The following is a 57,671-nucleotide window of genomic DNA, read 5'->3' on the forward strand; positions in this document are numbered from 1 at the left end:
CGGGACGAACTCGCCGCGCTTCGCCAGCAAGGTTCCACCGACAGCGAAACCGTCGGCGACGCGGTGCGCAACCTGTTCGGGGTTGCGCTGAACCTCGTCCGTGCCGCCGCCCCGGCAATGCGCGAAGGCGGATCGATCATCAACGTCTCCACGATCTTCTCGCGGACGGCCTATTACGCCCGTGCCGCCTATGTGGTGCCGAAGGCGGCCATGAACGCCTGGTCGCGTGAGCTTTCGCTGGCGCTTGGCCCGCAGGGCATCCGCGTCAACCTAGTCTTTCCCGGACCAATCGAGAGCGAGCGGATCCGCACCGTCTTTGCCACGATGGACAAGGCACGCGGCGACGAGCCAGGTACCACCGCCGGCCAGTTCTTCGATATCATGTCGCTGGAACGCGGCGCCGACGGCAAACCGAAGGCCAAGAGTTTTCCCACGCCCGACGACGTGGCGAAAACCTGCGTCTTCCTCGGCAGTGACGAATCCGCCGCCTATAACGGCCATGATTTCGAGATCACGCACGGGATGAGCGTACGCAAGGAGGCGCGCTCCATCTATCTCTCCCGCCCGACCATGCGGTCGCTGGATGGCGCGGGGCTGGCAGTGCTGATCGCCGCCGGCAATGACTGGAGCGAAGCGCTGGACATCGCGAGGATCCAGATCGCTGCGGGCGCGCATGTGCTGCTCGGCCTTCCCCGTCAGGCCGATGTCGCGATCGCCCAGGCCCGCGCGAATGCCGAGAAGATCGGTGACCGGCTGACCATCGCGCGGTTCAACCGCACCGATCCGGCCGGCATGGAAGCGGCGCTGGCAGCGTATGGCGAGCATCATCCGCCGATCACCGGCGCGCTGTTCCTGCCGGTCCACGCGCCTGGCGAGTTGGTTGGCGAGCTCGTGGCGGCGAGCGACGAGGACATCTCCGCCTTCTTCGACGTCGAACTGGTCGGCGCGATTGCGCTGGCACGCACGCTGACCCGCTACTGGAAGCACCACGACACGCTGCTGCAGAGCCCACGCTTCGTGTTCCTATCCAATCCGACCGACGAGAAGGGCGACGTCTTTGCCAACGTGCTGCGCGCCGCGACCGAGCAGCTCGCGCGGATCTGGCGCGACGAATCCGCCGTCGATGTCGCGCATGGTCGCCGCCGCCAAGCCGAATGGGGCAACCAGATCGTCCGCTTCAACAACAACGAGCCGGAGAACCTGCGTTTCGCCGCGGGGCACGCCGCGCGCGTCCTGCTCAAGGAGAACAAGATCGCGGAAGTGACGCTGTATGTCCCGCGCAGCATCGGCGAGGCTACCGGCGCGCGCAAGGCGATGCCGGGGTTCAGCGAGAACATCACCGGGCTGCATCTGGGCAAGGTCGCGCTGATCACTGGTGGGTCGGCCGGGATCGGCGGCTCGATCGCACGGCTGCTGGCACTGGCCGGGGCCAAGGTGATGATGGTCGCGCGCCGCGAGAGCGAGCTTGCGGTTGCCCGCGCACGGATCGTCAACGAGCTCGAGGATATCGGCTTTGCCGGAGTCGAGCGCCGGGTGCAGACGATGGCAGGCCTCGACGTCAGCGATCTGGCCTCGCTGCGGACCGCGATCGACACGACGCTAAAGGCGTTCGGGCGGATCGATTATCTGATCAACAATGCCGGTGTTTCCGGCGCCGAGGACATGGTCGTCGACATGGGCCTCGACGCTTGGAACTACACGCTCGACGCAAATCTCATCTCCAATTTCGTGCTGATGCATCATGCCGTGCCGCTGATGAAGGCACAGGGTTCGGGCTATGTGCTGAACGTCTCATCCTATTTTGGCGGCGAGAAATATCTGGCTGTCGCTTATCCGAACCGTGCCGATTACGCGGTGTCCAAATCCGGCCAGCGCGCGATGGTCGAATCGATGGCGCGCTATCTGGGTCCGGAAGTGCAGTTCAATGCGATCGCCCCGGGCCCAGTGGCCGGTGATCGCCTGGCGGGCGTCGGCGGCCGACCCGGCCTGTTCGATCGGCGCGGCAAGCTAATCCTGGAAAACCGACGGCTGAACGCGATCCATGCCGCAGTGATCAAGGCGCTGCGACGCGGCACGCGGGTCGAGGCCGTGCTGAGCCGGCTCGCGCCCAACGATACGGTGCGGATGTCGCACGACACCCACACCCCGCGTGAGATCCGCGATCTGGCGCTGGCCTGCGCCAAGGAAGGCGATGGCATCTGCAGCTGGGATCGGTTCCTGATGACGCCCGAAATCGCGGAGCGGCTGGTGCAGCGGCTGCGCCGCGGCGGCTATTTCCTCGATGCGCCCGACTGGCGCGACCGGCCCGACACCGAAGCAGCCAATAGCGACTGGCTGTTGAAGACGCCGTCCGCCGACACCCCCTTCCTGCCGGCCGAACGCATCGCAGCCGAGGCCAAGAAGGTGGGCAGCGGCGTCCTGAAACAGCTGTTCCTGGGCAAGATGCCGACCGAAGCGGATGTCGCCCAGGCGACGGTCTTCTTCCTCGCTGATCGCGCGGTCAGCGGCGAGACTTTCATGCCGTCAGGCGGGCTGAGCGTCGAACGATCGACCACCGAGCGTGAACTGTTCGGAAGCCCAAAGCAGGAGCGGCTTGATCAGATGCGTGGCCGCACGGTTTGGCTGATCGGCGAGCATCTGACCGATCATTTGGCCGAGGCGGCCCGCCAATTCCTGGTCGATTGCCACGCCGCGCGCGTCGTCGTGATGACCCGGTCCGCCGAGGCGTTTGCCGCGCTCGAGCCGGCACTTGCCGGTTTGGAGCAGCCCGCGCTGGAATCGGTCCTGCTGGACGATGGCGTCGAAGCAGCGATGGATGCGGCGTTGCTGCGTTGGGGCCGGCCCACGACGATCGTATCGACCCCGCTGGAGGCGTTGCCGACCCGGCTGTTCGAAACCGATGCACTGCTGACTCCGGACGACTTCCGCGCGCTCGTCGCACATAATCTGACGGCGCACTTCCGTGTCGCGCGCAAGGCATCGCTCTACGACGGCTGCCAACTGGTCCTCGTCTCACCGGACGTGGCGATGGGCGACACCAGTGCCGCCTTTGCGCTCGCCAATTTCGTCAAGACGACGCTGCACGCCTTCACCGCGACGCTGGCGGTCGAGAATGAGCGGCTCGTGCACGATGTTCCGGTCAACCAGATCAACCTGACGCGTCGCGTGCGATCGGAGGAGCCGCGCGACCTGGAGGAGCATCTCGAAGAAGTGAAGCGCTTCGCGCGCGCGGTGCTGCTGCTCGGCGCACCGCTGCCCGACGCCGAGGATTCGCGCTATCGCGCCCGGATTTACCGCGGCATGTCGATGACGGTGTGACCAGCTATCTGCCCTTCGAGAAACCGGTCGAGGCGCTGATCGCGAGCGCGGCGGCGCTGCGAGAAGCCGGCGGGCACAAGGCTGGTCCGCCGATGTTGGAGGAGCGAGCCGCCCGCCAGCTTGCCGACATCTATGCGCGGCTGACTCCGTGGCAGCGCACCCAGGTGGCAAGGCACCCGCAACGACCTCATTTCCCACAGCTGGTCGCCGGGTTGTTCGAGGAGTTCGTTGCCCTTGCCGGCGACCGCGCATTCAGGGACGATCAGGCGATCCTCGGCGGCTTCGCGACCTTCCTCGGGCGGAAGATCATGGTCATCGGTCATGCCCGGGGAGAAACAACGGAGAGCCGGCTGCGGCACAATTTTGGAATGGCGCGGCCGGAGGGGTACCGCAAGGCCACCCGGCTGATGACGCTGGCGCACCGATTCGACCTGCCGGTCATTACACTGGTGGACACGCCGGGCGCGTTTCCAGGGGTCAGCGCCGAAGCGCGGGGGCAGGCCGAGGCAATCGCACAATGCACCGCGAAATCCCTGTCGCTGGGCGTGCCGACGATCGCGGTGATCGTCGGCGAAGGCGGATCGGGCGGCGCGGTTGCGCTGGCAGCGGCCAACCGCGTGCTGATGCTGGAACATGCGATCTATTCCGTGATCTCGCCCGAAGGCTGCGCATCGATCCTTTGGCGGGACCCGGCACGCGCGCCCGATGCGGCCGAGGCCATGCGGATCACCGCCGCCGATCTGCTGCGCCTCGGCGTCATCCATCGCATCGTCTACGAGCCCGCGGGCGGCGCGCATCGCCATCCTGTCGAGACGATCCGGCGCCTGTCACTGGCGATCGACACCGAACTGAAGGCACTGGCGGGCCTGACCCCGTCCCAGCTGCGCGAAGACCGCCGTAATTTCCTGATGAAGATCGGCGTTTAACGATGAGCCGATCGCACAGTCAGATTGCTCTGGCCGTAACGCCCTCGCCATAAAGCCAGCATCTTGAGTGTCGACCGGACGCAATAAGGACGCGTCTGCGGAGCGCCACCATGACTGCCTTGCCATCGCATGTTCCCGAGGATCGGGTCGTCGATTTCGACATCTATTTTCCGCCCGATGTCGAGGCCGACTATCATGCCGCGTGGCGCGCGCTGCAGTCGCCCGATCGCTCTTTGGTATGGACGACACGCAATGGCGGCCACTGGATCGTGACCCGCGGCGAACATATCCGCACGCTCTGGGCCGATGCCAAGCGGCTGTCGAGCGAGGTGCTGGCGGTGCCGCGCGGGCTGGGCGAAGTGATGCGCTTCATCCCGCTGCAGCAGGATCCGCCCGAACATACGCCGTTCCGAAATGCGGTGATGCGGGGGTTCGCGTCCAAGTTCATCGTCGCGATCGAGCCGCAGGTCATCGAGAATGCACGCGCGCTGATCGATGGGCTTGCCCCGCTCGGCGGCTGCGACTTCGTGGCTGATTTCGCCGAGGTGCTGCCGATCGACATCTTCCTGACCCTGATCGATGTGCCGCGTGAAGATCGCCCCATGCTCCGCAAGCTGGGCGCGCAGCTGACCCGCCCCGATGGCAGCATGACCGTGGAGCAGTTGCGGCAAAGCGCCGACGATTATCTGGCGCCCTATGTCGAGGCGCGACTGGCGGATCCCGGCGAGGATCTGCTGAGCCGGATCCTGTCGGTACCGATCGATGGCCGGCCTTGGACCATCGATGAAGCACGCCGGATGTGCCGCAACATCCTGTTCGGCGGGCTCGATACGGTCGCCGCGATGATGGGGTTCGTGATGCTGCATCTCGCCCGCCATCCGGCCGACCAGCAGGCACTGCGCGACGATCCGGCGGAGATTCCCGACGCGGTCGACGAACTGATGCGGCGCTGCGCCAGCGTATCGGTCAGCCGCAACTGCACGGAGGATATCGACCTCGACGGCGTGACGCTGAAGGAGGGCGACATCGTCTATTTGCCAAGCGTGCTACACAATCTGGATCCGTTGAGCTTCCCGGACGCCGACGCCGTACGGTTCGATCGAAAGCTGAACGCCACCAAGCACTCCACGATGGGCGGTGGGCCACATCGCTGCGTCGGTGCGGGCCTCGCGCGCATGGAAATCATCGCGATGCTGCGCGAATGGCTTGCCCATATTCCGAGTTTCGCGCTCGATCCGGCGCGCCCGGTGACGATGAAGGGCGGTAATGTCGGCGCCTGCGTATCCCTGCCGCTGACTTGGGCCGCATGAGGGCGACACCCGCCACGACGCTGTCCGACCTGATCGACCGGGCTGCGATCGGCGATCTGGTCGATCATTATGCCCATGGCGTCGATCGTCGCGACTGGGCGCTCTACCGCTCGGTCTTCGCGCAGGAAGTGATTGCGGACTTCGCCTGGTCAGGCGTGGTCGAGACCATGGCGGCAGACGATTGGGTTGCCCTCGTCGCGCGCACGCTGGCACCGTTCGATGCCACCCATCACCGCATTTCGAACTATCTCGTCGCGCTCGATGGCGATCGCGCACAGATCCGGGCGCAGATGATCGCACGCCACATGCTGGGCGAAGAGACCCACGCGATCGGCGGTTTCTATACCCATGATGTGATCCGCACGCCCGCCGGCTGGCGGATCGCGCGGCTTGCGCTGACGATCACCTGGGAACAGGGCGATCGTGCGCTGTTCGAACGCGCGGCTGCCCTGGGTGCGCGACCGCGGGGCGATGTCGGCGCGCAGGGCATGGCTTGACCGGCATGACGCTGGAGGAGCTGGCCGATCGCGTCGCGATCACCGATGTCATCAACCGCTATGCTCGTGCGATGGACCGGATGGATGCAGCGCTCGCGCTGTCCTGCTGGCACCCGGGCGGCACCGACGATCATGCGCCGCTGTTCGCGGGCACCGCGGAGGCGTTCATCGCCTGGCTGTGGCCGCTGCACGCCGCGATGGAGACGACCCGGCACGTCGTGACCAATATCCAGATCGTGCTGGATGGAGACCGCGCAGGCACCGAGAGCTATTGGACTGTCACGCTGCGCATGGCGGGTGCGGACGGCGCGCGGCACGACGTGATCGGTCAAGGTCGCTATGTCGACGAGTTCGAGCGTATCGACGGCGTATGGGCGATCCGCCACCGCCAGTCGCTGCACGACTGGGACCGGGTCGATCCCGTCGTCGCGACGATGGCGGATGCCCCAGCAACCGTGCCGCCCTCGGCCGCGCATGTCCCGCCCAAGACGGTCGCGCGCGACCGGACCGACCACTCCTATTCCGTGCTGGAGCGCCGATGACTGCCAACTTGTTCGAACCGCTCGATCTCGGCCGGGTCACCCTGCCCAACCGGATCGTGATGGCGCCGATGACACGGCAGCGATCCGGGCTGGATGGGGTGCCGACCGATCTCGTCGTCGAACATTATCGGCAGCGTGCCGGCGCGGGGCTGATCGTGACCGAAGGGGTTTTCCCGTCTGCGATGGGCTGCGGCTATCTGTTCTCCCCGGGCCTCCACACGCCGGAACAGACCGCCGGCTGGCGACGCGTGGCAGATGCGGTGCACGGCGCGGGGGGACGCATCTTCGCGCAGGTGATGCATGTCGGCCGCCTGTCCGATCCGTTGATGCTGGGCGGGCGCCAGCCGGTCGGCGCATCTGCCGTGCAACCCGATCCGACCGCGCGCCACTACACGGTGACCTGCCCGCGGCCCAAGCGCCCCTACCCCGAGCCACGCGCGTTGAGCCATGCCGAGGTTCTGGGCGTGATCGACGACTACAAGGCCTGTGCGCAGGCGGCGCTGGATGCGGGTCTCGACGGGGTCGAAGTTCACGCCGCATCCGGCTATCTGCCGATGCAGTTTCTCTCCACGAACAGCAATCTGCGCACCGACGAATGGGGCGGCAACGTCGAGAAGCGCGCGGCATTCCTGCTGGCCTGCGTCGATGCCATGGCGGAAGTGGCCGGGCCAAAATTTGTCGCGGTCAAGCTTTCGCCAGGCTGGACCTTCCACAATGTGTTCGATGACGATCCGATCGCGACCTACAGCCATGTCGTGTCTGCGCTATCGGCGCGTGACATCGCCTATCTGCAGCTAGGCGATTATGGCGTGGGCTGGGATGTGTATGGCACGCTCAGGCCGCTGTTCGACGGGCCGGCGATGTATGTTGCCGGCTTTACCCGGGCGAGCGGTGCCGAGGCGATTGCGTCGCGGGGCGCGGACATGATCGCCTTTGGTCAGGCCTATATCGCCAACCCCGATCTGGCGGAGCGCTATGCGGCCGGGCAGCCACTCAACCGCCCGCAGATCGCGACCTATTACACGCAAGGCGCCGAAGGCTATACCGACTATCCGGTCTTCGCCGATGTGACAGAAGGCGCCGCACTTCAGGATGTAGATGCGCCGCCAACGCCGATCGATCCGCTCGTCACCGGCTGAGGCCGGGCGCCAGCGATTCGATAAAACCGAAAGACGCCCACTCCCTCCATGACATTTTTATGTCTAGAGGGGCGCGATGGATCAGCATCTGAACGGGAGCGGCAGCGCGCGATGGACGGCGATCGTGCTGGCCGGCGAACGGCCGGGCGGCGATCCGTTCGCCGCGGCATCGGGCGCATCGCTGAAAGCCGCGATCCGCGTGCAGGGCGTAGCGCTGCTCGATCATGTCGTCGCGGCTCTGCGCTCCGTGCCGGCGATCGGCGACATCGTGATCCTGGCGCAGGATATCGACGCCCTTTCGGCATCGGACATGGAATGGACGCGCGATCCGCGCCGCGTCCGCCTGGTCCGCAGTGGCAGGGGCATCGCCGCCAGCGTGTCGGCAATCACGGGCACCGCCGAGGCGCCGTGGCCGATCCTGGTGACCACTGCCGACAATGCGCTGCTGACGCCCGATCGGATACGCGCCTTCCTGGATCAGGCAGGGGATACCGACATCACGGTGGGCGTCGGCGAGCGCGCGATCGTCGAGCAGGTCTTCCCGCAGACGTCGCGGACGTGGCTCAAATTCCGCGACGGCCATTATTCGGGGGCGAACCTGTTCGCGCTCCGCTCACCACGTGCGTCGGGCGTGCTCGCCAAATGGGCGAAGATCGAATCGGACCGCAAGAAGGGGCTGAAACTTGTAGCCAGCTTCGGCCCGTTGCTTCTGCTACGTGCGTTGACCCGGACGATCGACTTCGCCGATGCGATCGCGCGCGCCGCGAACCGGCTGGGATGCACGGCGAAGCCGGTGATCCTCGATGCCGAAGCGCCGATTGATGTCGACAAGCCCGCCGATCTCGCGCTTGTCGAGCAAATCATGGCGGCGCGCGCTGCGGCGGCGGGCGGCGGACGTGGCTGAGGAGCAGGATAGCGCGATCACCATCTTCGATGTCGATCGCACGCTGACCAGGCGACCGACCTATTCGGCCTTCCTGATCCATGCGGCGCTGCGCCATGCACCGTGGCGGCTGCTTTTGCTGCCGGCGCTACTGCCGACCGCGATCGGCTATGCGGCGGGTCGCACGCCGCGCAAGCGGATGAAGGAGGCGATGCACCGGATCGCGCTGGGCGCACGGCTCGATCGGAAGCACGCCGAACCGCTGGCGGAAGCATTCGCCAAGGCGGTCGTCGAACATGGCCTCTTCCGCGAGGCGGCCGCAGCGATCGCACGGCAGAAGGCCGAGGGCCGGTCCATCATGCTCGCGACCGCCGCGCCCGAACTCTATATCGCGCCGCTCGCCAGGCAGCTGGGAATCGACATGGTGCTTGCCAGCCGAAACAGCTGGGAAGGCGGCTGGCTGACACCCGCGATCGGCGGCGAGAATTGCTACGGCCCGGACAAGCTGGCGATGATCCGGGCATCGCTGGAAGCCCAGGGCATCGATCGCACGCGTGCGCACATCCGTTTCTTTTCCGATCACATCTCGGACGTACCGACCTTCGAGTGGGCGGACGAAGCCTATCTGGTCAATCCGTCGCCGAAGCTGCGCGCCATCGGGCGACAGCGGGGCTGGCAGGAACTCGACTGGCGATCCGCCTGAACCAGATGCGAGGCCGGGGCGATCAGGGCGCCAGCTTGGTATCGAGATGATCCGACAGCCGCATCGCCAGCGCGACGATGGTCAGCGTCGGATTGGCCCAGCCGCCGGTCGGGAAGACCGAGCTGCCCGCTACGAACAGGTTGTGATAGCCATGGACGCGGCAATCGGCATCGACCACGCCGGTCGCAGGCGTCTCACCCATGCGAGTGCCGCCGACCTGATGATAGTTTCCGATCGGGTGGTTGCCCACGGTGGGATCGACCGGCCACTGCACGCCCGGCTCCTCCAGCCACTGGCTCGGTACGACCGATCCAAGGCCCAGCCGGCGGAATTCGGAATCGAAGGTGCGGGCGATCACGCAGGCGGTGTGCTTATCGATCTCGCTCAATTGCCAATCCAGGTTCGCGCGACGGCTGCCCAGCGCGTCCCGCTCGGCCGATAGCAGCACGCGGCTGTCGGGGTTTGGCGCCTGTTCACCGCGCGTCATCAAGTAAAGGCCAGTCATCCCGGCTTTCGCACGCGCTTTCTCCACCTGGCTGCGCAAACCACGGTGAAACCACGACCGCACGGCGCGATAGGCATGATCAAGCGCGCGGCCGCGCTTGCTGGGCGCGATCGAGTGTTTCAGGTTGTGGTAGAGCTTGTTGCCGAGCGCCACCCCGTGGCGGGGATCGCGCTGCAGCTTGAAGGTCATGATGCTGTTGAGCGCATGTTCGCGGCGCTGGGTGGCATCGCCCAGCCGCAACGCAGGCGCCAGCGGCGGGCCGTCATGCATGAACCGCTTCTGGAACAGGGACCAGAGCTCATAGGGCTGCTTCGTCTCGATCCGGCCGATCCGGCCGGTCGGATGTTCCATGAAATAGCGGCCGACCAGATCGCGGCCATTGCCGATGCCGGCCGCCTCGATATCGTCGGATGCCAGCAGCAGCCGGCTATTCTCCATCGCGCCGCAGGCGACCACGAACTGTCGCGCGGTGATCCTGCGGGTATTTCCGCCGAGCGTACGCACTTCGACATGATCAACGCCGCGCGCGTCCGGCGTCGCCCGGATCGCGACCGCATTGGCATGGAGCAGAACGCGCACCTTGGCCGAATCTGTCAGGTCGCGGCTGCGGGCGGCAATGAAGCGGTCGGTCGTCTCGTCGAAGCGCCAGAGCACCGCATCGATCGCGCCGGGATCGAAGCCCGGCGCGGCCACCCCCAGCGCGTCCCACACCCGTGTCGAATAGTCATAATCGCCGAGCTCGAAGAAGTCGTGCGCGCGGCGGTAGAAGGGATCGAGATCGGCCAGCGTGATCGGCCAGCCGCTATGATCCACCCAGTCACGACGCTCGAAATCGATCGCGTCCAGCTTGGCGCAGCGCCCGCCCCAGATCGATACCGTGCCGCCAAAGAAACGCAGCCGCGCCTGATCGAGATCATAATAGGGCATGCCGACATTGGCGCCGCGGTACAGATCCTGAGTGGCCTGTTCGAAATCGAGCCCGCCGCTTTCCAGCAACAGCACATCATGCCCTCGCGCCGCCAGCCCGCGTGCCAGCGTGATGCCGGCCGCACCCGCGCCAATGATGCAGACATCGGCCGGAGCGATCTCGGCCTGGGGATGGGTTTCCAGATCGATCAGCATTCGATTCTCACTGTCAGGCGGCGCGCGCGGTCGATCCGCGGCCGACGGCGATGTTCTGATCCCACCAGCAGCTGAACATGGCGATCGCGTACAGCATCCGGCCGTGATTTGCGGTGCCGTCGCGATGTTCGGCGAACAGTGCCTCGACCGCGGACGGCCGCAGATAACCGGCCGCCGCCGCGCCGCTGTCGTTCCAGATCGTGCGCGCGAATTCGGCGAAATCGCCGCGAAACCATTCTGCGAACGGCAGCTGGAAGCCGCGCTTGCGCATGTCGAACGTGCCCGGCGGCAGCCAGTCCTTGGTCGCTTCGCGCAGCGCAAATTTGCCGACCTTGCCGCGCATCTTCATCGATCGCGGCATCGTCATCACCCAATCGACGAAGATATGCGACAGGAACGGCACGCGTGCCTCGATCGAATGGGCCATGCTCGGACGATCGAGGCGGGGCAACAGCGATCCCGGCATGTGGATCGTCAGATCGGCAAGCTGGAACTGCTCCAGCGGATCGAGCCCGCGGCCGATGCCACTGCCGAAATATTCCTGCTCCAGCCGGGCGAGATCGTCGTCATGCCGCTGTCGCGCAAGGAAATCGGGCTCGTAGAGCCGCGCGCGCGCCTGGGGCGACGACATCTGCGTGCCGGCGAAGAAGCGCTGGAAGCTGCTGTCCAGCCGTGCCGCTTCGATGAACTTCACCGCATTCTGGCGCTTGTAGCTCCAGCGCGGCGATGCGCCGCCCGGGATTGCCTCGACCAGTCCGGCGAGCGGGCCGAGCGCCTTGATCAGTGGGCTCCACCGTGCTGCTTCCAGCGCGGTTCGCTGCCGCTTGTAGCCGGCGAAGATCTCGTCCGATCCTTCGCCGCACAGCACGACCTTCACATGCTCGGCCGCCAGCTTCGACAGATGCCAGTGAGGGACTGCCGAGGTTGCTGCACAGGGCTCATCGAACGACGCCTGCACCGCGGGCAGGAGATCGGCGGTGCGTGCCGCTTCCAGCTGCAGCACGATGTGTTCAAGCCCCAGGTGGCGGGCGATCCGCGCGGCCTGCTCGGTCTCGTCGATCCGGGATCCCGGATAGCCGATCGTGAACGCCTTGAACGGTGTCGGATCGATCTTCGTCATCGCTGCCGACATCGCGCTGGAATCAACCCCGCCCGACAGGAACACACCGACCGGCACATCAGACAGCATGTGGCGGCGCGTGGTTTCCAGGAAGCGGCGCCGCGTCTCCTCGATCCATTCGCCTTCGCTCATCGCTGGGCCGTGGCGGAAGCTCGGCTGCCAGAACGGCCGAACGACTGCGTCCCCGGTGGCCTCGACCCGCAGCACATGGCCGGGATCGAGGCTGCGGACCTGGGCGAAGATCGAGCGCGGCGGCTGCACATGGCCGAACATGAAGAAGTCATGCACGCCGCGGTCGCTGACATCGAAGCTGTGCCCGGGCAGCGGCCGCAACGCCCGGATCTCGGACGCGAACGCGAGCCCGCCATTCTGTTCGGTCACATAGAGCGGCTTGACGCCCAGCGGGTCGCGCGCCAGCGTCAGACTGCGCGTCGCGCGATCCCAAATGGCGGTCGCGAACATGCCTTCCAGCCGTATCCAGGCATCGTCGCCCCAGTGCAGATAGGCGGCCAGCAGCGTTTCGGTATCGCTATGGGTCTCGAACCGATGGCCTGCCGCCTCGAGTGCGGGACGCAGTTCGAGATGGTTGTAGATCTCGCCGTTGGTGACGATCACGTAGCGGCCGTCAGGGCTGGTCATCGGCTGGTGGCCGCCGGCCAGATCGATGATGCTCAGCCGTCGCATCCCGAAGCCGAAATCGCCGTCGATGAACTGGCCCTGATCGTCCGGCCCGCGATGGATGATCGTGTCGCATTGCTGGCGGATCTGATCCGTGGAGACAGTGCGCGACGAGCGCGCATACCATCCGGCAATTCCGCACATCGACTGTCTGCGCTCCCAAGCGAGGAAGGATGGACACGCACTGCGCGGCCAAGGCCACCGGCGACGCCGGCAAGCGCTCGCGGATAGGCGATCGGACGCGCGCTAGGAAGCCCGATTTGCAACCTGGGCCAGCAGAGACGCGCCCCGGCGGCTTACATCAGCGCGGCGTCCTCCGCCGGGGGCGCGGCCTGCGGCCGCCCGATCGCGCGAAACGCCAGCAACGCAGTTGTCAGATAACCAGCCAGCGTGGCGATCGCGACGGCCCAGGCGATGCCCGTCGCTTCATGCCCGGTTAGCAGCATGATCGAGACGAGCAGTACGAGCAGCGTCACTGCGCGCGCCATCAACGCCTGCCCGGGCCGGCCCGACGCATGGAGCACCGGTTCGAACGCGACGGATGCGAGATCCAGGCTGGCTGCGATGGCCAGCGGTACCAGGATCACCGCTCCCACGCGATATTCCTCGCCGCCGACCAGCGCCAGCAATTCGCCACCCGCCGTCAATGCCAAAGAGATCACCACCACAGCGGCTGCTGCGGCCACCAGGCTGGTCTGCACCGCCAGCTTGCGGAATTCGGCCGCGCCGGCCGTTACTCGCGCATGTGAGACTTCGGCATAGACCACGCGCGTCAGCAGCAGCGACAGCTTGCCCAGCGCCTGGGTGATCTGGCTGGCCAGCCGGTAAAGGCCCGCCGACGCCGCGCCGACGAGCCCACCCACTGCCAGCAGCGGCCCGAACCGCACGATCGCATCAAGCGTGACGGTGACATGGCTCAGCAGGAAGAAGCGGATCAGACCCGGATTCTCGGCGAGCCCGCGCCGCCACTCGCGTACATATCGCAGCTTCACCGATTGCGGCACCAGCCGGCGGGCGGTGAGCCAGTACAGCGTGGCCTCGATCAGGTCGACGATCACCCACGCGATCAGGAAGCGACCCACCGACGGCCCGATCTGCCAGATCAGCAGCGCCGCGACCAGCCGACCGACAGGGACCACCGCCTCGACATAGACTGCCAGATCGAACCGATGCAGCGCGCGGACGATTCCGGTCGGCGCAGAAACCAGCGCCAGCGACATACCGCAGCAGAACCAGAAGGCCTGATCTGCATGGGCGGGATCGATATCCAGCAGCCGGCCGAAGCCATAGATCATCACTGCCGCGATTAGGCAGCCCACGGCCGCGCCCGCAATATCGAACAGGCCACCGATCATGCCCAGCCGGCCGAAGCGATCCCATGCCTCGGAATGGATATGATCGGCACCGTAGCGCACCACCGTCCGCCAGCTCTGGACGCCGGTGATGCCGCTAATCGCCAGCGCCGCACCGAAGATCAGCGAGAAGTGGCCGAAATCCTCAAGACCCAGAGATCGCGTGAGAATCGCGAGATAGGCAAGACCGCAGACAGCGCCGAAACCCTTTCCGCCCAGCAGCCAGGCAGTATTGGCGAGGATGCGGTACAGCGGTGATCGATCGGCGAGGGACGGACGGGCCGGCTTCATGCGGCCCCCTAGTCCGGCAGCAGGCAATGTTGCAACGGATTGCTGGGGTGAAGCCATGCCTGCAGCCGGCGCTTCCATCCGGCATCGAACCGATCTAGTGGGCGGCCATGATCGAGAATGCCATTCTGCTCAGCGCGGGCCAAGGCTCGCGCATGCTGCCCTTGACCACCGAAATGCCCAAATGCCTGATCGATTTTTCGGGGCGATCGCTGCTGGCCTGGCAGATCGAGATGCTGGCGCGCGGTGGCGTGAAGCGGATCGACGTCGTCACAGGCTTCATGACCGACAAGGTATCGGACGAGATCACCCGGCTCGGTGATGGCCGGGTCGAGATCCGCACCCGCTTCAATCCGTTCTACAAGGTCGCGGACAATCTCGGATCCTGCTGGATCGCGCGCGAGGCGATGGAGGACGACTTCCTGATCCTGAACGGCGACACGCTGGTGTCCGAGGAGATCGTGCGCCGAGTTCAGGAAGGTGGTGACTGGCCGATCGCGGTGACGGTCGATGTGAAGGCCGACTATGACAGCGACGACATGAAGGTCACGCGCGATGGCGACGGCCGGCTGCAGCGGATCGGCAAGACGCTGTCGGCGGACGAGACCAATGCGGAATCGATCGGCTTCCTGGCGTTCCGCGGCGACGGCCCGGCGATCTTCCTAAATGCCGTGGCTGCGGCGATGCGCACGCCCGAAGGTGTGCAGCACTGGTATCTGAAGGTGATCGACAGCCTGGCCGCGACCGGCAAGGTCGGCACCGTCTCGATCGAGGGGCTGGGCTGGGCCGAGGTCGACTTCCTGAACGACATCGAGATCGCGACCCAGCTGACGAACCGCTGGGCCTGACCGGTCCGCGCTCTCAGGCGAACGCATCCTTCAGCCAGCGCACCATCGTGGCGATCTGGCCGGCACCCAACGTAATCACGCGGCCCAGTTCGGGCAGCTTCGGCCAGCCCGCATCCTCGAACCGTTCGCCGCCCCATTCCCGATCGCCCTCGTACCGGGGGATCACGTGGAAATGGACGTGCGGATCGACCATCATCAGCATCAGATAATTGATACGCTGATAGCCAACTACCTTGGCAAGCGCCGTCTCGATCGCGGTGCTGACCAGCTTCAGCTCTGCATGGGCGGCAGCCGGCAGCTCTGCGAACGCGGTGGCATCGGATCGCGCGGCCAGCACCAGGCTGCCCAGCGTCGGCTGGGCCGGGCGCAGCAGCACCAGCCAGTGATCAAATTCGGCGACCAGCGTACCCGGATAGCCGAACTTCTCGATCGTCGCGTTCATCGTGCGGGCTCCGCCAACCAGGATGTGATTGCCATGCCGCGCCGGCGCGCCGCCATCGCCTGCACCAGCCGCACGGCATGAACCGCGCAGGAAATGCCCGTCCACCAAGCAACCGCGATCAGGCCGAGATCCGGCCGCCCGACGATCAGCGATGCGAACAGGATCACCATGTTGGGGTTGCGCCGTGCGGTCACCAGCCGGAACCGGCTGTCGAAGCGCTGCCAGACATGGATGTGCATCATGCCGTTGCGGCGCATGAACACGCCTTCGATCAGCCGCTGGACCAGATAGCCCCCCTGGATCACGCCCTGCACCCACCAGAATGTCGTGCTGTCATAGGCCAGTCCCCAGCTGGCAAGGCCGGTCGCCCAGAACCACCACCAGAAGGGCGGATGCACGAGATCGATCCCGTGATCGAAGATATTGCCCCATTTCGACGAGGTGATCGTGCAGCGGGCAAGCTTGCCGTCGACCGTGTCGAGCACCATGAAAACCAGCCCCACCGCCATGCCGAGCCAGTACTGGCCGATCGCGAAGCAATAGGTGGCTGCCACGCAACAGATCGCACCTACTGCCGTCACCATGTTGGGTGTGATCCCCAGCCGCGCGGCGATGCGGGTCAGCACCAGCGCCCATTCGGGCCAAAGATATTTGGTGAGCAGGTCCGTCACGCCCTTGTAGGCGCCGAAATAGCTCTTCCGTTCGGCCGCGCGCACCGTATCGGCGGTGAGCGGCATCAGGAACGGCGTCTCGCGCTTACGCAGCTGCTTGTTCTCGATGGTGGGGCCGTCCTCGATTGCGAACGCATGCAGGCCACTGGCGGGATCGAGCGACCTGCCGTCCCGCATCGCCGTGGCCACCATGCGCGCTTCGTCCGCATCGCGCGCGTGCACGATCGCCGGGCTGCCGCCGCAGGTTACCGCCATGCCGGGATTGCCGGCAATGTGGCGGAGCCAGGCCGGATCGAACACGAAAGCCGCATTGACGACCAGCACGGGCCCGATTGCCCGCGTGGCATCGACCATGTCCGTACCCATGGCGGCTGCGATCCGCGCAAGACGCTTGTCTAGCGGCAAGCCCCATAGCCTTACCGGATTAGAACCGATGATCGAGACGGGGGGGATAGTGCGGTCGGACATGGCGAACGGCCCTTAGGGTCCAAACTCGATCAGGTCGAGGATCGTGATCGCAACGTTAGGCGGTGGTGCCCCCTGCCCCCTGATCGGCCCGCCAACGAGCCAACCGGGCCGCAGCTTCGTCCAGGACGGCATCACCCTTGGCAAAACAGAAGCGGACCAGCCCGCGCGGCGCCGTGCCGCCGATATAGAAGGCTGAGAGCGGAATCGTGGCCACGCCGGCCTCATGCAGCATCCGGCGCGCCAGATCGGTATGGTCGCCATCGATCCCCGATGCGGGCAGATCGACGGTCAGGAAATAGGTCGCCCGGCTCGGCAGAACGGCGAAGCCCGCGGCGGCAAGCGCGCCCGCGAGCCGATCGCGTGACCGGGCGAGATCGGTGCGGCCGCGATCGAAGAAAGCCTGCTCGAACCCGAGGCCGAACGCGACCGCCGTCTGCAGGTTGGGCGCGGTCGAGAAGGTGAGGAACTGGTGCGCGCGCGCGATCGGCCCGAGCAGCCGATCGGCGGCAATGACGAACCCCACCTTCCAGCCGGTGACGCCGAAGATCTTGCCGGCCGATCCGATCTTCACCGTACGGTCAGCCATGCCAGGCAGGCCGATCATCGTGACATGCTCGCTGCCATCGAAGACGACATGTTCCCAGACCTCGTCGCAGATCGCGATCAGGTCGTGCTTGCAACACAAGGCGGCGAGCGCCTTCAGCTCGTCGCGACTGGCGACGGTCGCGGCCGGATTGTTCGGATTGTTGAGCAGGATCGCCCTGGTGTGCGGCCCGATCGCTGCGGCCGCCGCCGCGATCGGCAGCCGCCAGTCGGGCGCGGTCAGCGTGATCGGCACCGCCCGGCCCCCGGCACGCTCGATCAGCGGCCGATAGGCGTCATAGACGGGTTCGAACACGATCACTTCGTCGCCTGCAGATAGGATCGCAAGCAGAGCCGCCGCGATCGCCTCGGTCGCGCCGGAGGTGATGAGGACATTATTCGCGCCCAGGTCGAGCGACTGAAAGCGGCGATAATGGGCGGCGACCGCATCGCGCAGCACGGGCAGGCCCTGCGACGGCGCATATTGGTTCGGGCCATCCAGCAGGGCACGGGCGGCCGCATCGAGCAGTTCCGACGGCCCGATCGTATCCGGGAAGCCCTGCCCCAGATTGATCGCGCCCAGCGCGCGCGCCTGGCCGGACATCTCCTCGAAGATGGTCGTCGCCATGTTCTGGTAGAGCCGGTTCATGGCAACATCACGCGCGGCATCCGCTGCCTATTGCCCATTTCTGCCCATCGTCTGGGCGAGCGCCTTGGCGATATTGATGATCGTATAGGGCTTCTGCACGACCAGCCGTCCGCGATGTTCGTCCGGGAAATGCGCGCCTTCGCCATAGCCGGTGGCAAACACGAACGGGATGCCCAGCTTGAGCAGCTGGTCCGCCACCAGGAAGCTCGTCGAATTGCCAAGATTGACGTCGAGGATGGCGATCGTCGGCCGGGCGGCGGCGATCTGATCGAGCGCCGCCCCGACCGAGGACGCAGTCGCAACGTCGCTCGCGCCCAGCCGGGTCACGATATCCTCGGCATCCAGCGCGATGATCAGGCTGTCCTCGACCAGCAGCACGCGCTCGCCGCCGAGCAAATCGGTCGGTGGTTCCTCGCGGTGGCCGGGGGCGGGCTTCGCGAAGGTGATCGGGATGCGATCACCCGGCTCCGCGGTCGATACGTGGCGGGCGGGAATGCAGAACTTCGCGATCACCCCGCCCGGCGCATAATCGATCCCCGCCTTGCCGCCGAGATCGTAAGGCACGGACCGCTCGATGATCGTGGTGCCGAACCCTTGTCGGGACGGCGGGCTGACGGCCGGGCCACCGACATCCTGCCAGGATATCTCGAGATCTCCGGCGGCATCGCGCGCCCACTGAATCCGAACCGTGCCACCCGGAACCGAAAGGCTGCCATATTTGGCGGAGTTGGTGAACAGCTCGTGGATCACCAGCGCCATCGTCGAATAGGCGGTCGGGTTGAGCAGAACCGCCTCGCCATGCACGATGATCCGTTCGTCTTCGTCCAGGAAGGCGGCGGCCTCGGCCGCGATCAGCGGTTCCAGCGGGGCCGGCCCCCAATGATCCTCCGTGATCTGGTTGTGCGCGCGCGCCAGGGCGTGGATGCGGCCATCGACCAGTTTGACGAATTCATCGACGCTGGCGCCGCTGACATGGGATTGCCGGATGAGCCCGCGGATCAGACCCAATATGTTGCGCACCCGGTGATTGAGCTCGGCGATCAGCAGTTCCTGGCGGACGCCCGCCTGCTGGCGCTGCGCCGAAACCTCGTCGGCCAGCCGCAGCACGACCTCGATCAAGGTCGCGCGCAACGTTTCTGCGACCCGCTGCTCCGATCCCGTGAACGGAAGCGATCGGCCGCGGACCAGCTGTTTCCATTCGGCGAAGCTTTCCCGCGGGGTAAGGCGCGGACCGTTCGGCCCATAGGCCGCGGGCTTGTGCGGGTCGCCCGCCCAGCGCACCGATCGGATCAGCTCGGATCGAAACAGCACGACATAATCGCGCGGGCTGCGCGACACGGGGATCGCCAGCAGGCCGGCTGCGGTCTCGGCAAATTCCTCGGCATCGGGGATCAGCGAGCCGATATGGTCGGTAGCGAACACCTTGCCGGCGGACGTCGCATTCAGCGCGCGGATGATGCGCCGGAAGTCGGCAGAAGGCGGCGTGGCTCCGGAGAAGGCGTAGTTGCCCGAGAGCCAGACGCCGACACCGTCCGCTGGGATCGCGTGGGTCAGCACGTCGGCCAGCCAGTCGGGATCGCGCAGCAGCGCCTCGTCCGATGCGACCGAACCGAGCAGCTGATCGGAGATGTCGCGCGCGCGGCGCTCGAACTCCACCGTCTCCTTGCGCTCGCGGCTCTCCAGCCGCATCGAGAACATCTGAGCGAACAGCTCCGTCACCGATCGCCGCTCGAACGTCGGGCAGTTCGGCGAATAATGGTGGCAGGCGAACAGGCCCCACAGCTTGCCATCGACGATGATCGACACCGACAGCGACGCATCGACGCCCATATTCTTCAGATATTCGATATGGATCGGCGACACCGCGCGCAGCAGCGACAACGACAGGTCGAGCGGCTCGCCGCTCTGATCCAGTTGCGGCACGATCGGCACCGGCACGGCATTCACGTCGGCAATCACGCGCAGCAGATTGCGGGTGTAGAGGATGCGGGCCTGGGCCGGAATGTCGCTGGCCGGATAATGGAGCCCCATGAAACGGCCGATGCCCGACTTGCAGGCTTCCGCGACCACTTCGCCCGATCCATCGGTCGCGAAGCGATAGACCATCACCCGATCGAAACCGACGAGCGCGCGAACCTGGCGCGCGCCTTCGCGGAAGAAGGTCTCCAGGTTGGCGCATTGGTCGAGCCGGGCGATCATCGAGCGCACCATGCCGGTCACGTCGCCAAGCTCGCCGATCGACGGTTCCGCCTCAATGACGATGGTGCCGCTCGACAGGTGGATCGCGATATCGAACGGCCCCCTGCCCGCTACCAGTTCGATACCGAACAGCCGCTCAACCGCGTCCGGCCCGCGCAACAGCGTCGTGCGATTGCGCAGATCGTGCACCGCGCGTGCCGTCACCAGTTCGGTGAGCGGGCGCCCGACGGCATCGGCGGGGTCTACGCCGATGAAATCGAACAGGTTCGCCGATGCCCGCGCGACCATCCAGTCCGCGGTCACGGCGAGCAGCAGGCCGATCGGCTGGATCGCGCCCAGGATGTGGATCGGCTCGCGATCGCAATTGGTCAGGTCGACGGCAGGCTGATCAGCCACGGCACTGAAGCTCCGAAAAATGATTCGCGCCCTGCTCGAAGGCTCGGAAGGCGCGCTGCGCTGCCGAGGCAGCGACCGAGCGTTCGTCGTCGGTCGTAAGTCGGGTGTCGAGCCGCCGGATCAAGGACCGCCACAAAGCGGAATCATTGGCGTCCAGAAACTGGCGCGGAAGATGGGCCGGCACCGATCGTGCCAGCATGGTGCCGCCAAGCCGCGATCCTTCCAGGACATACGCAGTCCCGAGCAGTTCCGGTTCGCCGTCCAGCAGAGGCGCGTCGGAGACAGGGCCGGGAGCGGCATCCAGTGCGGCAAGATCGGCGATCAGCAAATCCGATCGCTGCCGCTGATCCCAGTCCGGCAGGGCATCGCCCGGCTGAGTGCGGCCGATGGCCGCCTCCAGCGGGAGAAAGGCGTGCGCCTGCGCCTGCAGGAAAAGCCGATAGCTGTCGGCATCCATCAGCGAGAAGCGAGAAAAGGCATGATCGACGCGATCGTGCCAGGCCTGCGTGGCGGCCCGCAGATAGGAACGCGTTGATTGCTGGTCCTTCATCGGGCCCCTGTCGCCTTAATTTAAGCCGACCGCAACCGATCGTCTTGCCCAGGGCAGTCCTCCTTGTGTCCCAGATGGATACCGGCAGTCCGTCTAGAAGGCTGGGATGACTGCGCCCTGATATTTGCGCTGGATGAAATTGCGGGTGGCATCGCTGCGTAGCGCCGCCAACAGTTTGGCGACCTTCGGATCTGCCTGCGCCGCGGGCAGCCCGACCACATAGTTCACATAGGGGCTGTCCCTGCCCTCGATCACCAGCGCGTCGCGGGTCGGGTTCAGGCCCGCATCGAGCGCATAGTTGGTGTTGATCAACGCCAGATCGACCTGATCAAGCACCCTTGGCAGCGTAGCGGATTCAAGCTCGCGGAACTGGAACCGCTTTGGATTGGCGGCGATATCCTTCGGCGTGGCAAGGGGATTTGCCGGATCGACGAGCCTGATCAGCCCCGCCTTCGCCAGCAGCACCAGCGCGCGGCCGCTATTGCTGGTCTCGTTCGGAATTGCGATCGTGGCGCCTGCCGGGATCGCGGCAAGCGACTTCCACTTGCGTGAATAGCCGCCCAGCGGCTCGACGTGGATGCCGGCGATCGGCACCATTTTCGTGCCGCGCGCCTTGTTGAATTCGTCCAGGTAGGGCTTGGTCTGGAAATAGTTCACCGCGACGCGGCCTTCGGCGACCTGTACGTTCGGCTGCACATAATCGTTGAAGACGCGAACCTGTAGATCGACGCCTTCCTTGGCCAGCACCGGCTTCACCTGCTCGAGTATCTCGGCATGCGGCACGGCGGTGGCGGCCACGACAAGCGCGCGTGGATCGTCGGGCGCACTCTGCCCGCATCCCGCGACAAGCAGCGCAGCGCCCAGCAAGGCAGGCAACGAGAAACGCATAAACTCTCCTACCGACGGCTGACGAGCGTGACGATCCGATCGCCGATCATCTGCAGGCTCTGCACGAGCACGAGCAGCAGCGCGACGGTGACGATCATCACGTCGGTCTGGAAACGCTGGTACCCGAACCGGATCGCAAGATCGCCCAGGCCGCCCGCGCCGACGACGCCGGCCATTGCGGTGAACGACACCAGCGCGATCGCAGTCACTGTGGCGGCTGCGACGATGCCCGGCAGCGCTTCCGGCAGCAGCGCGCGCAGCACAAGATCGCGGGTGGTGGTGCCCATTGCCTGGATCGCCTCGACCGTGTTGCGATCAACCTCGCGCAGTGCGGTTTCCACCAGCCTTGCGAAGAAGGGCGCTGCCCCGACCACCAGCGGTGGGATCGCGCCAGCGACGCCAAGCGACGTGCCGACCAGCGCGACGGTGACGGGCAACATCACGATCAGCAGGATGATGAACGGCACCGATCGCAGCAGATTGACGAGCAACGACAGCGCCAGATTGATTGTCCGGTTGACCAGGATCTGTCGCGGCGATGTCAGGAAGAGCGCGATGCCGAGCGGCAGGCCCAACAGCACCGTCAGCACCAGCGATCCGCCCAGCATCGCCAGCGTATCGAGGCAGGCGCGCGCGATATCCGCCCAGTCGATCCCTGCGACAAAATCAATCACAGCGCGGCCACCGTGCCGTAGCGACCAAGCGCGGCGACCGCGGCCTGCGGATCGCCGCCGGCGATCCCCAGCGTCAGCTGCCGGAAAGGGCCGCGCCGCAAATGGCCGATCCGCCCGCCCATGATCGCGATGTCGCAGCCGCTTTCCTGCGCCGCGCGGGTCAGGAACGGCTCTTCGGACGCTGCCCCCAGCGCAGTGAAGCGGATCAATCGGCCGGCGCCTTGCGTCGCAGGATCGCCGATCGTGTCACCCGCTTCCGCCAGCAGTGCGCGGGTCTCGTCGGCGGCAGGCGACAGGAAGATCGTCTCGACCGGCCCGCTTTCCACGAAGCGGCCCGCCTGCATCACGGCGACCCGATCGCAGACTTCGCGCACGACATCCATCTCGTGCGTGATCAGCACGACCGTCAGCCCCAGATCGCGGTTGAGCCGGGCGAGCAACTGCAGCACGTCGCGGGTCGTGTCGGGATCCAGCGCGCTCGTCGCCTCGTCGCACAACAGGATCGATGGCCCGGTCGCCAGCGCCCGGGCAATGCCCACGCGCTGTTTCTGCCCGCCGGAAAGCTGCGCCGGATATTTGGCGGCATGATCGCCGAGGCCCACGAGGGCGAGCAGTTCATCGACACGAGCCGCGATGTCTGGTTTGGGCAGGCCTGCCGAACGCAGCGGAAAGGCGATGTTCTGCGCCACCGTGCGTGACGACAGCAGGCCGAAATGCTGGAAGATCATGCCGATGCCGCGCCGCAGCCGGCGTAGGCCGAGGGCGTCGAGTCCACCGACATTGGTACCATTCACATGCAGCTGCCCGGCATCGGGCCGTTCGAGCCCGTTCAGCATGCGGATCAGGGTCGATTTGCCCGCACCACTTCGACCGATGATCCCGAAGATCTCGCCTTTGGCTACTTCGAAGCTCACCCCATCCACCGCCGGCCGCGCAGCGCCCGGAAACTGTCGCGATACCGATTCGACCTGGATCATCGCGCGATGACCTGTGCCGCGAACCGCTCCATCTCCTCCGCCTGCGGGCTCATCTGCAGCAGCAGGAGATCCAGCCCCGCCCCTTCATAGTCGGCGATCCGCTGCCTCAATTGTTCGGGCGTGCCGACGAGATTGGGACGCAGGCCGCGGTTCGAAACCGAATATTCCTGGATGCGCAGGTCGCGTTCCAGCTGCGTGCCGGAGAGCCACTGATCGAAATTGGCATAGCCGGCGGGCAGTTCGCTGACACTGGTGATCCGGTCCAGCTCGCGCCGTGCTTCGGCCTCGCTATCGCGCACGATGGCGTAGGCGGCCATACCGAACGTCATCGGCGGGCCGCCCGCATCGGCCCGGCGGCGCTGCATGTCGGCGATCTTGGGCGCGATCGCGGCGGGCGGATCGCCATGCATCACATAGGCATCGCAGCGCCCGGCGATCATCGTCTTGGCGGCTTCACTCTCGCCGCCGGCGTAGATGATGGGCGGATGCAGCGGCTTGGGCGCGCAGATCGCATCCTGCGTGTGATAGAAGCGGCCCTCGAAGCTGAACCGATCCTCACTCCACAGACCGCGTACCACGTCCAGCCATTCGCTGGTTCGCGCGTAGCGATCATCATGCTCGTCGAATTGCAACCCATATTGCCGCGCTTCGTCCGCCCACCAGGACGACACGACGTTCAGGGACAGGCGCCCGCCCGAGATATGATCGATATTGGCGGCTGCCTTGGCGAACAGCGCGGGCTGGTGGAAATTCGGTCGGACCGCGACCATCAATTCCTGTGTCTCGGTAACGGCGGCGATCGCCGCCGCGGTGGACCAGGCATCGAGTGCGGGCGCATCGGTGCCCTTGATATCGTTGAGGTTGAGTTCTGCGATCAGTGTGAGATCGAAGCCGATCTGCTCCGCGCGCACGGCCAGACGGCGGACATAGTCCCAGCTCGCCTCCATCCCCTCGTCGGGCACGTTGCGCAGCCAGCCGCCGAACACCGGCATCCAATAACCGTATCTCATGCCCGCACCTCGGCGATGGCGGCTTCCAGCCAATCGACAAGCCGTTCGTGCGGATCCCAGCCCAATACATCGAGCGGGTTCGCAACGAAATTCGACAACGCGTTGATATCGTAGAAGCGCGCGGTGCCGTCGCGATCGTCGATCATCACTTCGATGCCACCAACGTCCAGCCCGGCCGCCTGCGCGATCCGTTCGGCAGCCGCGATCAGCGCCGGGGACGGATCGGCGCGCGCCACCGTCACCGCCGCCTTCCCGGGTTCCGCCAGGCAGATATCGGCGGGGCACAGATCGAACCCGCCCCCGCCATCGACGTCGATCGCATAGAGAAAGCGGCCGGCAAGCGTCTCGAGCCGGGTGATCCGCCCGCCTCGCGCAGGTACGAAGGCCTGCACCAGCAGCACCTTGTCGATGCTATCGGGGACCATGCCATCCGCGATCGCGCGGTCGAGCTCGGCGCGATCGTCATAGCGGACGATGCCCGCGCCAGACCCGCCGATATTGGCCTTCACCACCATCGGATAGCCGACCGCTTCGGCCGCACCCGGCAAGGATTGCGGATCATGCACGACCCGCGTCGCCGGTATCGCGAAGCCCAGCGACGCGATCAACGACAGCTGCCGCGCCTTGGACGCGTCGATCGCCATAACGTCCGGCCCATTGATCACGCGCACGCCGCGATCCTGCCAGTGTCGTAGCAGCGCCTGTCCGTAGAAGATCGGATGATCCGCCTGCCTGAGAAAGCTCGACATCGCGATCCGGTTCAAGACGATCGGGGCAGGTACGGACGTATCGGCCGGATCGAAGCCATGATCCGCCGCCGGCAACGCGACGGCATCGATACCGCGCCGTGCAAGCGCTGCGAACAGAGGTTCGAACCAGACAGGATGTTCGTAGAAGATTGCGATGTCAGCCATGGCCCTCCCTAGCAGGGCACGCCTTGCAGGCAACGCAGCCCGATATCCGCCACGGCGAAGCTCAGCTTTCAGCTGCGTGCGGCCCGGCGGGCGGGCCCCTGCCCGTCACGCCGGACACAGCGCACCTCATTCGGCAGCGATCGCCTGATCTTCCTGCCGCAGCAGACCGGACATCTTCCACTGCTGTTCTAGCACGCCCGGACCATAATCCTTGGATCCGCCGAGCGTTTCCGCCGCCAAATCGCGCGCCCAGCCGCCGGTAGCGCTATCGCGCTGCTGCTTGCCGGGGCAGAAGCTGAGCCCGATCCGCCCGAGCCCATTGCCTACCTGAACTGATGCAATCGCGGGGGGATGAGTGCTACTGGTCCGCATCAACCCTGCTAATCCTGTAGCAGGGAAGCGATCAACAAGCGGATCGCTTCGGTCCAGCCTTCAGCATGCGCCGGAAGCAGCGCTTTGAGTGGTGGCGCTTTACCGTTCAGCTTAATGATCGGGCTCTCCTTGCCGTCGACGACTTCGCCGCCGATCAGCGTTGCCAGCCGACGGACATACCGATCGGCCAGCGATCGTGGCAGGATCCATCCCACCGCGCGCGTGTAAAACCTGCCATCCTTATCGACGAAGCCGAGATTAATCGGCTGGTCGACAGCGGGGTGATCAAGCTTGAGGTTGAGGCTGGTTCGATACTCGCCATAGACCCCAAGCGGCTCAAGACTGGTGATAAACGCCTGGAGCTGCGCGGGCAGCTTAGCATCCTGCACAGCAAGTTGTTCGTAAACTGGACTTCAGACAGGCTTTGCGCACGCGGTCCCACGACCGTTCGAGCCGCAGCCATCCTGGCGCTGACCACTGGGTCGTCCCGGATCCGATCATCCGCAGTCCGAACCACGCCGCGCTCGATCAACATGGTCTTCATCAGAGTCGAGGGGATTACGAGGATCGCATCCTCGGTCCCTGTCTCATACACCGCCAGCTCAACCAGCGCGAACGTGAAGCGCGCTCCGGCATGGCTTTGTAGCAGTGCGGCCAGCGTCTCGGTCTCGCGCCGGATCCCATCGCCAGCTGCGATAACCAGCATGCGCCCGCGGGCCAGGTTAAGCGCGACCGCATCGATAAACGCGCTTTCCTCGAGAGCATCGGGATATGTGCGACAATCTGGTGAAGCGAGCCCGCTTCTCATTTTTAGCGTTCGCCTTGAGCACCGCCGCCTCGAACTGCTAATGGCGCATCGCCGAGAGCGCTGCAGCATAGTCAAGCGCATGTGCGACGACCTCCCGCCGCGCTTGCGGGTTTGCCCAAAGTTTAGTCTCGACAATAATGATCTCGCCGGTCGGCGTCAGATAGACATTGTCGATAAAGCCGTGCCCGCAGGCAACCTCTCGCGCTGCTGCGATGGCGGTACCGAAGCCTGGCTCGATCTCTGCGATTGGTAGGCATTCCGGCTGGTCAAAAGTTTTTATGGTCTATCAACATAGGTTATATGGTTATTTGAATAACACGATTAAACACGTTCGATAGCTATCGATATTCCCTGTCCTACACCAATACACATCGTGCACAGCGCCCGTTTTGCATTTGATTGGACCAACTCGATCGTCGCAGTGAGAGCAAGACGTGCCCCCGACATACCTAAAGGGTGTCCGAGCGCTATTGCGCCGCCGTTGGGATTTAGGTGAGCGGCATCGTCGGCAAGGCCAAACTGTCGAGTCACCGCCAACGTCTGGGCTGCGAACGCCTCATTTAGTTCGATGATATCGAAGTCGGCGATCGTGAAATGGAGCCGGGCGAGTAGCCGCTCAGTCGCCAGGACCGGACCAATTCCCATGATCCGCGGCGGCACCCCGGCCGCTGCCGCTCCCAGAATGCGTGCCCGTGGGGTTAGGCCGTGACGAGCGACCGCCTCCCCGCTCGCGATGATTAGCGCCGCGGCTCCGTCATTGATTCCGGATGCGTTGCCCGCTGTCACGGTACCGTCTGGTCGCACGATCGGCTTGAGCGCCGCGAGCGCGATAGCGCTTGTCTCGCGAGGATGTTCGTCAGCAGTCACCATCACGGGATCACCGCGCCTTTGGGCCACTGGCACTGCAACGATTTCGCTGGCGAAGCGACCAGAACCCGCCGCCGCGACTGCGCGCCGCTGGCTCTCGGCCGCAAAGCGATCCTGGTCGATGCGTGAAATGCCGCACTCCCTTGCCAGATTTTCGGCGGTTTCAGGCATGGTGTCGACGCCGAACCGCGCTCGCATCAGCGGATTAACAAAGCGCCAACCTATCGTGGTATCGTAGATTGTCGCCTGGCGGTCGAACGCAGTGTTGGCCTTAGGAATCACGAACGGCGCTCGGCTCATGCTCTCGACGCCGCCCGCGATAACCAGGTCGGCCTCGCCAGACTTGATCGCGCGCGCGGCGCTTGCCACCGCATCCAGACCCGATCCGCACAGGCGGTTGATCGTCGTGGCCGGCGCACTTTCACCTAGCCCACTCAGCAGCGCCGCCATCCGCGCCACGTTGCGATTGTCCTCACCGGCCTGATTGGCGCAGCCGATCACGATGTCATCGAGCGCTAGCCAATCAACGCCGGGATTGCGCCCCGCCAGTGCCGCCAGCACCGTCGCCAGTAGATCATCGGGCCGCACTGTCGCCAGCGCGCCGCCATAGCGGCCGATCGGCGTACGCGCCGCATCGCAGATGAAGGCTTCGCGCATCGTTGCTCCCTGTCGTTGGTTGATCAGGCCGATGCCGCTGTGGTCGCCTGATTGACCTGCTCGAGCAGGTCCATGTGTCGCAGCACACTCTGATTCATGCCTGGCTCGGCGATCTTCAGCAGCAGCCGCAGAAGATTCTTGAGCTGGTGCTGCTGATCCGCGGACATATGGCGCGCGACATCGGCCTCGACTGCCTTGGCCGCACCAACGAGCCCGGCGATCGCGTCCCGCCCCGGCCGGGTCAGGGCCAGCGTCCGAGTCTGCGCTGCGATGCGGACCAGCCCGCGTGCGGCCAACGCATCGGCCTGCGCCTCGCTTGCCCGCACGCCGGTATAGTCGATGATCGCGTTCACCTGCTCGACCGTGATGCCATCGCTCGCCGCTAGCACGCTCAGCACATAGTGATCGTGCAGCGACAAACCGAGGCGAGCTCGCTCGGCTCTCACCGGGGTCAGCAGGTGGAAATAGGCGCGCTGCAGGAGGTGGCCGAGGTCATCCGCCCCCTCGACCGGAGGCACCGGCTGCGGCGCAGTCGCATAGCGGCCCTCGTGAAACATGAGGGGCGCACGGCTGCTGTGATCGAAACCGATCACCTCGCCGACCAGGATCACATGATCACCGCCATCGTAGCGATAGGCCGGCCGGCAGCGGAACCGCGCTGCGCAGCCGATCAGCAACGGGATCTCTCCCTCGCCACGCTCGATCTTGAGGTTAGCGAACTTATCTTCGCCGCGCCTGGCGAAGCGATCTGATAGCGCCTGCTGATCGGACGCAAGGATGTGGACCGCGAAATGGCTCGCGGTCTCGAACGCGGCGAAGCTCAGGGAGGTTTTCGCCAGGCTCCAAAGCACCAATGGCGGGTCCAGCGAGACCGAGTTGAAGCTGTTCGCGGTCAGCCCGACATCATGGCCATCTCTGTCGCAGGTAGTGACAATCGTGACCCCCGTCGCGAACGAGCCAAGCGCAGAACGGAAAGCCTTGCCCTCGATCGGGGCGCGCTCTTCCCGCTGGCTCACCACTTCTTCTTGCTGTCACGCAACGCTGCGGCGAGTGCTGCCTCAGTCGAGATTTCCTTACCTGTGTCATCAACGAAGTGGATGTCGAAAGGACCGTCAGCGACAAGGAAAATCAGGCAATCGACCTTCGACGTGCAGCGGAAGCGGTGGACGTGGCGGCTGGGCAGCTGCGAATAGGATCCCACCTGCAGCATCACCGGGCGCTGGCCCTGCATCTGCGCGAGCGGCGCGCCCTGCAGCACGATCAGTTCTTCCGAAGGCGTATGCCAGTGGAACGGCACTAGGCAGCCGGCCTTCATCCGCACCATCAGCGTGGCCGGGCCCTTGCTCATGTCGCCATGCAACTGGGCGAAGCTGGTACACGCCGGCACGCCGGGCGAGGACATGAACTTCGCATCGGCAGGCTTCTGCAGCAGGATGCCGTGTCCGCCGCCGCTGCCTCCGGCCGGCTGAGCGCCGACAGCGGCAGTGGTCGTGAGCAGGGCAATGCTGGACAGGATGATGCGGATCATAAGGCGCTCCCTTGGGCGATGGAGATCAGATCGGATAGACGATGTAGCGGGGCAGCACCGACGTATCGAGCACCGCCGTCCTGGACAGGAAATGATGGCCGTCGGCATCGGCGCAGATCACGTCGCGATACTCTCCGGTCGTCAGGATCTCGGCGACGCCGTTTTCTTCCGCGGTGGCATAGACCACGAAGTTCGACACCATGTGAATGGTACCGTCGGCTGCGCGGTCTGCGGACAGGCGCTGAGTCAGGTGGCGGGTCTGATAATCCTGGAACGTGCCCGCCCAGATCCGCGTCACATACGTCACGCGATCTTCAAGCCGGGCGCGGCAATCGTCCATCATCAGCGCGATTGGCAGCCCGGCCCGGACATGCTCGCGCGTGATGCAGATGTAGGAGGCCTCGGCTTCGCTGGCGAACAGCGCCAGCCAACCGGCCATATCCTGGCTATCGAGCGCGTGGGCATAGCGGCCCTGCAGCCGATCCAGCGCCAGTAGATTGATCGGCGTGGTCATGCCGGCTCGCGATCGAAGCCCATCACGTTGCGATAATGTTCCCAGTGAACCAGCGCGTGGGATTCATCGTTAAACTTGTAATCGAGCTGCAGCGCCGCGGTGTCGCGCACGCCCTTCTGGAAAACGACGTCACCGGGCGTGTGGGCGCCAATCTGCGACCGGTGGAAGATGGCGGCATCCTCCATCGAGATGAAGCCCGTCGGGCCGAGCAGGTTTGATCCCTGCCGGATGCGGTGCCGCTCCACCGCCGGACTGTCATCCTGGTGCGCGAAATAGGCGTAGCTGACCTCGGTCCTGTCCGGGCCGATCGGCGTGGCGAAGCGCAAGTTGATGACGTCGAGATGCTTGGTCATCACGAAGGTCGGATACATGATCACTGCGCAAGAGCCCGGAACCCCATCGGTCTCCACGCCGACGATCGACATGTCCTTGATCAGTCCGCTGTCCGGCGGCAGCACCAGATCGGTCTCAAGCGCGACATGGCCGCGATCCGTGCAGGTCTTCATGAACCCGTTGTTTGCCTGCCAGCTGAGCAGGTTCAGCGCCTTGTGGAGCAGCGGCCCGTGGAACACGTCGTTATCGCCGTAGATCTTCCAATTCGCTGCGTAGCGAACCTTCTGATAACCGAGCAGTTTCAGCCGCCCATCGCCCCCGACGGCACGGGCGATCGTCGGCTTGAGGTCGCCGAGATAGTCTTCGAGCGGGATGGTCTCGTCGGAGAAGGTGACAAAGATGATACCCTTGAACATCTCCATCCGCACCATCGCCAGCGGATAATCAGCGCGATCAAAGCCGGGCGCATATTCGGCTTCGCTCGGGCAGCCGATCAGCTTGCCGTCGGTCGCGAAGGTCCAGCGATGGTAAGGGCAGGCAAAACGTGCACGGTTGCCGGCCTTCGACGTCTCGACCTGATTGCCGCGATGCGGACAGGAATTGTAGAAGACTCGCACCACGCCATCCTTGCCGCGCGCGATCAGCAGCGGGGTGTGGGCATGGGTCAGCGTGCGGAAGTCGCCCGGTGCCGGCACTTCGCTTTCATGGGCGATGGCATGCCATTCGCTTCCACGAAAGATGCGCTCCAGCTCGCGCGCGTAGAGGGAAGCATCGGTATAGACCGTCTTGGGAATGCTGTTGAAAGCGCGCGGCCATGACCCGTTCGATCTGACTGTCATGGCTAACCTACCCATCCAATCTTCCGCATAGGAGATATACCTTTTTTAGGCGGTGAGGAAGGGCGGAAGGGCATCGCTCGTCCGCCCCCGCCGTCAGAACTTGAACGAGACTTCGGCCCCGAATTCACGCGGTGGAGCGCCGAACCCAACGACGCCGAAATTGCCCGGCGGCGGACCGAAGTTGAACACCGCGGTCTGGCCAGACCAGAACTTGTTGGTCAGGTTCTTGCCATAAAGGCTGATAGTCCAGCGATCGGACTTCAGCGCGAGCGATGCATCGAGCAGGCCGAAGCCCTCGATCGGCGCACGGTTGACCGTGTCCGCGAAATAATCGCCGCGATACGTCCAGGCGATTCGCGAGGAGATATCGGTATCCTCGCTCATCACGCGCGGTCCGCCAAAAGTGTACACTGCCTCGGCATAGCCGGTCCATTTGGGCAGCTGCTCGAACTGAAGCTGCTTCGCCTGTTCCGGCGGCACACCCGGCAGGCCGATGAACTCCTTGAACTGGGCATCGATATAGCTGACGTTTCCGCTTAGCGTCAGCCCGTCGAACGGATTAAGCGTGCTCTCCAATTCCACGCCACGCAAACGGGCATTGGCCGCATTAGACAGCGTCTGGATCGCGTTCACCAGCACCGTCCGTTGAATATCCTTATATTCGGACGAGAAGACCGCGACGTTCACGCGCGCGCGATTGTCGAGGAAAGTGGTCTTCAGCCCGAGTTCGAACTGCTCGATCGTCTCCGGATCGGCCGGGCCGATCGCCGCGATGCTCGAGGCGCGGGCATTGAACGCGCCGCTGCGATAGCCCTTGGTGAAGCTGCCATAGACGGTGGTGTCCGGTGCGGCCTCGTAGGTAATGCTGAACTTGGGCGAATAATTGTTCCAGCTGTCACGGCCGCCGAATGACGTCGTTGAACAGGTGGTGAAGATCTCGCCGAGCCCGCACGACGCCAGCGGGATCACCGAGAAGCGCTTCTTGTCCTTGGTGTAGCGGCCACCGTGCGAGAGAGTGAGGCCGCTAAGCGGCTCATACTCGATATTGTAGAAGGCAGCGAGGCTCGTGCCTGTCTGGTTGGCGCTGCCTTGCAACGAAACGATCCGGTTGACACTGCTCGACTGAAGGAAGGCCGTGCTGGCGACCCGGCGTTCGCGGCTGAAGAACTTCAGTCGGCTGTAGAAGCCGCCGACCGTGAAGCGGAATACGTCCGAGAAGTCCGATGCGAAGCGCACCTCCTGGCTAAACTGCTTGCTGTCGTCGATCTGCCCATCCTTCGGGAAGTGGAAGATCGTGAACGGCGTTCCATCGACATCGCCCTGCAAATTATAGGTCACCTTGCGATAGCCGGTAACCGAGGTGAAAACGCCGAAGCCCGCGCGATACTCGGATTCGAGGATGATCCGGCGGTTCTTCAGCCGGTGATAGGATGCGCCATCATGATTGATCTCGTCGCTGTCCTTCGGCGGGGTGTAACCCCACAGCGTCTGCAGGTTCGGGATGACGTTGACGATGCGCGAGGCCGCGCCACCGCCTTTCTCGTCCAGATATTCGCCGAGCAGCGTGAAGCTGAGTTCCTCAATCGGACGAAACTCCAGTGTTGGCCGGATCGCCCAGCTATTTTCGCGGCTCTCGCGCTTCTTCAGCGAATTGTCGGTGCCACTGGGGTTGAACGGCGCAGGTACGAACGTGCCGCCGTTGCGATCGCGATAGAGCCCCTTGCTGTATTTGTGGCTGACCGAAATCTTGCCGAGCAGTACATCGCCCGCAATCGGCCCCGACACACGGCCATAGGTATCGAACCGGCCGCCATTGCCGACGCGGACCCGCCCCTCCGCTGAAAAGTCACGCGTTGGCCGTTTCGTACGCAGGTTAACCGCGCCGCCGGTCGAGTTGCGGCCGTTGAGCACACCCTGCGGGCCGCGCAGCACCTCGACCACCGCGGCATCCTCCAGCGGCAGGATGGTGCCGATGATATACTCCTGAGGCATGCCGTCGATCGAGATGCCGACCGTTGGCTCCAGCGACCGCACCGAGCCGACCAGGCCGACGCCGCGGATGAAGAAGTTGGCATAACCAGGCACGCCGCCCGGATCGTTGAACTGCACGCCTGGCACGCGGTTCAGTTCGGTCAGATTCGAGATTTGCGAATTCTGCAGCGTGGCATCGCTGAACGCCGAGATCGCGACCGGGATGCGCTGCACCGATTCACCGACGGCGCCCTTATTCGCGGTCACGACGATATCCTCGAAGACGCCTTCATTGCCGGCCGGGGCGGGCGAAGGATCGGCCGGTGCCGCCTGCTCCTGCGCAAGGGCTGGAATCGGCGCGAGCAGCATCGCAAGCGCAAGCGTGGTGTAGCTTGTCTTCATTGTCGTCCTCCCCTGATGTCGGCCCCGGTGAGCCCGGGTCGCCTTGTCGAGCGCGCGGCCGTCAGCCGCGCGCGGTCACCATTCGCCTCCCTCGTCGTTCACCCAGCGCATGAAGCGTTGCAGCGGATAGAAGCCGTCATGCGGCAGGCCACGTTCGACCCCGCCGGCATTGCCGATATCAACGACACGCTGGACGCCGGCGCACGCCAGCGCGTTGCGCAGCGCGGCCTTGCGGGATGGCGGATAGACGCCGACCGTCTGTGTCGCGAGGTTCACATATTGCAGCGCATCGGCGAGATCGGGGACCGCGACGACATTGACGACGCGGCCATCAGGATGGAAATCGACGGGCTCCTCGGACCGGATCACCACCCCGGCGCCGGCATAATCGCCCCACACCCGATAATAATCCTCGAGCCCGCGCAGCCCCTCGATCTCCTCGCGCATCGTGCTGATCAGCGGGCGACCCTCCGCCGTGCAGAACGCCCGCTCGACCGCCATCTTCTCGCGCAGCACGGCGCAGTAGCGATCGACCTGCTCGACGCTGCCCTCGACGAACTGGAAGCGGCTGGAAGCGCAGGCCTGCTGCTCGATCAGCGTCGCATCCGTGGCGGCGCGCTCAGCCGCGTGCGCCAACGCGTCATCGCTTTCAAACGCTTCGCGGCCAATGAAGGAGATCGACGTCTTGGGATCGAACGCAACCAGCTCGAACCCCGGGCCGATATAGTTCTTGGCCGATCTGAGCGTCGATTCCCCGCCCCAGGCGGCCAGCTTGTCGAAGAATTGCGGGCGAAACAACATGCTCTCGACGCGCTCGTCACCGCCGCGCCAATAGGCTGCCGAGAACGAGCGTGCGGTCGGGTGGTCGGGGGCCACCGCGTCGATGGCACGCAGCAGCATCGTCGCGGTGAACAGGTCGTTCGACGGCAGTTTGAGCAGGTGCACGCCCTTGGTGAGCGCGCTCCAGGCGATCGTCAGCGCCGCCGCCAGCGGCGCATTGCCGGCAACGATGTGGACGATCCGCGGTGGATAGGCGCGCACGCGGTGGCTGCGCCCGGACGGCGGCGTCGGCATCTCGCGCCAGCCATCCAGGATATCCGCGCCGCCAAGCTCGCGCTCGACCTGATATTCGAGCTGGGCGCGGTCGAACTGGGTAGGCAGCAGCGCGAAGCTGCGCTTGAGCACCGCATAGGGCAGCGGGCTGGTCTGCGCGGCGCGTTCGAGTGCCTCGGCGACCAGCCCGTCCGGATCACGCGCGATCCAGCGCCCGGTCTCCGCCAGCACATCCATGATCTCGGCCAGCGGCGTTTCGAAGGCCGGGCCCGGCTCGGCCCGGCTCCAGACGAGATCGTTGAGCTTCAGGTCAGGTGTGGCGAAGCGGGCATGCGCCGGCCCGTGCACTTGCGCCCCTCCCTCCACGAACCGACCCTTGATGACATGCCCGGCCGAAACCGGCGTGCTGAGCGTGACGTTCATGACGGCAATCCCCCGCGGACATAGGCATCGATCGTCCCGGCGCAGCCGATATGGTCGTCCTGGCCGACCTGTGCGAAGCGCGCGACCGTATCGAGGATCACCGGCCCCGCCCGCCCGCAGGCGCACTGCGGCGCTAGGTCCATCGTGGCCTTGTCTCCGGTGATGAGGCCGCCCCAGCGGCCTTCGTAGAGCAGATCGAGGAAGCCGACGCGGCCGGTTAGCTTGCCGTCCTCGGCCTCGTCCGGGCGCAGCAGCCGCTCTCCGTCCTGGTCCAGCAGCAGCAGGATCAGGCCGGGTGGAACATGATAGCAGCGCGCCTCGCAGCGCGGCATTAGCTGCGCCATCTCGGTCATGCCGTAGGTGCCGATCTGGATGACGTCACCGTAGAAGGCAGTCACCTGCTCGCGGTAATCGGCGGGGATGTTCAGGCCTTTGATGCCGCCGGCCGGGAACAGGACCGTATCGGGGTGGAAATCACCATCCGGAATGCCGCGCTCGCGCGCACGGTCGCGCACCATCAGATGCTGCGCCCACAGGCCGTAGATGTAGAGTGGCTGGTGCCGCATATCGAGCAGCTTGTCGATCAGCGCGCGGATCTCCTCCGCGCCCGCAGCACTCTTGTCGGCCTGGACCTGCTCGAATTCGGCGATCTCGTCGGGCGTGGCCGTCCCGGCGGCGATCCGCGTGCGCATGGCAGCAGTGCGGCTGACATCGGCGATCAGCAGCGGCTGCGCATCGAGCGCGTTGGTTTCCCCGGGGCTGCCCCAATTCTCCTCGTTGGTGATCCCCATTTCGACCGCGCTGTTGCGGCCGACCATCGGGCCGAACCAGAATACGGGCCGGCCGGGTGCGGTTTCGGTGAATGGCCAGGCCTGGGTATGCTTCAGATGGCGGGTCTTGCGTGCGCGATCGGCCATCGTGTGGGTCAGGAAGGAAACCTTGCCGCTGCTGCCGCTCGTGCAGAGCACGGCATGCCCCGCATCCCACAGGCGGGCGAGCCAGTCGTCCACATCCTTTACGTCTCTCACGTCGACATTCGACAGATCGCTGACCGACAGTGTCTGCAGCCATTTGAGCATCGCGTCCCAGCGGCCCTTGGCGAAGAATTGCGGCGGATAGGATTTGTAGACGGTGTGCGCGAACAGCAGGGGCACGATATCGTCGAACGAGCGGATCACATCGATCCCGGCATCATCGGCCCGCCGTGCGAGCAGCGAAATCTGGGAGCGGCGCTCGGCGAACAATTCCTGCGCGGCGGCCAGCCGCATCGGATCCAGTTCGGATGCCGGCGTGGCAAACGCCGTATCGGGATCTAGCGACATCTCGACCAGCCGTTTGCGCAGCGGCGACAGGTCGGGCGCCTCGGCTGCGACCTCTTCCTGTTTCCGATACCGGGCCTGCGTGGCCATCCTTTTCTCCTCTCAGCGAAGTGGATATCTGTTATGCATCCATCTTCGTAGTGCGCGCCAAGTGTCATAGGCTGGAACGCGAGAGCCCCGGCGCATGGCCGGGGCTCGATCAAACTACGCGTGGAGCGCCTGGAATGGCGGTGGCGGCAGATGATCGGCCGCGCCATTGGCGGCTGCAGTGCGATACATCCACTCGCAATCGACGAATACGCCCTCAGGGATGCCGTTGCTGTCCACGCCGCTAAGACCCGCATAAAAAATTACGAAGAAGGTCGCACCTTCCGGGCCAATCACGGGCTTGTGGTGGATGCCACCGGCCTCAACGATGTAATCGCCTTCATACATAGTGCCATATTCATAAGAGAAATGGCCATCGAGCACGAAAGCATGGGCTTCACCGAAATGATGATGATCGGGAGTTTCCAGTCCACCGCGCATCCGGATCAGCGCGGTGAACATGCCGTGGGCGCGGTTGATATACAGCAGTTTGAACTCGCTGCCCTCCATTGCCCATTGGGTCCAAGGAATCTGCTCGCAGCGCACCAGCGAGGAGCCGTCCGGAAACAACTTCGATTCATAACGCCCGGCGACGGCAAAACCGTCCGGATCCGCGTTGCGTTGCACGCTGCCATGATCGACGGTGTGAGCAATAGTGGCCATCTCAACTACTCTCCTGATCATTCTCGAAGCTGGTCAAAGCCAACTTTCGCTAGTTGCATATCAGGTATGCTTACATCGTAGAAGCCTGAATCTCGCGCGCTGCATAGAAAGGTCCGTCGGCGTACTGGCGAACGATGAGTTCGACCTCTTGGCCACAGCGCCAGTCCGCCTCACCCTGCAGCGGACAGGCGATCCGGATGCCGCCATCAAGATCGACGATACCGACGGGATAGGGCAGGTCCGCCTCGAAGATCGCCGGGCCGGCGTGAATGCGCGTCCAGGAATAGAGCGTGCCCCGCGTCGCGATCTGCTCCCAAATCGACGTCTCTGTCCAGCAATACGGGCAGATCGGCTTGGGTGGGAAGCTGGCACGCTCACATGCGCTGCATCGTGTGACTAGGAAGCGGCCTGAAGCAAGCGATGTCCAGAACGGCTGGGTAAAGGCGGTGACCCGCGGCGGATAGCGACGCGGATGATTGACGGGCACAACCGGCATCGGCGCGATCATCGGACCGCCTCCAGCACATGCACCATCGCGGCATTATAATTGCCCAGCTCGTTCATCATCAGGCCGAGCCGGGCATCGCGCACCTGCCTGTCACCGCACCGCCCGCGCAGTTGATCGGCAAGCTCGACCACATTGTAGAGCGGAGTCGCATAGGAGGGGTGCCCCCTCGACGTCAGGCCGCCCGATGTCGCAATCGGTATTCTCCCCCCCAAGCTCGTTTCGCCAGCCCTGGCAGCCGCCGCCCCCTGCCCGCGCGCAACGAGCCCGGCAGCCTCACTCGCCAGCACCTCGACGATCGTGCACGGCGCGTAGAGTTCGGCAAGATCGAGGTCGTTGGCAGCAATGCCGGCATCGCGATAGGCCGCCGAGGCGGCGGTCGCGGCCGCATTGAACGCGATCATGTCGGTCGGTGTATCGCTGATCTGGTGGATACCCTCGTGATAGAAGGCGCGCCCGCGGATCACGACGTAGGGAACGCCGATTGCGCGCGCATTATCTTCCGTAGTGATCACCACGCAGGCCGCGCCATCGCCACGCGGCGGCACTTCATACAGGCCTAGCGGCTCGACAATTGGGCGCTGCGCCAGCACCTCTTCCAGCGTAATCGGCTTGCGGAACTGTGCCAGCGGATTGAGCGCGGCATGGCCCCGATTCTTGACGGCGACAGAGGCGATTTCCGCCCGCGTCGCGCCATGTTCGTAAATGTATCGCTGCATATCGAGCGCGTACCAGCTGATCGGCGTGAAGCCGGCGGGCGAATGAAAGTCGACATCACCGGTCTTGCGCATGCTTTCCATCATATGGTCGCGGGCGCTGACCGCCGTCTCCATGTTGATGCCCATTGCCAGCGCAACCTTCGCGCGACCGAGCAGCACCTCGTCCACGGCCTTGTCGAACGCAAGGGCGGCAGTCAGCCCATTGCCCAGCACCTCCATCACGATGCCCGTGCAAGGCAGCCGTAGATAGGCGGTAAGGAATGTGCTGAAATACTGCTGACGAGTGTAAGGCCGCGGCTGCGCGACGACGACCGCGCCGACATCGCCGCGATCGACCTGCGCATCGGCAATCGCCTGCACCACCAACCGAGCCAGCAGCTCGTGCTCAACGACCTGAATCGGATCGTCGGGCGCTGTCTGGTAACGGCACACCGGCACTGCGCTGGTGCCTACGATCACGGCGCGTGCTGCCACTTCGAAGGCCCTCCCCTGCACAACCTATTTCCACATAGGCTGCTTGCTCCAAGACAAAGTTCATAATATGGAATATCAGATATGCAATGACGCGCAGCGCAAAGCTGCGGTCGATCTGGTGGAGGATGAAGGTGCAATCAGATATGACCATCGCCACGGCGACGCTCTCGGCACGGTTCGCGACGCGCCCGCTGACGCCCAATTTAGGCGTCGAGGTGTCGGGCTTCACCTTCTCCGTTGATCCCCATGCCGACGATATCGCCGAGATCCGCGCGCTCGCCGACCAGCATCTGGTGGTACTCTTCCGCGATCAGACGCTGGCCGAAGATGCGCAGGTTGCGGTCAGTCAGGCGCTAGGCACTGTGATCCCGCCGGTCGAGGAAGCCTTCACCTCGACCTCAAATCCGCTGATCCTTAGGCTCGGCAATGTCGATATGGAGGGCAACAAGCTGGCGCCGGATGATCCCGGCACGATGTTTACTTACGCGCCCGAACGTTGGCACAGTGATGGATCGTACAAGCCGATCCCGAACTATCTAACGATGCTGCACGCACTGGAGATCCCGCCCGAAGGCGGCGAGACCTGGTTCTCGTCAATGGCGGCGGCTTACAAGGCGCTACCCGAGGAAACACGGCGCAAGATCGACGGTCGCGAGATGGAGCATCCTTACCCCAATAGCGGCAAAGCAGTGAAAGGATGGACCGGCCGCGCGATCGAAGTCGTGCGCCATCCGCTCGTTCGCCAGATTCCGGGTGGTGACAAGGCGCTGTTCCTGTCGCCATTCGGCGGTCGGATCATCGGCATGGATCCGGAAGAGAGCGATGCGCTGGTCAAGGAGCTGTTCGATTTCGCCACGAGTGGCGCCTTCTCCTATCATCATCAGTGGCGGCTCGGCGACACCCTGATGTGGAACAACCGCGGCCTCGTCCATACCGCGCGACCTTGGGATCGCGTGCACCATCGCCGCCTGCTCCAGCGCACCGAGCTCTCAGATGCGGGCGGCTACCGTCAGTAATCATACCTGAAGACCAGCGTTGCCGCGGCCGCCCCTGCGGCTCCATCAGCGCTGCCAAAGTCCTATTGCTGAATAGCTGATATTAAATGTGCCGGATGGGCACGGTCGAGGGGGTTAGATCATGTCACGTGCCTTGTTAACGCTTGCCGCCAGCATTGGTGCAATCGCGCTCTCGCAAACAGCTCAGGCCCAAGATCCAGCGGCACCGCTAGCGGGTGCCACGCCCTCGCTCGATCCCTCGCTCGATGATCAATCGGGCGAGATTGTTGTCACTGCGCAGCGCCGGTCGGAGAGCCTTCAGCGCACGCCCGTCGCGGTGTCAGTCGTCACGGCAGAAACGCTGACCGAACGCGCGATCACCACGGAGGCTGATCTCCAGACGGTGTCGCCGGGTCTGACGGTGCGTGCCTCGCAGAGCTCGAACCAGCTCAACTATGCGATCCGCGGCCAGTCGCTCGATGCGTTCAGCGCCACCCGGCCGGGCGTGCTACCCTACGTCAACGAGGTGCAGGTCGGCGGGGCCGGCGGCGCGTCCGCGATCTATGATTTGCAGTCGGTGCAGGTGCTTAAGGGCCCGCAGGGCACGCTGTTCGGCCGTAACGCCACCGGTGGTGCAGTGCTGTTCACCACCGCCAAGCCAACCAATGAACTCAGCGGCTATGCGCTCGGCCGGCTCGGGAATTACGACCTTCGTTATGTCGAAGGCGCGATCAACGTGCCGCTCGTAGATGATATGGTGCTAGCCCGTGCGAGCGGCTTCTACCAAAAGCGCGACGGCTATCAGCGCGATCTGTTCAAGGGCACACGCGCCGGCAATGTCGATCGCTACGGCCTGCGCGGCAGCCTCACGCTGAAGCCCGCCGAGGGAATCCAGAATGATCTGGTAGTCGACTACCTCCATTCCGACGGATCAAGTCTCGTCGGCGGCCTCTACAGTCTGAATCCGAACGGCCTGGTGCCGATTATCGCGCTGACGAACTTCGGTAACGCGGCACAGTTTGACGGGATAATCAGCGCGTTCGTGGCCGGTGCCGGCGGGCCGCCCAACGCCGGCGCCGGTGCCGCCGCCGCCTATGCCGCGGCCAACCCCACGCTCGATCCGGGTGGCGTCGCGTCCTTTCTCAACACGCAGCGCGCCCGCGGCCCCTATCGCGTCGAATCCGATGGGCCGAACAGCTATCGGGGCCGCAACCTGGTCATCTCGAACATCACCGCGATCGATATCGGCGCCGATAGCCAGATCCGCAACATCTTTGGGTTCACCAATCTCAAGAACGGCCTCTTCGGCGACATCGACGGTGTGCCCTACGGTATCGACGATAATGGCCTGACCGGCAATGTGACCAACACCCGCCAGCTTTCTGACGAGCTCCAGATCGTCGGCAAGACGGGTGCCCTGTCGTACGTCACCGGCGTCTATTTCTCGACCGAGCGGAACTACAACCTTACCACCAGTCGCCTGCTGCAGTTTCCGATCATCGCTTCGACACAGATCAACAACAGCCGGTTGCGCAACAAGACCTATGCTGGCTACGCCCAAGGTACGTACGACCTGACGGAGGCGACCGGGATTGAAGGGCTCGGCATCACCGCCGGCGCGCGCTACACAAAGGAGAAGATCTCGATCCGCATCCTGCCGCGCGATATCTCGTTCAGCGATCCGGCGGCGGTGCAGGCCACCTATGATCCCACCCAATCCAAATCCTACGGCAATCTCAGCTGGACGCTGGGCCTGCAGGATCAGGTCAACACCAACCTGCTGCTCTACGCTGTCACCCGGCGCAGCTATCGCAACGGCGGTTTCAACAATGTCGTGCGGCCGGTGCCGGGGCTCGGCATCAATGGCGGCAACGGTTACGGCATCGAGACGGTTACCGATGCCGAGCTCGGCGTGAAATATGGCGCGGGCCCGACCCGGTTCAGCCTCGCGCTCTACCAGAACTGGATCGAGGATGCGCAGCGCGTGGCTTACACACTGGTCGGCGGATCGCCGGCGGCGGTGACGGTCAATGTGCCCCGCGCCAAGGTTCGTGGCTTCGAAGTCGATGGCCAGGTCGCGCCGACAGACTGGCTGCGGATCGGTGCGGCAGTCAACTACACCGATGCCAAGTTCACCCGGAATCTGGTCTCGGTCTCGGGTGGCACGCCGGTCCGCTTCGGCACCTATCCCGACACTCCCGAATGGTCCGGCAACGTCTACGCAGACGCCAGCGTGCCGATCAGCGGATCGCTGGAAGCCAGCTTCCGCGCCGATGCTTTCGCGCAAACCAGCACCTTCTTCAGTTCGACCGGCAATCTCAATCCGGGCACCAAGCTGCCGAGCTACGAGATCGTGAACTTCCGGGTCGGCATCGCCGATACTGAAGCTGGCTGGTCCATCTCGGGTCTTGTTCGCAACGCGTTCAAGAAGGTCTATTATGTCGGCGGCGTCGCGCTCGGTGAGCTATTCCAGACCAATACCGCTGTGCCAGGCGAGCCGCGCGTCTTCCTGGTGGAGGCGCGTTTCAACTTCTGATTGACAGGTCCGGCCGCGATCGCGCGGCCGGCACCCTCTTGACGGAACAGGACGGGAGCGCACAAGCGTCGGAAAACGGGAGCATGGCGGATGTCCGAGGCGTTCGGTCGAACGATCATCGATTCACGGCGACTTCTCTATTTCTACCATGTCGCCAAGAATGGCAGCCTCAGCCGTGCGGAAGCCGCGCTGAACGCTCCGCAGCCGGTTATCTCGCGTCACATCAACAAGCTCGAGGAAGAGCTTGGCGTCCAGCTACTCGATCGCAACGGCCGGGGCGTCACGCTAACCCGCTTCGGCGAGATCCTCTATTCGCGCGCCGAAACAATCCTGGGCGACATGGCCGCGGCAGTCGGCGAGCTCGATCTGGCGCGGCGCCAGCCCGCAGGCCAGGTGCGGATCGCGGCACCGGCCACCTTCATGACGCTCTACATGCCCGAAATCGTTCGTCGTTTCATGGACGAGCTGCCCGATGTGGAACTGGTCGCCGCGCAGGCTCTGACCGGCGAGATCTACGAGAAGCTCGTCACCGACAAGGTCGATATCGGCATTGTGCTGCAAGTGCCAAACAAGGCCAAGTTCGAGGTGCACGAGCTACTGGTCGAGCCGATGGTGTGCATCGTCGCGCGCAGCCATCCGCTGGCGGCAGAAACCTTCATCACGCGTGAACAGCTGGTCGAGCAGCGAATGGTGGTGCCGTCATCCGCGCATGGCCTGCGAGAATTAATCGACGTCTACATGGGTGAAGGCGGTTACAGCATCAATCCGCACCTGCAGATCGACAGCGTGCCCCTGATCCGCGAAGTCGTGGCGCAAGGGCAGCTGGCAACGCTGCTGCCGCATTCCACAAGCTGGCTGGAATTCGATCCCAAACTGTTTGCCGCAATCAAGCTAGATCCACCGCTCAGGCGCTCGCTCTATGCCGCCCATTTGAAGGACAGCCGGCGCGGGCAGTTCGTCGACGCCATGATGCGCCACATCATCGCTGTGTTCCGCGAGCATGTCGCGGGGCTCGACAGCGCCGCTGCCTGACACCTCAGCCGGCATCGTTCATACAATCCTCCTGATAGTCATAATCCTCGGCGGAAGGGATTAGGTGAAGCATGCCGCGCTCGCCCCCGGCTTTCGCCCAAGCGCGCGTCAGCAGCGGCGCGAAGCGGCTGCGATAATTGGCATCGCGCCAGGTCGCCCACAACTGGCCTTCGTAATCGACCAGTGACAAAAGCGATGCACCCGCGTGGTCAAGCCCATCCGCCGATGCCAACGCAAGCGCCCGGTCGATCCGGGGATCGGCAAGGCCGGCAACGCCATGGCGGATGCGGGGCAGCGTCATGCCCGAGCCCGCGCCTTTGCGATCCGTGCGCGGCGGGCCGGTATGAAATCCGGATCGCCCAGCGCTGCGTGAAGGGCCGCGGTCACGTCGTGATGATGCTGCAGCCCGGTCCGCGCCAGCAGTGCATTGGGGCCTTCGGGGTAGCCGAGGCCTAGCCGGAGCGTGGTATCCATATCGTCGGCGGATGCTAGCCCGTCATCAAGCCGGCGAAGCACCGCGTTGAAATAGGGCCGGATAAGGCGATCCACGATCCGGCCCGGCATGTCGGCGCAGCGCGCCACGATCAGTCCGGCGCTCTCGAACGCGGCCTGCGCGGCGGTGATCGCCTGTGGATCGGTCCATGGCATGGATACCAGCTCGACCAGCTTGCCCGGCGGGGCATCACCGAGCCGGAAGCGCGCAAAGCCGACGATCCGTGCCGCCTGCGGATCGGGATCGAGCCCGACATGCTCGGCCAGGCATTCCGTGCCGAGTTCGATGGCGACGAAACCGGCTTTACCGCGATCTTCGATCGTCGCGAGGCTGGCACCCGCTCCGCTGCCGATTACGATCAAGCCGTTCCCTTCCAGCGCGGGCACGCCATCTGGGAAGGAGCAGCTATCGCCAGCGTCGTGGATCGCAATGGCCATCGTCAGGCTCCGAACATCTTGCTGTCGCCATAGGCATGGAAGCCGCGGCCCGCCTTCTTGCCGAGCCTGCCGGCCGCGATCATCCTTCGCACGAGCGGCGGGCAGGCCGCGCGCGGTTCGTGCGTCAACCCGTGCATTGCCTCGCACAGCAATTTCTGGGTATCCATGCCGACGAGATCGAGCAGCTCGAACGGTCCCATCGGATAGCCCATCGCCGCCTTCATCGCCTTGTCGATCTCGGCGGGCTCGGCCACGCCCTGCTCGACCAACCGGATCGCGTCATTATGATAGGGGATCAGGAAATAGTTGAGGATGAAGCCCGGCGTGTCTTGTGTGCGCACCGGCGTCTGTCCGAGTGCTTCGCAAAACGCCCAGGCGGTTTGCCAGGTCGCCGCGCTGGTATTCAGCCCGGGCGACATCTCGACCAGTTTCATCAGCTGCGCCGGCAGGCAGAAATGCATGCCGACGAAGCGATCGTCGCGGCCCGATCCGCCGGCGATCTCGCTGATCGAGATCGTCGATGTGTTCGATGCGAAGATCGTTTCCGCCGGGCAGACCGCATCCAGTGCCGAGAACAGCGTATGCTTGGCAGCGAGATCCTCGAAGATCGCCTCGATCACAATGTCGCAATCGGCCAGCTCGGCAATCTCGGTGGTGCCGGACCAGCGCGCCATGATCTCGGGCAACCGCTCGGGCGCCACCTTGCCGCGATCGACGGATTTCTTGAGGAACGCCTCCGTCTGCGCACGCGCGCCATCGAGCGCGCACTGTCGGGTATCAAATACCTTCGTCCTGAACCCGGCCCGCGCCGCGACGATCGCGATCCCCGCCCCCATCGTGCCGCATCCGGCGACACCTACCGTCCTGATTGTCATGATGATCTCATCTCGTGATGAAGCTGCGGCCGATGAGCTGGCGGTGGACCTGGTTGGTCCCCTCCCAGATCTGGGTGATCTTGGCGTCGCGCATCAGCCGCTCGACGCGGAAATCGCTGCAGTAGCCATAGCCTCCGAACAGCTGCACAGCCTCGGTGGTCATGCGCATCGCGAGGTCGGAAGCGCGCAGCTTCAGGATCGAGGCCTCGATCCCGAAGTCGGTCGCCCCTGCATCGACCGACCGGCCGACCGTCCACAGCCAATTCTCCGTCATCACCAGCTCGGCGGCGAGATCGGCAAGCAGGAACTGGATGCCCTGGAACTCGATGATCCGCCGCGCGGACTGGCGGCGTTCGTTTATGTAAGCGGTGGCATCGTCGAACCCGGCGCGCGCGATACCCAGCGCATGCGCCGCAACACTGGGACGCGATCGGTTGAGCGAGGCGAGCAGGATCGGCAGCCCGTCCCCCGGAGCACCGATCAGGTTCGCGCGCGGCACCCGGCAGCCATCGAACTGGATCGTGGCGGTGCTCGATCCGCGCGTGCCCATCTTGTGTTCGGTCCGCACCACGGAGAGGCCGGGCGTGCCGCGTTCCAGCACTAGGACCGAGATCGCCTTGCGGGCATCGTTGATCCCTGCCCACTTGCCGAACACCAGGATCAGGTCCGCGACATCGCCATTGGTGATGAAGGTCTTGCCGCCATCGACGAAGATGCTGTCGCCGTCCTCGCGAAACCGCGTGGTCATGCCGGTCGCATCTGATCCCGCCCCCGGTTCGGTGATAGCGAGCGCGGCAAGCCCGCCCTTCGCGATCCGCGGCAGCAGCCGCAGCTTCTGCTCTTCCGATCCGAACTCGATCAGCGGCTTCATCGCATGGAAGTTGGTCGCCCAGACGATCCCGGTCGATGCGCAGGCCTTCGATATCTCGCGCACGCAGGCCAGATAGCAAAGGAACGACAGCGGCATCCCGCCGGCCGCCTCCGGCACGAACATCATGTTCAGGCCGAGCGCATTGATGTCGCGCACATTGGCCCACGGAAATTCACCGCTGCGATCGAGATCGGCGGCGCGTGGTGCGATCACCGCGCTCGCCAGCTGGCGCACGCTGTCGAGCACCATCTGCTCGTCCTCTGGCAGGCCGAGCGCGGCATCGAGGCGGTCGAGCACGGTCAATGCGCGATCCCCTGCCCGCCATCGACATAGATGGTCTCGCCGGTCAGGAAGCGCGCATCCATCGCGAACAGCCCGGCCACGAGGCGGGCAACGTCGTCCGCCTCTCCGGGCGCGCCGCCGGGGATGCGCTTGTCGAGATACGCGCGCAACGGCCCTTCGGCCAGGCTGCCACGATTGAGATCGGTGACGATATAGCCGGGTGCGACATCGATCACGCGAATGCCTTTCGCCGCCCACTCGACCGCCAGCACGCGCGTGATCGCGCCGACCGCGGCCTTGGACGCGCAATAGGCAAGGTTCCGTTTCACCCCGAGCTTGTCGAAGAAAGAGCCGATGTTGACGATCAGCCCGCCGCCCGGGCCGAAGTGCGGATAGGCCGCCTGGCAGCCGATCAGCACAGATGTGGCATTGGCGGCAATCTGACCGTTCCAGTCTTCCAGCGTCAGCCGCTCCGATCGTGCCTCGCTGTGTAGCCCGGCATTGTTGACGATTCCGACCAGCTGTCGCCCCGCTGCTGCCGCATCGATCGCGGTGCCGACCGCCGTGGCATCGGTCATATCCGCCGCGAATGCCAGGAAAGCAGGGCCGGAAGCCCCGGCCGGCAGCGCGCCGCTGCGCGAAAGGCAGACGACGGTCAGCCCCAACTCCGCGAGCCTGAGCGCAATCGCGGCACCGATGCCGCGACTCGCGCCGGTCACGATAACGACCGGTTCCGCCATCACAGGTCCTCGAACCGGGCGGGCCGCTTCTCGAGGAAGGCGCGCATGCCTTCCTCGGCGTCGGCCGTACGATAGGCGAGCGTTGACAGGTCCGCTTCGATCCGGAGCCCTTCGGCCAGCGTCGTCATGGCGGCGCGCTGGACCGCTTCGCGGGCGAAGCGCGCCGCGAGCAGACTATAGCCGGTGAACTGGCCGGCAAACGCGATCGCGGCATCGAGCGCCGGGGCTGCGACGATGCGATTGATCAGGCCGATCCGCTCAGCCTCCTCCGCGCCGACGGTCCGCCCGGTCAGGATCATCTCCAACGCGAGTGCTTCGCCGATCAGACGTGGCAATCGCTGGGTGCCGCCATAGCCGGGGATCAGCCCCAGCTTGATCTCCGGTAGCCCGAACTTGGCGCTGACGGTCGCAAGCCGGAAGGTGCAGGCCAGCGCGAGCTCGCACCCGCCGCCGAACGCATATCCGTTGACAAGCGCGATCGAGGGGATCGGCAGCCGGTCGAGCCTGGCGAACACGGCCTGGCCCAGTTCCGCGCCACGCTTCTGCTGGTCGAGGGTGCGCCCGGTCAGTTCGCCAATATCGGCCCCTGCGCAGAACGCCTTCTCCCCCGCCCCCGTCACGATCAGCGCGCGCGCATCGGACGCCGCGACCGCATCGAACGCGCCGCCAATCTCTCCGATCAGCGCAAAGCTGAGGGCGTTGAGCGCCTGCGGGCGATCGAGCGTCAGGATCGCGATCCGGTCACGATGTTCGAGGTGCAGGCTCATGCCGCCCGCTCCGCCGCGCGCCAGCGCACCGGTTGCGGCACGAGCGCGCCGGCACGCAGCTGTTCAATCAATTCGCGTTTCAGCACCTTGCCGGTCGGGCCGAGCGGTAGCGCATCCACCACCGCGAAATATTCGGGCATGTCGAATTTCGAGAGGCCGCACGCATCGAGATGGCCGAGCAGGTCTGCGCCCTCCGGCACCGCATCGCCGGCCGCGATCACCACGAGGCACACCCGCTCGCCCAGCCGCTCGTCGGGCACGGCGATCGCCGCCGCCTTCAGCACCGCTGCATGGCGAACCGCCAGATCCTCGATATGCGCCGGATGGATGTTATGACCGCCGCGGATGATCATGTCCTTGCTGCGGCCGACGATCTCCAGATCGCCATTGGTATCGATCCGGCCGAGATCGCCGCTCATGAACCATCCGCCCGCATTGAACGAGGTCTCGGTCGCTTGCTGGTTCGCGAAATAGCCCAGCATCCGCATAGCGCCGCGCCCGCCGATCTCGCCAATCTCACCCGCCGGGACCTCGCGGTCGCGGTCCTCGGGATCGAACAGCCGGACCTGATAAGCGGCGCAGGCGCGGCCGCAGGTGCCTGTGATCGTATCGATCGCATCACTTGGCAGCGTATACTGGTGCGATCCGTTCTCGGTCATGCCGTAGACGTTCTGCGGCGTGATGCCCATCGACAGCATCGCCTGCGCAGTCGCCTTCGGGATCGGCGCGCCCGCCATGTAGAAGGTGCGGACCTGCCCCAGCCGATCAAGCCCACGCTGGCGCAGCGCCGCGAGGATATCGATCGCATGGGTCGGCACGCCCATCACGTATGTGGCGCCGGTCTCGGCGATCCAGTCGATCGGGTGGACGCCCGCTGCCGGATCGCTCAGCACCAGTTCGAATCCGCCGACCAGCGCCTGATCAAGAGCGACCGTGCCGATATGATGGCTCATCTGGCTGAGGGTCAGCAGCACGGTATCGCCGTCATGCCCCCAGTCGGCCACCATCGCGCGCGCATTGGCAAGCAGGCTGTTGTCGCTGTGCATCACGCCCTTGGGCAGGCCGGTCGTACCAGAGGTGAAGGCGAGATAGACGATCTTGTCCGGATCGGCCGCCACGGGCGGCAGATCACCAGTGTCGCCGGCTGGATAGGCGCACGTGCCGGCAGGCCGGGGCTCATCTCCGAGCGCGAAGACCGCGCGCATCGAAGACAGGCCTGCCGCCAGCGTGAAGATCGAGTTGCGCCCGCTATCGGCACCATGCCCGACTTGCGCGAACAGCGCGCGGCAGGCGACACGGTCGAGCAAGGTCGCAACTTCGGCGCAGGTATAGGTTGCGTGAAGCGACGTGTTGAAGACATAGCCGTTGCGCGAACAGGCGAGGAAGATCGCGACCGCCTCGGCTCGATTGCCCATCCATACCGAGACCCGGTCGCCCGGCTGCAGCCCGGCATCGTGCAGTGCGGCCGCGATCCGATCGGCATCGGCGACGAGCTCGCGCCAGGTCAGCCGGCACTTGGCATCTCGTAGCGCGAACGCCCCCCCGCGCTCCGACGCCCAGCGCGCGGCTAGGCTGTAGAGCGTATCCTGCCGCCACAGCCCCGCCGCATAGTAGCGGCTGGCCTCGGCCGGATCATGAAGGGTTAGCAGGCGTCCCACGGCGCGGATCAGTGGCCGAACATATCAGTGTCGGGCGTGCGGCGTTCGCCGAATGCGGCCGAGAGCTCCTTGGCTTCCTTGGTGCGCAGATAGCCGGGCAGCAGCAGATCGTGCGAGATCCGCGACAGGCCGCCGACGCCGCCGTGCCGCGCGTTGAACGCGGCCTTGATCGAGGCGAGCGCGAAACTGCCGCGCTCCGCAATCTCCAGCGCATAGGCGCGGGTCGCCTCGGCCAGGTCGGCATCGGGCACGACCTTGTTGATCAGGCCGATCGCCTCCGCCTGCGCGGCGGTCATCTTCGGGTTGCGGAACCAGATTTCCTTGGCGCGCTTCTTGCCCACCAGATCCTCGAGATACCAAGTGCCATAGCCGGCATCGAAGCTGCCCATCATTGGGCCGACCTGGCGGAATACCGCGCTTTCCTTGGCAATCGTCACGTCGCAGACCATCTGCAGCACATTGCCGCCGCCGACCGCGAAGCCGTTGATACTGGCGACAACCGGCTTCTGTAGCCGATCGATGCTCTCGTACATTTCCAGCGTCGGCAGCACGCCGGCATAGAGCTGGGTGTCCTCCATCCCCGCCTTGCGGCCGCCGATGCAGAAGAATCGATCGCCGGCCCCGGTGAGCACGATCACGCGCGTCCGCGTCTCGCGTCGGATCGCGTTGATGCAGTCGCGAATCTCGTGACACATCGTCTCGGTAAACATGTTGCCGTCGTCGGGCCGGTTCAACGTGATCGTGCCGATTGGGCCGTCCTCGGCATACTGGATCTCGGTGAACTCCATCGCACTGCCCTTCATATGATTGATGCCGCGGCAAGCCGGGCGATCTCGTCCTTCGAGAGCCCCATCCGCCCGCCGTAGATGGTGTCGTTATCCGCGCCGAGGCGGGGGGGCGGCCGGTCGCAACCCTCGCTGCAGCCATCGACCGCGATCCCAAGCCCCACCTGAGGAAGCCGGGTGCCGTCGCGATCGATGCCGTAAAGAAAGCCCCGAGCACGCAATCCAGCGTCGCCCGCAATTTCGTCGAGCCGGTAGATCGGCCCCGCCGGCACGCGGGCCTCAGCGAAGATTGCCAGCCATTCGTCCCGCCCGCGAGTCTTCAACCGCTCGGCGATCTTCGCGACCAGCGCGGGGCGATCACTGCGACGCAGGATATTCGTGGCATGGGCGGAATCCGCGCCGGCATCGGGCGCGCCCAGCGCAGTCCAGAAGCGCTGCCAGATCGCGTCGTTGCCAAGCCCCAGAGTCAGGGGCTCGTCCGCCGTGTCGAACGCCTGGTAGATCGCGATCACGCTATCTCGTCCACCCGATCGGCGCGTCGGCTCGCCCGAGCCGAGATAGGGCAGCAGCCGCGGCGCCATGAAACGGGTCATGCTCTCGACCATCGAGATGTCGATCGCGGCCCCCTGCCCGGATCGCTGCTTGCGGAACAGCGCGGCGGTGATCGCCAGCGCGGCGTCCTCGCCCGCCAACAGATCGGCCGCCGGCGTGCCGATCTTCTGCGGGGGACCATCCGGCTCGCCGGTCATGTCCATCACGCCCGAATAGCCCTCGGCGATTAAGTCGTAGCAGGGCATGTCGGCGCGCGCGCCGTCCAGTCCGAACCCGGTGATTGAGGCATGGATCAGGCCGGGATTGATCGCGGCGAGCGTAGCCGCATCGATCCCCAGCTTGCGCTGGACGCGTGCGACGAGGTTGACGAGCAGAACATCCGCCTGTGCGATCAGCCTGACGAGCAGTTCGCGCCCCTCGGGCCTGGCGATGTCGAGCGTAATGCCCTGCTTGTTGCGGTTCACGCTCAGGAACCAGAGCGAGACATCGTCGAGGAAGGGAGGCCCCCAGGCACGGCAATCGTCGCCGGCGCCAGGCCGCTCGACCTTGATCACGGTCGCGCCCAGATCGCCCAGCAATTGCCCCGCATAGGGGCCGGCGATCGAGGTGGTGAGGTCGATCACGACCACGCCATCGAGCAGGTCGAGGCCCGCCGACTGTTTGGCCGGCAGGGCAGCGGCGGGGGTTGCCGCCATCATACCACGCCCGAAGCGCGCAGTTCGGCCAGGGATTCCGGGCTCAGCGCCAGCAGTTCGGTGAGCACCGTGTCGGTATCCTCGCCCAGAGCCGGCGCGGGCCGCATCTCCGGCGCGGGGCCGGTGCTGAAATGGGGCTGGATCGCGGGCAGCTTCAGCGCACCGATGGTCGGATGCGCGATCGTCGCGATCGCGCCGCGCGCCGCGTAATGCGGATCGTTCAGAATGTCGGCGGGCGAATAGATCAGGCTGTGCGGCACCCCGTTCGCCTCGAACGCCGCCATCGCCTCGGCAGCGGGGCGCGCCTTGATCCAATCGGCGACGATGTCGTTGATCGCATCATAATGTTCGACGCGCCTGATATGGCTTTCGAAGCGCGGATCGACGGCAAGATCCGGCCGGCCGATCGCGGCGCAGAGCCGCAAGAACACGTTGTTCGCCGCGATCGTCAGCGCGATATACCGGTCGTCCGCGCTCTTGTAATGGTCACCGGGCGATGCCGCGAAGTGCTTGTTGCCGCGCCGTTCGCGATCCATGCCGAGCTTGTCATAGGCGGTGATCATTACGTCGGTGAAGCGGAACACCGCTTCGAATAGCGACAGATCGATCTGCTGCCCCGCCCCGCCCCGCGCGTCGCGCGAATAGAGCGCGATCATGATCGCATAGGCGCCAAACAGCGCGGACTGGTAATCCGCCATCGCCGTGCCCGGTCGAACAGGCGCGCGATCGGGATAGCCGGTCATGTTCAGGAAGCCCGCATAGGCCAGCGAGATGCGATCATAGGCCGGGCGCGCTGCATTGGGGCCGGTCTGCCCGAAGCCGGAGATACTGAGCATCACCAGCCGCGGATTAACCGTCCTCAGCACGTCGTAATCGATGCCCCAGCCCTTCATCGTGCCTGGGCGGAAATTTTCGATCAGTACATCGGCGTGCTCGGCCAACCGCCGCAGCAACGCCTGACCCTCAGGCTTGCGCAGGTCGATCGTCACCGAGCGCTTGGACCGCCCTTCGACATTCCAGTAGAGGCTCTCCTCGCCCACGAACGGGCCAGAATGGCGGATCGGATCACCGGTCTTCGGCGGCTCGATCTTTATCACCTCGGCTCCGAAATCGCCCAGCAGGGTCGCGGCGACCGGCCCGGCGATCATCGTGCCAAGCTCGATCACGCGGATTCCTGCCAGCGGCCCCCCGCGATCATCCATCCGCGCCATTGGCCGATCAGTTCCCGGCGTCGGAATATTGCGCAGGCACGGGAATGTTGAACAGCTTCGCCGAATTGAGCCCGACAATCTTGGCGGTCTGCTCGCGTGTCAGGTCCTTCGACCAAGACTGGATCGCGCGCTCGCTATTTGGCCAGGATCCTTCGACATGGGGGTAATCATTGCCCCATAGGAGATTTTCGACGCCGATGCGGTCGAGCAGCTCGATCCCAACGGGATCGGTCTCGAAGCTGGCATGGCCGTGCATACGAAAATATTCGGACGGCTTGTATTTCAGCTGCGGGGAAACCCAGAAGGCGAAGCAATCCTGGCCATGGTCCATCGCCCACAGCGCATAGGGCAGCCAGCCGGCGCCGGCTTCGATCGTGGCGAACTTCAGCTTCGGGAAGCGATCGAACACGCCCGAGCTGCACAGCTGCACGGTCGGTTCCAACACCGTATTCATCGCGTGGACGACATAGTTGATGATGGCTCCGCCATCGCCGCTGGCTGTGCGCGGATCCTTGCCGGTCCCCGCGTGGAAGGTCACGGGCAACCCAGTCTCGCTCAGGGCATCCCAGATCGGGTCAAATAGCGGCAGGTTGTAGCTCGAGCCCTTCACCAGCGGCGGCATCATTACGAACTTGAAGCCGCGGCTCGCCGCGCGTTCGATCTCGGCGACTGCCGCCGGGATGTCGGCCGGCGCCACGCAGGCCGCCGGAAAGCTGCGGCTGTGCCCACCAAAGGTCTCGAAAGCCCAGTCGTTCCAGGCATTGCACATTGCGACGTTCAACTCGGGGTCCGGCGATTGCCAATTCGTCAACCCCTTGTTCGGGAAGATGATCTCGGCATCGACCCCGTCATAATCCATGTCGCGATAGCGATCGCCGGTAAAACCACCCTGGTTCTGAAACATTGCGCCCTTGGTACGATCCAAGCTTGGCCGGTCACCGCTTTCACCGACCGTCTCGATGAAGCTATCTACCGCGACGGACTCGTCACGCGGAGCTTCGCGGATCATCGATGGGCGAATTCCCTCGGCGACAAACCACTTACGGCCCTTCTCATCCACCTTCACATGCGGCAACCGATCGCGGAAGCGCGGTTCAACCCGCGCGGCCCAGACGTCATTGGGCTCGTTCACATGCCCGTCGGCTGAGATAACGAAATAGTCCTGCAGCGCGGATTTGCGCGCGGCCGGGTCCGGCGCCTGCTGAGGCGCGCGTTCGATCACCGAAGCCATATGACATCCCTCCAACTTGTATATCTGCTATATAGCATTCAGAATATCGTCAAGCGTCCGCCGCGCTACAGAAGCCGATTTAGCGCCGAGAGCGGGTGCCCGGTCGAGCGCTGCTACAGCGCGAAACCGTGGATCGATCGGCAACGGCAATGCCGGCCCTACGCCAGCCACGTCCCGTTCGAACAGGCCGCGCGCTGTGACGTGCGGATCCGCTACCGCCTGCTCCAGATCGCTGACGAGCGAGCAGCAGACGTCGCGATCGCCAAAGACCACCTGCCATTCATCAGCGGTCCTTGTCGCGATCCTAGCCGCCACGGCAGCGATTGCTCCAGCCACCGGCGCTCGCATGTCACGCCACTCGCTCTCTAGGCCAATAAGATCGCAGAACGCGTCCCAGAACCGGTCTTCCAGTGGGGCGGCCGCCAAATAGCGCAGATCGGCCGTTCGATAGATTTGATAGCGCGGCGTCCCGCCGGTGACGAGATCGGCGCCACGCTGCGGCCAGCTTCCGCATGCAAAACCGTTGCCCAGCCCCCAGTAAGCGAAGGTAAACAGTGAATCGGCCATCGCGATATCGAGCACTGCCCCCTGCCCAGTCCTGTCACGCTCGCGCAGCGCCAAAAGGATATTGATAACCGCAGGCATTGTGCCGCCGGCAATGTCAGCCGCCAGGATCGGCGGCAGCACCGGCGCGCCATCTGCGCTCCCACTCAATCCCAGCAGACCAGTCTCAGCCATGTAATTCAGATCATGCGCGGCCCGCTTCGCCTTGGGGCCGGTCTGACCCCAGCCAGTGATCGAACAGTAGATCAGCCGTGGATTGAGGGCCTGCAGCGCTTCCGCTCCTAACCCGAGCCGCTTCATCACGCCCGGCCGGAACTGTTCGATCACGATGTCGGCTAGCTTGATCAACGGCACGAGGCGATCGACGGCGTCGCTGGCCTTCAAATCAATCGCTAGGCTGCGCTTACCGCGATTGAGCATATGAAAGTTGACGCTGTCGGCATCGATCTTGGGCACGTAGCTGCGCATCTCGTCGCCGCTCCCGGGCCGCTCAATCTTAACGACGTCGGCCCCCGCCTCGGCCAGCATCAGGCTAGTTAGTGGTCCAGGCAGCAGCGTGCTGAAATCGAGCACCAGAAGCCCTTGCAGGGGTGCCATCCGATACCCGCTCCCAATCCGATTGACGCATCTGCTGCGACAGCTCTTGCGGAATGGCATACCAGATATATGATTGCTGTAAAGAAGGCTGGAGCGGCCGCATCTGGAGAGGCAGGACACGATGAATTCCTACGACTTCGTGATCGTTGGTGGCGGGTCAGCAGGCTGCGTTCTCGCCAACAAGCTCAGCGCGGACGGCCGTCACAATGTGTTGCTGATCGAGGCCGGCCCGGCAGACACTCACCCGATGATCCATATGCCGAAAGGCTTCGGCAAGATCGCAGCATCGCGCAAGCACGCTTATTACTACGAAGCTGATCCTGGCCCTGGCGGCAAGAATGCGTCGGAAACTTGGATCCGCGGCCGAATGCTGGGCGGATCGAGCTCGATCAATGGATTGCAATATCAGCGCGGCCATCCCGAGGATTATGAGCATTGGGAGCGCGACCTGGGCCTCCAAGGGTGGGGCTGGACCGACATGCTGCGCATCTTCCGCGCAATGGAGGATCATGAACTCGGCTCGAACGAGCATCGTGGTGCGGGCGGCCCGCTGCCTATCACCGTCACCAAGAATCGCTCGCTGCTAATGGACAAGCTGATCGAGGCGGGCGGCGAGCTTGGTGTGCCGCATGTCGACGACGCCAACCGCCCGGCGCAGGACGGTATCGGTTATATAAGCGGCACAATGCGTGCCGGCAGGCGCTGGAGCGCAGCAAAGGCTTTTCTTGATCCGGCGCGCCGCCGCAAAAACCTGACGATCCTTACCGAGACCGAGATCCAACGCGTGCTGTTTGAAGGGACGCGTGCCGTCGGCGTCGAGGGCGTCGCGGATGGCAAGCCCGTGCGATACCAAGCCGACCGCGAGGTGATACTCGCCGCCGGCGCGATCCTTTCGCCAAAGCTGCTACAGCTGTCCGGCATCGGGCCCGCCGCTCTGCTTGCTGAGCATGGCATCCCACTGGTGGCAGACCGGGCACAAGTCGGCGAGAACATGCGGGAGCATCTGATCTTTACAATTCAGTACCGGTTGAGCGGGGATTATAGTCAGAACAAGCATTATTCGGGCTGGCGGATCCTGATGCATGGCCTCCGCTACATGCTCACCCATGCCGGCCTGCTGGCACATAGCCCTTATGACGTCACTGCGTTCGTGCGCACCCAGCCGGGGCTCGACCGTCCCGATGCGCAGCTTGTCTGCGGGCCGATGTCGATGGACATGGCGGCTTGGGAAGGATTCGACAAAGGCATCAAGCTTGAGGACGAACCCGGCGCGCAAATCCTCGGCTTTGGCCTGCGACCGGAAAGCCGCGGCAGCGTCGCCATCCGCTCGGCCAATCCTGATGCCCCGCCGCGGATCGTCCACAATTATCTGACCCATGAATATGACCGCTCGGTCGCGATCTCGACGGTGCGCTACATGCGCAAGCTGTTCGCCCAGCCCGCGATTGCCAAATATATCAAGACGGAGATGCTGCCCGGGCGGGAGGTGGAAACCGACGACGACATCCTGGCTGCCTACAACCGGATGAGCGGCCCCGCCTATCACGCGCTCGGCACATGCCGGATGGGAACGGATGCCGATAGCGTTGTCGATCCTCGGCTACGCGTGCGCGGGGTCGAGGGGCTGCGAGTCTGCGACATCTCGGTGCTGCCGACCCAAGTCTCGGGCAACACAAACGGCCCAGCGATGGCGACTGGCTGGCGCGGCGCAGAGCTGATTCTCGAGGATATCGCGGCTATCGTCGAGCCTGCATGACACCCGAACCGATTCGATTTCGAACACGCGACGGGCTCTGGCTGGCCGGGGAAGCCCTGGGCGATCGAGATGCGCCTCGCGTCATCTTCGTGCACGGTGGTGGGCAAACGCGGGGAAGCTGGAAAGACAGTCTCGCGGCGACGGCCGCACTCGGTCGCCGCGCGATCGCCTTCGATGCGCGCGGCCACGGCGAGAGCGACTGGAGCCCGACGGGCGACTATAGCCTTTCGGCCTTTGCCGACGATCTCGGCATCGTCATCGCGGAAGCCGGTGGCAAACCGCCGGTGATCGTGGGGGCCTCGCTCGGCGGAATCGCGGCGCTGCTTCACCTCGGCGAAGGTGACGGTGGGGCGGGGAGCGGGCTTGCTCTCGTCGATGTCGCGCCGCGTATCAATCTAACCGGCGTTAC

52 protein-coding genes (2 of these 52 running past the window's edge) are annotated in these 57,671 nt (G+C 64.8%); 14 read left to right on the plus strand and 38 right to left on the minus strand.

Translation table 11 applies throughout. The features are described 5' to 3' along the window. The 8 genes from ABC347_RS05990 to ABC347_RS06025 all read left to right on the plus strand — a co-directional run. Positions 1-3,318: the 3' portion of an SDR family NAD(P)-dependent oxidoreductase gene (locus ABC347_RS05990; protein WP_413244821.1), read on the plus strand. 372 nt of this gene lie to the left of the window's left edge; 3,318 of the gene's 3,690 nt are visible here — the last part of the coding sequence; its start codon lies beyond the left edge, outside the window; the stop codon is at positions 3,316-3,318. After that, the gene (locus tag ABC347_RS05995) at positions 3,315-4,244 is read left to right on the plus strand and encodes an acetyl-CoA carboxylase carboxyltransferase subunit alpha (protein ID WP_413244822.1); all 930 of its coding nucleotides are present in this window, start codon (positions 3,315-3,317) and stop codon (positions 4,242-4,244) included. Before ABC347_RS05990 ends, ABC347_RS05995 begins: the two co-directional genes overlap by 4 nt. Positions 4,245-4,354: 110 nt before the next feature. After that, positions 4,355-5,554 carry a cytochrome P450 gene (locus tag ABC347_RS06000; protein WP_413244823.1) on the plus strand — a complete coding sequence of 400 codons (1,200 nt, stop codon included), beginning with the start codon at positions 4,355-4,357 and terminating at the stop codon, positions 5,552-5,554. Continuing rightward, the gene (locus ABC347_RS06005) at positions 5,551-6,051 is read left to right on the plus strand and encodes a nuclear transport factor 2 family protein (RefSeq protein ID WP_413244824.1); all 501 of its coding nucleotides are present in this window, start codon (positions 5,551-5,553) and stop codon (positions 6,049-6,051) included. The genes ABC347_RS06000 and ABC347_RS06005 overlap by 4 nt, the downstream gene beginning before the upstream one ends. A 5-nt stretch (positions 6,052-6,056) precedes the next feature. Further along, the gene (locus ABC347_RS06010) at positions 6,057-6,593 is read left to right on the plus strand and encodes a nuclear transport factor 2 family protein (RefSeq protein WP_413247011.1); all 537 of its coding nucleotides are present in this window, start codon (positions 6,057-6,059) and stop codon (positions 6,591-6,593) included. Further along, entirely contained in the window at positions 6,590-7,732 is a 1,143-nt protein-coding gene (locus ABC347_RS06015) for an alkene reductase (protein WP_413244825.1), read from the plus strand. The genes ABC347_RS06010 and ABC347_RS06015 overlap by 4 nt, the downstream gene beginning before the upstream one ends. Before the next feature lie 76 nt (positions 7,733-7,808). After that, on the plus strand, positions 7,809-8,636 hold the full coding sequence (locus ABC347_RS06020; protein ID WP_413244826.1) for a nucleotidyltransferase family protein: 828 nt from the start codon (positions 7,809-7,811) through the stop codon (positions 8,634-8,636). Next, positions 8,629-9,318: an HAD family hydrolase gene (locus tag ABC347_RS06025; protein ID WP_413244827.1), complete on the plus strand. Its 690-nt coding sequence runs from the start codon at positions 8,629-8,631 to the stop codon at positions 9,316-9,318. Before ABC347_RS06020 ends, ABC347_RS06025 begins: the two co-directional genes overlap by 8 nt. A gap of 22 nt (positions 9,319-9,340) precedes the next feature. Here ABC347_RS06025 and ABC347_RS06030 read toward each other — a convergent pair whose 3' ends face one another. The 3 genes from ABC347_RS06030 to ABC347_RS06040 all read right to left on the minus strand — a co-directional run bounded on the left by ABC347_RS06030 (position 9,341) and on the right by ABC347_RS06040 (position 14,386). Further along, the gene (locus tag ABC347_RS06030) at positions 9,341-10,945 is read right to left on the minus strand and encodes an FAD-dependent oxidoreductase (protein ID WP_413244828.1); all 1,605 of its coding nucleotides are present in this window, start codon (positions 10,943-10,945) and stop codon (positions 9,341-9,343) included. Positions 10,946-10,958: 13 nt separating this feature from the next. After that, positions 10,959-12,887 carry an asparagine synthase (glutamine-hydrolyzing) gene (gene asnB, locus ABC347_RS06035; RefSeq protein WP_413244829.1) on the minus strand — a complete coding sequence of 643 codons (1,929 nt, stop codon included), beginning with the start codon at positions 12,885-12,887 and terminating at the stop codon, positions 10,959-10,961. Positions 12,888-13,039: 152 nt separating this feature from the next. Next, positions 13,040-14,386 carry a lipopolysaccharide biosynthesis protein gene (locus ABC347_RS06040; RefSeq protein WP_413244830.1) on the minus strand — a complete coding sequence of 449 codons (1,347 nt, stop codon included), beginning with the start codon at positions 14,384-14,386 and terminating at the stop codon, positions 13,040-13,042. Between the two features lie 107 nt (positions 14,387-14,493). Here ABC347_RS06040 and ABC347_RS06045 point away from each other — a divergent pair, with 107 nt between their 5' ends. Beyond that, the gene (locus tag ABC347_RS06045; protein ID WP_413244831.1) at positions 14,494-15,231 is read left to right on the plus strand and encodes a phosphocholine cytidylyltransferase family protein; all 738 of its coding nucleotides are present in this window, start codon (positions 14,494-14,496) and stop codon (positions 15,229-15,231) included. Between the two features lie 13 nt (positions 15,232-15,244). Here the strand turns inward: ABC347_RS06045 and ABC347_RS06050 are convergent, their stop codons facing one another. The 23 genes from ABC347_RS06050 to ABC347_RS06160 all read right to left on the minus strand — a co-directional run bounded on the left by ABC347_RS06050 (position 15,245) and on the right by ABC347_RS06160 (position 39,185). Then, positions 15,245-15,673 carry an HIT family protein gene (locus ABC347_RS06050; protein WP_413244832.1) on the minus strand — a complete coding sequence of 143 codons (429 nt, stop codon included), beginning with the start codon at positions 15,671-15,673 and terminating at the stop codon, positions 15,245-15,247. Next, a complete protein-coding gene (locus ABC347_RS06055) occupies positions 15,670-16,812 on the minus strand; it encodes a CDP-alcohol phosphatidyltransferase family protein (RefSeq protein WP_413244833.1) in 1,143 nt (380 codons plus the stop codon). Before ABC347_RS06055 ends, ABC347_RS06050 begins: the two co-directional genes overlap by 4 nt. A gap of 55 nt (positions 16,813-16,867) precedes the next feature. Further along, positions 16,868-18,043 (minus strand): aminotransferase, encoded by a 1,176-nt coding sequence (locus ABC347_RS06060; RefSeq protein ID WP_413244834.1) that lies wholly within the window; start codon positions 18,041-18,043, stop codon positions 16,868-16,870. A gap of 27 nt (positions 18,044-18,070) precedes the next feature. Next, positions 18,071-20,638, minus strand: coding sequence for an HWE histidine kinase domain-containing protein (locus ABC347_RS06065; RefSeq protein ID WP_413244835.1), 2,568 nt, complete (start codon positions 20,636-20,638; stop codon positions 18,071-18,073). Next, the gene (locus ABC347_RS06070; RefSeq protein ID WP_413244836.1) at positions 20,631-21,188 is read right to left on the minus strand and encodes a biliverdin-producing heme oxygenase; all 558 of its coding nucleotides are present in this window, start codon (positions 21,186-21,188) and stop codon (positions 20,631-20,633) included. Before ABC347_RS06070 ends, ABC347_RS06065 begins: the two co-directional genes overlap by 8 nt. A 93-nt stretch (positions 21,189-21,281) precedes the next feature. Beyond that, positions 21,282-22,076 carry a MetQ/NlpA family ABC transporter substrate-binding protein gene (locus ABC347_RS06075; protein ID WP_413244837.1) on the minus strand — a complete coding sequence of 265 codons (795 nt, stop codon included), beginning with the start codon at positions 22,074-22,076 and terminating at the stop codon, positions 21,282-21,284. An 8-nt stretch (positions 22,077-22,084) separates the two neighbouring features. Further along, entirely contained in the window at positions 22,085-22,750 is a 666-nt protein-coding gene (locus tag ABC347_RS06080) for a methionine ABC transporter permease (protein ID WP_413244838.1), read from the minus strand. Further along, positions 22,747-23,727, minus strand: coding sequence for a methionine ABC transporter ATP-binding protein (locus ABC347_RS06085; RefSeq protein ID WP_413244839.1), 981 nt, complete (start codon positions 23,725-23,727; stop codon positions 22,747-22,749). The genes ABC347_RS06080 and ABC347_RS06085 overlap by 4 nt, the downstream gene beginning before the upstream one ends. Next, a complete protein-coding gene (locus ABC347_RS06090; RefSeq protein WP_413244840.1) occupies positions 23,724-24,737 on the minus strand; it encodes an LLM class flavin-dependent oxidoreductase in 1,014 nt (337 codons plus the stop codon). The genes ABC347_RS06085 and ABC347_RS06090 overlap by 4 nt, the downstream gene beginning before the upstream one ends. After that, the gene (locus tag ABC347_RS06095; protein WP_413244841.1) at positions 24,734-25,651 is read right to left on the minus strand and encodes an ATP-grasp domain-containing protein; all 918 of its coding nucleotides are present in this window, start codon (positions 25,649-25,651) and stop codon (positions 24,734-24,736) included. The genes ABC347_RS06090 and ABC347_RS06095 overlap by 4 nt, the downstream gene beginning before the upstream one ends. 126 nt (positions 25,652-25,777) lie before the next feature. Then, positions 25,778-26,023, minus strand: a complete 246-nt coding sequence (locus ABC347_RS06100; RefSeq protein ID WP_413244842.1) for a hypothetical protein — start codon at positions 26,021-26,023, stop codon at positions 25,778-25,780. An 8-nt stretch (positions 26,024-26,031) separates the two neighbouring features. Further along, positions 26,032-26,412: a hypothetical protein gene (locus ABC347_RS06105; RefSeq protein WP_413244843.1), complete on the minus strand. Its 381-nt coding sequence runs from the start codon at positions 26,410-26,412 to the stop codon at positions 26,032-26,034. A 740-nt stretch (positions 26,413-27,152) separates the two neighbouring features. Then, the gene (gene pcaF / locus ABC347_RS06110) at positions 27,153-28,355 is read right to left on the minus strand and encodes a 3-oxoadipyl-CoA thiolase (protein ID WP_413244844.1); all 1,203 of its coding nucleotides are present in this window, start codon (positions 28,353-28,355) and stop codon (positions 27,153-27,155) included. A gap of 23 nt (positions 28,356-28,378) precedes the next feature. Beyond that, positions 28,379-29,371 (minus strand): flavin reductase, encoded by a 993-nt coding sequence (locus ABC347_RS06115; RefSeq protein WP_413244845.1) that lies wholly within the window; start codon positions 29,369-29,371, stop codon positions 28,379-28,381. Next, positions 29,368-29,883 carry a cupin domain-containing protein gene (locus tag ABC347_RS06120; protein ID WP_413244846.1) on the minus strand — a complete coding sequence of 172 codons (516 nt, stop codon included), beginning with the start codon at positions 29,881-29,883 and terminating at the stop codon, positions 29,368-29,370. Before ABC347_RS06120 ends, ABC347_RS06115 begins: the two co-directional genes overlap by 4 nt. 25 nt (positions 29,884-29,908) lie before the next feature. After that, positions 29,909-30,397, minus strand: a complete 489-nt coding sequence (locus ABC347_RS06125) for an aromatic-ring-hydroxylating dioxygenase subunit beta (protein WP_413244847.1) — start codon at positions 30,395-30,397, stop codon at positions 29,909-29,911. Further along, entirely contained in the window at positions 30,394-31,569 is a 1,176-nt protein-coding gene (locus ABC347_RS06130; RefSeq protein ID WP_413244848.1) for an aromatic ring-hydroxylating oxygenase subunit alpha, read from the minus strand. Before ABC347_RS06130 ends, ABC347_RS06125 begins: the two co-directional genes overlap by 4 nt. 93 nt (positions 31,570-31,662) lie before the next feature. Then, positions 31,663-33,942 carry a TonB-dependent receptor gene (locus ABC347_RS06135; protein ID WP_413244849.1) on the minus strand — a complete coding sequence of 760 codons (2,280 nt, stop codon included), beginning with the start codon at positions 33,940-33,942 and terminating at the stop codon, positions 31,663-31,665. 75 nt (positions 33,943-34,017) lie between these two features. Continuing rightward, positions 34,018-35,418 carry an acyl-CoA reductase gene (locus tag ABC347_RS06140; protein ID WP_413244850.1) on the minus strand — a complete coding sequence of 467 codons (1,401 nt, stop codon included), beginning with the start codon at positions 35,416-35,418 and terminating at the stop codon, positions 34,018-34,020. Continuing rightward, positions 35,415-36,827: a hypothetical protein gene (locus tag ABC347_RS06145; protein ID WP_413244851.1), complete on the minus strand. Its 1,413-nt coding sequence runs from the start codon at positions 36,825-36,827 to the stop codon at positions 35,415-35,417. Before ABC347_RS06145 ends, ABC347_RS06140 begins: the two co-directional genes overlap by 4 nt. A gap of 114 nt (positions 36,828-36,941) precedes the next feature. Next, positions 36,942-37,487: a cupin domain-containing protein gene (locus tag ABC347_RS06150; protein WP_413244852.1), complete on the minus strand. Its 546-nt coding sequence runs from the start codon at positions 37,485-37,487 to the stop codon at positions 36,942-36,944. A 70-nt stretch (positions 37,488-37,557) separates the two neighbouring features. Then, positions 37,558-37,995 carry a Zn-ribbon domain-containing OB-fold protein gene (locus tag ABC347_RS06155; protein WP_413244853.1) on the minus strand — a complete coding sequence of 146 codons (438 nt, stop codon included), beginning with the start codon at positions 37,993-37,995 and terminating at the stop codon, positions 37,558-37,560. Beyond that, the gene (locus ABC347_RS06160; protein WP_413244854.1) at positions 37,992-39,185 is read right to left on the minus strand and encodes a thiolase family protein; all 1,194 of its coding nucleotides are present in this window, start codon (positions 39,183-39,185) and stop codon (positions 37,992-37,994) included. The genes ABC347_RS06155 and ABC347_RS06160 overlap by 4 nt, the downstream gene beginning before the upstream one ends. Positions 39,186-39,328: 143 nt before the next feature. Here ABC347_RS06160 and ABC347_RS06165 point away from each other — a divergent pair, with 143 nt between their 5' ends. From ABC347_RS06165 to ABC347_RS06175, 3 genes are all read left to right on the plus strand, one after another. Then, positions 39,329-40,201 (plus strand): TauD/TfdA dioxygenase family protein, encoded by an 873-nt coding sequence (locus ABC347_RS06165; RefSeq protein WP_413244855.1) that lies wholly within the window; start codon positions 39,329-39,331, stop codon positions 40,199-40,201. 121 nt (positions 40,202-40,322) lie between these two features. Further along, positions 40,323-42,716 carry a TonB-dependent receptor gene (locus tag ABC347_RS06170; RefSeq protein WP_413244856.1) on the plus strand — a complete coding sequence of 798 codons (2,394 nt, stop codon included), beginning with the start codon at positions 40,323-40,325 and terminating at the stop codon, positions 42,714-42,716. Positions 42,717-42,806: 90 nt separating this feature from the next. Further along, positions 42,807-43,748 (plus strand): LysR family transcriptional regulator, encoded by a 942-nt coding sequence (locus tag ABC347_RS06175; RefSeq protein ID WP_413244857.1) that lies wholly within the window; start codon positions 42,807-42,809, stop codon positions 43,746-43,748. Between the two features lie 4 nt (positions 43,749-43,752). Here ABC347_RS06175 and ABC347_RS06180 read toward each other — a convergent pair whose 3' ends face one another. Genes ABC347_RS06180 through ABC347_RS06235 form a run of 12 tightly spaced genes read right to left on the minus strand, consistent with a single transcriptional unit; the run spans position 43,753 to position 55,506 of the window. Next, entirely contained in the window at positions 43,753-44,049 is a 297-nt protein-coding gene (locus ABC347_RS06180) for a hypothetical protein (protein WP_413244858.1), read from the minus strand. Continuing rightward, a complete protein-coding gene (locus ABC347_RS06185; RefSeq protein WP_413244859.1) occupies positions 44,046-44,678 on the minus strand; it encodes a 3-hydroxyacyl-CoA dehydrogenase family protein in 633 nt (210 codons plus the stop codon). Before ABC347_RS06185 ends, ABC347_RS06180 begins: the two co-directional genes overlap by 4 nt. Positions 44,679-44,680: 2 nt before the next feature. Continuing rightward, entirely contained in the window at positions 44,681-45,553 is an 873-nt protein-coding gene (locus ABC347_RS06190; protein WP_413244860.1) for a 3-hydroxyacyl-CoA dehydrogenase family protein, read from the minus strand. 7 nt (positions 45,554-45,560) lie between these two features. Next, on the minus strand, positions 45,561-46,721 hold the full coding sequence (locus tag ABC347_RS06195; protein WP_413247012.1) for an acyl-CoA dehydrogenase family protein: 1,161 nt from the start codon (positions 46,719-46,721) through the stop codon (positions 45,561-45,563). A 2-nt stretch (positions 46,722-46,723) separates the two neighbouring features. After that, the gene (locus ABC347_RS06200) at positions 46,724-47,446 is read right to left on the minus strand and encodes an SDR family NAD(P)-dependent oxidoreductase (RefSeq protein WP_413244861.1); all 723 of its coding nucleotides are present in this window, start codon (positions 47,444-47,446) and stop codon (positions 46,724-46,726) included. After that, positions 47,446-48,213, minus strand: coding sequence for an enoyl-CoA hydratase/isomerase family protein (locus tag ABC347_RS06205; protein WP_413244862.1), 768 nt, complete (start codon positions 48,211-48,213; stop codon positions 47,446-47,448). Before ABC347_RS06205 ends, ABC347_RS06200 begins: the two co-directional genes overlap by 1 nt. Continuing rightward, on the minus strand, positions 48,210-49,871 hold the full coding sequence (locus ABC347_RS06210; RefSeq protein ID WP_413244863.1) for a class I adenylate-forming enzyme family protein: 1,662 nt from the start codon (positions 49,869-49,871) through the stop codon (positions 48,210-48,212). Before ABC347_RS06210 ends, ABC347_RS06205 begins: the two co-directional genes overlap by 4 nt. A gap of 8 nt (positions 49,872-49,879) precedes the next feature. After that, entirely contained in the window at positions 49,880-50,659 is a 780-nt protein-coding gene (locus tag ABC347_RS06215; RefSeq protein ID WP_413244864.1) for an enoyl-CoA hydratase-related protein, read from the minus strand. 11 nt (positions 50,660-50,670) lie between these two features. Continuing rightward, complete coding sequence (locus ABC347_RS06220; protein WP_413244865.1) at positions 50,671-51,903, minus strand: CaiB/BaiF CoA transferase family protein; 1,233 nt, start codon at positions 51,901-51,903, stop codon at positions 50,671-50,673. Next, complete coding sequence (locus ABC347_RS06225; protein ID WP_413244866.1) at positions 51,903-53,114, minus strand: CaiB/BaiF CoA transferase family protein; 1,212 nt, start codon at positions 53,112-53,114, stop codon at positions 51,903-51,905. Before ABC347_RS06225 ends, ABC347_RS06220 begins: the two co-directional genes overlap by 1 nt. A gap of 7 nt (positions 53,115-53,121) precedes the next feature. Continuing rightward, the gene (locus ABC347_RS06230; RefSeq protein ID WP_413244867.1) at positions 53,122-54,345 is read right to left on the minus strand and encodes an amidohydrolase family protein; all 1,224 of its coding nucleotides are present in this window, start codon (positions 54,343-54,345) and stop codon (positions 53,122-53,124) included. Between the two features lie 27 nt (positions 54,346-54,372). After that, positions 54,373-55,506, minus strand: a complete 1,134-nt coding sequence (locus ABC347_RS06235; protein WP_413244868.1) for a CaiB/BaiF CoA transferase family protein — start codon at positions 55,504-55,506, stop codon at positions 54,373-54,375. 121 nt (positions 55,507-55,627) lie between these two features. Here ABC347_RS06235 and ABC347_RS06240 point away from each other — a divergent pair, with 121 nt between their 5' ends. Further along, positions 55,628-57,262, plus strand: coding sequence for a GMC family oxidoreductase (locus tag ABC347_RS06240; RefSeq protein ID WP_413244869.1), 1,635 nt, complete (start codon positions 55,628-55,630; stop codon positions 57,260-57,262). Further along, a protein-coding gene (locus tag ABC347_RS06245) for an alpha/beta fold hydrolase (protein ID WP_413244870.1) crosses the window boundary here: on the plus strand, positions 57,259-57,671 show its 5' end (the start). The gene runs 463 nt beyond the window's last position; only the first 413 of its 876 coding nucleotides appear in the window; it begins with the start codon at positions 57,259-57,261; its stop codon lies off the right edge, out of view. The genes ABC347_RS06240 and ABC347_RS06245 overlap by 4 nt, the downstream gene beginning before the upstream one ends.

It is taken from the genome of Sphingomonas canaveralia (assembly GCF_047238125.1).
In the GTDB taxonomy this organism is placed as follows: domain Bacteria; phylum Pseudomonadota; class Alphaproteobacteria; order Sphingomonadales; family Sphingomonadaceae; genus JBDFMH01.

What these genes read in the sequence shown, in the direction of transcription:
- asnB (WP_413244829.1), bottom strand. Translation starts at nt 12,887, where the DNA reads ATGTGCGGAATTGCCGGATGGTATGCGCGCTCGTCGCGCACTGTCTCC.
- ABC347_RS06060 (WP_413244834.1), bottom strand. Translation starts at nt 18,043, where the DNA reads ATGAACCGGCTCTACCAGAACATGGCGACGACCATCTTCGAGGAGATG.
- ABC347_RS06030 (WP_413244828.1), bottom strand. Translation starts at nt 10,945, where the DNA reads ATGCTGATCGATCTGGAAACCCATCCCCAGGCCGAGATCGCTCCGGCC.
- pcaF (WP_413244844.1), bottom strand. Translation starts at nt 28,355, where the DNA reads ATGCGCGAAGCCTTCATCTGCGATGCGGCGCGTACGCCGATCGGCCGC.
- ABC347_RS06070 (WP_413244836.1), bottom strand. Translation starts at nt 21,188, where the DNA reads ATGAAGGACCAGCAATCAACGCGTTCCTATCTGCGGGCCGCCACGCAG.
- ABC347_RS06190 (WP_413244860.1), bottom strand. Translation starts at nt 45,553, where the DNA reads ATGACAATCAGGACGGTAGGTGTCGCCGGATGCGGCACGATGGGGGCG.
- ABC347_RS06200 (WP_413244861.1), bottom strand. Translation starts at nt 47,446, where the DNA reads ATGGCGGAACCGGTCGTTATCGTGACCGGCGCGAGTCGCGGCATCGGT.
- ABC347_RS06230 (WP_413244867.1), bottom strand. Translation starts at nt 54,345, where the DNA reads ATGGCTTCGGTGATCGAACGCGCGCCTCAGCAGGCGCCGGACCCGGCC.
- ABC347_RS06180 (WP_413244858.1), bottom strand. Translation starts at nt 44,049, where the DNA reads ATGACGCTGCCCCGCATCCGCCATGGCGTTGCCGGCCTTGCCGATCCC.
- ABC347_RS06185 (WP_413244859.1), bottom strand. Translation starts at nt 44,678, where the DNA reads ATGGCCATTGCGATCCACGACGCTGGCGATAGCTGCTCCTTCCCAGAT.
- ABC347_RS06050 (WP_413244832.1), bottom strand. Translation starts at nt 15,673, where the DNA reads ATGAACGCGACGATCGAGAAGTTCGGCTATCCGGGTACGCTGGTCGCC.
- ABC347_RS06045 (WP_413244831.1), top strand. Translation starts at nt 14,494, where the DNA reads ATGATCGAGAATGCCATTCTGCTCAGCGCGGGCCAAGGCTCGCGCATG.
- ABC347_RS06135 (WP_413244849.1), bottom strand. Translation starts at nt 33,942, where the DNA reads ATGAAGACAAGCTACACCACGCTTGCGCTTGCGATGCTGCTCGCGCCG.
- ABC347_RS06000 (WP_413244823.1), top strand. Translation starts at nt 4,355, where the DNA reads ATGACTGCCTTGCCATCGCATGTTCCCGAGGATCGGGTCGTCGATTTC.
- ABC347_RS06220 (WP_413244865.1), bottom strand. Translation starts at nt 51,903, where the DNA reads ATGGCGGCAACCCCCGCCGCTGCCCTGCCGGCCAAACAGTCGGCGGGC.
- ABC347_RS06235 (WP_413244868.1), bottom strand. Translation starts at nt 55,506, where the DNA reads ATGGCACCCCTGCAAGGGCTTCTGGTGCTCGATTTCAGCACGCTGCTG.
- ABC347_RS06145 (WP_413244851.1), bottom strand. Translation starts at nt 36,827, where the DNA reads ATGGCCACGCAGGCCCGGTATCGGAAACAGGAAGAGGTCGCAGCCGAG.
- ABC347_RS06010 (WP_413247011.1), top strand. Translation starts at nt 6,057, where the DNA reads ATGACGCTGGAGGAGCTGGCCGATCGCGTCGCGATCACCGATGTCATC.
- ABC347_RS06225 (WP_413244866.1), bottom strand. Translation starts at nt 53,114, where the DNA reads ATGGCGCGGATGGATGATCGCGGGGGGCCGCTGGCAGGAATCCGCGTG.
- ABC347_RS06020 (WP_413244826.1), top strand. Translation starts at nt 7,809, where the DNA reads ATGGATCAGCATCTGAACGGGAGCGGCAGCGCGCGATGGACGGCGATC.
- ABC347_RS06155 (WP_413244853.1), bottom strand. Translation starts at nt 37,995, where the DNA reads ATGATCGCGCCGATGCCGGTTGTGCCCGTCAATCATCCGCGTCGCTAT.
- ABC347_RS06090 (WP_413244840.1), bottom strand. Translation starts at nt 24,737, where the DNA reads ATGAGATACGGTTATTGGATGCCGGTGTTCGGCGGCTGGCTGCGCAAC.
- ABC347_RS06085 (WP_413244839.1), bottom strand. Translation starts at nt 23,727, where the DNA reads ATGATCCAGGTCGAATCGGTATCGCGACAGTTTCCGGGCGCTGCGCGG.
- ABC347_RS06165 (WP_413244855.1), top strand. Translation starts at nt 39,329, where the DNA reads ATGACCATCGCCACGGCGACGCTCTCGGCACGGTTCGCGACGCGCCCG.
- ABC347_RS06055 (WP_413244833.1), bottom strand. Translation starts at nt 16,812, where the DNA reads ATGTCCGACCGCACTATCCCCCCCGTCTCGATCATCGGTTCTAATCCG.
- ABC347_RS06005 (WP_413244824.1), top strand. Translation starts at nt 5,551, where the DNA reads ATGAGGGCGACACCCGCCACGACGCTGTCCGACCTGATCGACCGGGCT.
- ABC347_RS06015 (WP_413244825.1), top strand. Translation starts at nt 6,590, where the DNA reads ATGACTGCCAACTTGTTCGAACCGCTCGATCTCGGCCGGGTCACCCTG.
- ABC347_RS06175 (WP_413244857.1), top strand. Translation starts at nt 42,807, where the DNA reads ATGTCCGAGGCGTTCGGTCGAACGATCATCGATTCACGGCGACTTCTC.
- ABC347_RS06095 (WP_413244841.1), bottom strand. Translation starts at nt 25,651, where the DNA reads ATGGCTGACATCGCAATCTTCTACGAACATCCTGTCTGGTTCGAACCT.
- ABC347_RS06205 (WP_413244862.1), bottom strand. Translation starts at nt 48,213, where the DNA reads ATGAGCCTGCACCTCGAACATCGTGACCGGATCGCGATCCTGACGCTC.
- ABC347_RS06150 (WP_413244852.1), bottom strand. Translation starts at nt 37,487, where the DNA reads ATGGCCACTATTGCTCACACCGTCGATCATGGCAGCGTGCAACGCAAC.
- ABC347_RS06170 (WP_413244856.1), top strand. Translation starts at nt 40,323, where the DNA reads ATGTCACGTGCCTTGTTAACGCTTGCCGCCAGCATTGGTGCAATCGCG.
- ABC347_RS06215 (WP_413244864.1), bottom strand. Translation starts at nt 50,659, where the DNA reads ATGGAGTTCACCGAGATCCAGTATGCCGAGGACGGCCCAATCGGCACG.
- ABC347_RS06075 (WP_413244837.1), bottom strand. Translation starts at nt 22,076, where the DNA reads ATGCGTTTCTCGTTGCCTGCCTTGCTGGGCGCTGCGCTGCTTGTCGCG.
- ABC347_RS06140 (WP_413244850.1), bottom strand. Translation starts at nt 35,418, where the DNA reads ATGAACGTCACGCTCAGCACGCCGGTTTCGGCCGGGCATGTCATCAAG.
- ABC347_RS06130 (WP_413244848.1), bottom strand. Translation starts at nt 31,569, where the DNA reads ATGACAGTCAGATCGAACGGGTCATGGCCGCGCGCTTTCAACAGCATT.
- ABC347_RS06125 (WP_413244847.1), bottom strand. Translation starts at nt 30,397, where the DNA reads ATGACCACGCCGATCAATCTACTGGCGCTGGATCGGCTGCAGGGCCGC.
- ABC347_RS06120 (WP_413244846.1), bottom strand. Translation starts at nt 29,883, where the DNA reads ATGATCCGCATCATCCTGTCCAGCATTGCCCTGCTCACGACCACTGCC.
- ABC347_RS06040 (WP_413244830.1), bottom strand. Translation starts at nt 14,386, where the DNA reads ATGAAGCCGGCCCGTCCGTCCCTCGCCGATCGATCACCGCTGTACCGC.
- ABC347_RS06100 (WP_413244842.1), bottom strand. Translation starts at nt 26,023, where the DNA reads ATGCGGACCAGTAGCACTCATCCCCCCGCGATTGCATCAGTTCAGGTA.
- ABC347_RS06240 (WP_413244869.1), top strand. Translation starts at nt 55,628, where the DNA reads ATGAATTCCTACGACTTCGTGATCGTTGGTGGCGGGTCAGCAGGCTGC.